Source organism: Ornithinibacter aureus (genome assembly GCF_009858245.1).
Lineage (GTDB): Bacteria > Actinomycetota > Actinomycetes > Actinomycetales > Dermatophilaceae > Fodinibacter > Fodinibacter aureus.
This window is the reverse complement of the sequence record NZ_VMSB01000001.1, coordinates 3,023,014-3,080,684: the sequence shown is the minus strand read 5'-3', so window position 1 is coordinate 3,080,684 and position 57,671 is coordinate 3,023,014. Positions and strand designations below refer to the sequence as shown.

The following is a 57,671-nucleotide window of genomic DNA, read 5'->3' as shown; positions in this document are numbered from 1 at the left end:
CGCCGACGGCGTCTTCGTCGTCGACCACGCGGAGGTGCTCGAGCCGTGGGCGCAGCAGTCCGCCCGGCACAACCCCCGACGGGTGTTGCGCCTCAGCGGTGAGGCGCCCGGCGGGCCGCCGCGCGTGGGTGAGTGCCACGTCGTCTACGCGGCGCCCGGGCCTGACGGGTTCGAGGCATCGCCCATGGACGCCAACACGGTCAACCCGAGCAAGGGAAGCGTGCTGGCCATCGATGAAGAGCTCTCCGACGACGGTGTGGCGCGCCTCGTCGTGACGCTCAGCGAGCAGCACAGCCGGGCGTTGGGCGACCACGATCACCTGCCCGTGGCCCTCACCCCGGGGGGGCCGATCAAGACCGACTCGATCGACAGGGCGCTGGCCGAGGTCGCCGAGGAGGTGCTGGCGTCGGGGTCGGTGCCGGTGTCGGCGGGCACCGACGTGCTGTTGCGTCGGGCCCCGCGGTTGCGGGGTGGCATGCCGCTGCCGCCGGTGGCCGACGCAGGCGATGACCGCTTCATCGACGCGATCGAGACGGCGCTGCTCGCCATGGACGACTCCTACGTCGCGGCCCAGGGGCCACCCGGCACGGGCAAGACGCACGTCGGCGGGCACGTCATCGCGCGCCTCGCCGCTCAGGGGTGGCGGATCGGGGTCTGCGCCCAGAGCCATGCCGCCGTCGAGAACATGCTCACTGCGGTGGTGCGCGCCGGGCTCGACCCCGCCCAGGTGGGCAAGGTCGCCAAGTCGACGCCCGATCCGAGGTGGACGGCTCTGGCCAAGGCGGACGACCTCGCGGCCTTCGCGGCGCAGCACGACCAGGCCAGCCGCGGCTACGTCATCGGCGGCAGCGCGTGGGACCTCACCAACGAGCGCCGGGTGGGCCGGGGTCAGCTCGACCTGCTCGTCATCGACGAGGCCGGCCAGTTCAGCCTCGCCAAGACCCTGGCGGTCGGGGTCAGTGCCCAGCGCCTGCTGCTGCTGGGTGACCCGCAGCAACTGCCGCAGGTGTCGACCGGGGTGCACGCCCAGCCGGTCGACGAGTCGGCGCTCGGGTGGTTGGCCGCGGGTGAACCGGTGCTGCCTGCGCATCTCGGCTACTTCCTCGAGACCACCCGCCGCATGCACCCCGACCTCACCACCGTCGTGTCCGACCTCGCGTATGACGGTGCGCTGGCCTCTCACGAGACGGTGACCGCGGCACGGCGGCTGGACGGCATCCGACCCGGCCTCCACGTCGTCGTCGTCGACCACCTCGACAACTCCACCGAGTCGCTGGAGGAGGCCGAGGCGGTCAGTGCCCTGGCGCAGACACTCATCGGCCGGATGTGGCACGACCCGTCGCTGACCGACGGCTCCGGTGCACCTGCGCCGGCTCGACCACTGACAGCGACCGACCTCATCGTCATCACGCCGTACAACCGACAGGCCGAGAGGATCCGGGGGGCGCTGCGGGCTGCGGGGCTTGACGACGTTCAGGTCGGAACGGTCGACAAGTTCCAGGGGCAGGAGGCGCCGGTGGCGATCCTGTCGATGGCGGCGTCATCACACTCGGACGTCTCGCGTGGGATGGGCTTCCTGCTCGACCGGCACCGGCTCAACGTGGGCATCTCGCGGGGGCAGTACGCCGCCTACCTCGTGCGCTCCAGGGTGCTCACCGACTTCTCGCCGAGCTCACCGGACGAGTTGATCGCCCTCGGGGCCTTCCTGCGCCTGCACCCCCAGTGAACTTTTTCGCCCGATGCCGCAAGGTTCACCATCACACCACTTCCTAAGGGGGGCGATCATGAACCTTCCGGGGCCAAGCAGCGGCTGGCCACCAGGGTAGTGCGCAGAGCGTGATCAGCCAGCGAACCCGCGGGCCTCGAGTGCGTCCGTGAGCATCGCCATGAGCGCCTCGAGCTGGAGGTCGGCGGAGGAGCCGACTTCCTCGTCCGAGCCGTCAAGTGCCCGAGCAGCCAAGCCGGCCTTGTCGTCGATGAGCTGAGCCAGGCGCGGGTCGATGGTCTGGGCCGCCCGAGTCGTGCCAATTTAGTGTGTCGCGCCGTCGTGACCGGTGGCGGTGAGGATGTCTCGGGCGGCGTCGGTGAGTGGGTCTGCGGCGGTGTGGGGGTGGCCGGCGATGGTGATGGTGATCTGCTGGATCGGACGGAGCGCGCGCACGATCTTCTTGATGCTCATGCCGGTCTGGTCTTGGAGGCGCCGGGAGATGGCCAGCGCGGCGAAGACGATGGTCAGGTGGGCCTCGATCGCGTCTTTGGTGTGGTGGAAGATCGGTCGGGCTCGTAGGTCGCTCTTGGACATCCGGAACGAGGCCTCGACCTGCCAGAGGTCGTGGTAGGAGCTGATGACCTCACCGGCGGGCATCAGCGCGGTGGGGATGTTGGTGACGTACCCCTTCAGGCCCTCGAGCCGGCGCGCCCGGGCCAGTGACGCTTGGTCCAGGGTGCGGGCACCGTTGCTGGTCTTGACGAACCGTGGGGTGCGGGCGGCCTTCTCCCCGGCGACGACGGCCTTGGCGCGGTTCTCCTGCAGGGTCAGCGTCTTGGCGTCCCTCGCGGCGCGCTTGGCGGAGTACGCCCACACCGCCCGCCACGACCCGTCATGCTCCTCGGGCTCCCACACCGGCTCTGCCCGCAATGTGGGGTCGTTGTCGGTGTTGCGGCCCCGGCGCGGGGTGAGGGTGTCGATGACCTGACCGTCGGTGAACGCGTCCCCGTGCCAGCGGAAGTGCGAGGCCAGGTCGATCGGGGCCTTGCTCACCCGTGAGCCGACGATGAACCGCAACCCGGCCTCGTCGAGCTCGCGCAGGTTCGCCGCGGACAGCATCCCCGCGTCGGCGACCACGACCATGCCCTCGATGCTGTGCCGGGCCGCAAACGCCGTGACGATCGGGATGATGGTCGCCTTCTCGGCCTTGTTGCCCTCAAAGCAGCCGACCTGCAGGGGGAACCCGTTCCGGTCCACCAGGAGCCCGACCAGGACCTGCGGGTCGACCCGGCGTTCCTTGGAATAGCCGACCTTGCGCAGGTCGTCCTCATCCTCAGCCTCGAAGTACAACGTCGTCACGTCATACAACACCAGCGACAGATCCCCTGCTGTGGAGGCGTGTTCGTAACAAGCGGCTGCCAAGGTGTCGCGGTACCCGCGAGCCTGGCAGCGCTTCAACGACCGGAACATCGTGCGCAGCGACGCGTGCTCGACCCCGATCTCCTCCAAGACCCGCAGCGAGTCCGCCTTCGAGGTCGGCTCGACGATCCTGGCCAGGACCATCTGCTCGAACGCGTCATCACCCACCACGTCAAACCCCAGCTCGCGGTACCCGCCAGTGAGGACCTGCCACAACAGCGCGCACCGCTTGCCGGTGATCACCCCCTGCCCCACCGGGCCCGCTGGCAGCGTCAACTCCAGCTCCCCCTGGCCCGGGTGCATCCGTGCCCGCGCGACCTCGAGCAGGGCGACCAGCTCCGCCGGCGTGCGTGCCGAGCCCACGTGCTCAATCACGTTGTCGCGGTCCCCGACACGCTCAGCGATCTGCACCGCTGTGGCCCCCGAGAAGGTCGGGACCTTCCGCACAAACACCACGACCACCGACCCTACCGGCCCGATTAGTGTGTCAACCTCCACCTGGGCAAGCCGCTGACCAGCGCAAATACTCGGCCCGACCCGGAATCACGCCGCGGTGGCACGAGTCAGGTTCCGGGGCCAAGCAGCGGCTGGCCACCAGGGTAGTGCGCAGAGCGTGATCAGCCAGCGAACCCGCGGGCCTCGAGTGCGTCCGTGAGCATCGCCATGAGCGCCTCGAGCTGGAGGTCGGCGGAGGAGCCGACTTCCTCGTCCGAGCCGTCAAGTGCCCGAGCAGCCAAGCCGGCCTTGTCGTCGATGAGCTGAGCCAGGCGCGGGTCGATGGTCTGGGCCGCGATGATCCGCCACGCCGTCACGGGCTCGGTCTGCCCGATCCGGTGCACCCGGTCGATCGCCTGCGTCTGCTCGGCCGAGGTCCACGACAGCTCGGCGAGCACGACGTTCGAGGCCACCTGCAGGTTCAGGCCCACGCCAGCAGCGGTGAGCGAGCACACGACCACGGAGACCTCGGGGTCGGTGAGGAAGGCCTCGATGTTCGCCTTGCGCACGGCCGGTGTCTGGTCACCGCGAATCGACGCGTAGCCGATGTCCCGCTTGGCGAGGGTCTGCTCGGCGATGTCCATGACGTCGATGTGCTTGGCGAAGAAGACCACCTTGCCGACGTTGCGCGCCAGCTGTGCGGCGTAGTCGGCGGCGAGGCCGGCCTTGGCCTGACCGATCTTGCGCATGACGGTGAACACGTTGTCGCCGGTGGTCGCCGTGGTGGCGTTCTTGCGTTCCCACTGCGCCACCTTGCGGACCATGTCGTGGTCGATGCCCTCGACGACGACGGAGACCGGGCGAGCGGCCAGCGCCGCGTCGTAGCGCTTCACCAGGCGGGCCGCGAGTTCCTGCTCGGCGGCCCGGATGGATCGGCTTGCCTCGTCATCGAGCTCGACCGGCAGGTCCGCGACCCGTCGGGCCGGGATGTCGGAGGCGACGTCGACCTTGCGGCGACGCACGATGCCCTGGTTGATGACACTCGTGCGGGCAGCGGCGTAGAAGCCGTGGTCGGCCGGGGTCAGCCCGGTCTCCTCGAGGGCCGCCATCAGGGCGTGGCGCGGCTTCGTGCCATCGATCCAGCCGAGGAACTGCCAGATCGCCTTGAAGTCCTCGATGTCGTTGATCAGCGGCGTGCCGGTGAGCGCCATGAACAGGGCGCGGGCGTGCTTCGACCTGATTCGCTCGGAGATCTCCAACACGTGCTGGGAACGCTGCGAGGACTTGTTCTTGATGAAGTGCGCCTCGTCGACGATCATGCCCCGGAAGCCGTGCGCCCCGAGCCAGCCGACGTGTCGGTCGAGGATCTCGTAGTTGACGATGACGATGTCGGCGAAGCCGTCGACGGTGTCCCCGTCGCCGTGGATGACCGTCGCTGTTCGTCGTGGCGTCCAGAGCTCGGCCTCGCGCGCCCAGTTCGCCTTGACGACGTTGGGCACGACGACGAGCAGCGGGAAGGCCTGAGCGGCATCGGCGGCCAACAGCGCCTGGGCGGTCTTGCCCAGACCCGGCTCGTCGGCCAGCAGGAAGGTGCGGTGGCCCTCGGCGGCGGCAGCGACCACCTGGGCCTGGTGGTGCATCAGCTCAAGGCCCTTGATGCCGTGCACCGCTCGCGTCGGCTCGGGCAGCGGCATGCACGTGGCGTCGCCGCCGTACTCGAAGGCGCGGAACAGGGGCGAGAGCAGCTCCCACCCACCGAGTCGGTTCGTCCGCGGCTTCGGCGCAGGAAGCGCCGAGAAGTCCGGCGCGAGGAACGGGTTCGCGAGCTGCCGGGCGATGACGGTCTTGGGCACCACTCCACGCGGCGACGCCGACGCGAACGGGGCGGTCGGCGAGACCACCGGGGTGGGCTCGGGTTCGGGTTCGCGGCCGGCCGCACGCAGCAGGTCGTTCTTCAGGTCGATGGCAGCGGACGACACGACTGCACCGTCGGTGAGCAGCTCGAGCAGCGAGGTGTCGCGTGCGGCGGTCTTCGCGAGGATCGTGGCGATGCCCTCGAGACGGGTCAGCATCGCGGTGCGCTCGGACTCGCTGATCGTGGTGTCCGCCTTGACGCGGGCGCGTTCCTCACGCACGAGCAGCGCCACGACCTGGTAGGCGGTGCGCTGGCTGGGGCGGACCTTGCCGCGCTGGGCCGCAGCCTCGACCTGGCGGACGGTCCGGGCCAGCACGGGGATGACGCCCTCGCCGTCGGGGGCGGCGGAACGTGCATGGTCGCGCGGTGCGGTGCGGGTCGCACCTCCACGGCGCGGAGCTCGCTGTGACAAGCGATCCTTCTCCTGAGTCAGGCACGACGGGACGGCGTCGGTGCCGGGTTGCGTCCGACGGGGAAGACCCTCCGCGCAGACCACCCGACATCGGGACTCACGCCGAACGCGTGCGTGGGCCGTGCCCAAATCCCCGTGCCACTGCATGTCGCCCCCGTCGACCGACGGGGCACCACCAAGCGTACGTGGTCATCGCCCGTGCTGGTAGCCGCACCCCGATGCGCTCCGACCAGGCCGCCCGCGACATCCGCAAGAAGAAGGTCGAGCACATCTCAGACCAAGCCCAGCGCGCGAAGATCGGCCAGATCGAGGACGCCTCGCAGACCGCCGAGTACCACGACGTGCTCCAGCAAGAAGCCGACCTCACCGCCGGGCACGGCATCCTGCGCTACACCGGCCTGATCGCCGTCTCCGCCCCCACCGTGGAGGAACTCGACGCTGCCGTCGCGGCCATCGACCAAGCCGCGATCCAAGCATCTTGCGAGACCCGGCTCCTCGTCGGCCAGCAAGCCGCCGCGTTCACCGCCGCCGCGTTGCCACGGTGTCGACAGGTCTGAGAGGCACGGCGATGAGGGGCGTTGTTCGAGAAGGGTTCGTCACTCCGCCCAGTCGATCCCGCGTTCGGCAAGCGCGTCGCTGAGGATTCTGACTGCTTTCGGCCCAACGCCGTGGAGCGCCAACAGTCGCTTCTTGCCGAAAGCTGCGACCTCAGCAAGCGTCGTGATGTTCTGAACCAGTAGGGCACTATTGGCCGGGCGACCAATTTTGGGAAGGTCGCCGATCTGCTCGGGAACGTCGCGCGTACTCACCATCTCAGAGTACTGAACGCTCCCGAGCTGCGGCTCCTACGCCCGCAATCAGTCGCGTGCGAGGCCACCAAGCCAGACGCGTGACATGCTCTGGCCCGGTCTAGCGGAGGGCTTGCGCGAGGCCGACGAGGATGCCTTCGGGTCCGCGGACGTAGCAGAGCCGGTACACATCCTCGTACTGGACGATTTCGCTGCTGACGAGTTGCGTACCGTGCTTCTCGACACGAGCGAGCGTGTCGTCGATGTCATCCACTTCGAACATGGCGCGCAGGTAGCCGAGTGCGTTTACGGGCGCGGTGCGGTGGTCTTCGACGATGGCCGGTTGGATGAAGCGGGAGAGTTCCACGCGGCCATGCCCGTCGGGCGTGCGCATCATGGCGACTTCAACGCGCTGATCGCCCAGGCCGGTGCAGCGTCCGGCCCAGTCGCCTTCTGCCAAGGCGCGGCCTTCCAGTTCGAGTCCAAGGTCGGAGAAGAAGTCAACGACCGGGGTGAGGTCGGCAACGACGATGCCAATGTTGTCCATCCGGATGCTCACGGCGTCAATCCAAGTTCTCGCCAGCGAGGTGGCGTCCGAAGTTGGTGAGAGCTTCGTCCCACCCGTCGTAGACGAACCCGTCGCCCGGCTTTCCCTCGATGCCACGAAGGTGGAAGACCAGTTCGGTGCGGTCGCCGTGCGGGATGAAGGTAAGCGTGATGATCGGGGCGTCATCGACAGCGGCGTCCGGGTCACCCCAGGTGAAGACGAGCCGGTCGAACGGTTCCACCTTGAGGTACTCACCGCCGGTGGGAAACTCTTGCCCCGTGTCCGCGTTCGTCATCGTGTAGCGAAATCGGCCGCCCACGCGCACGTCGAGTGAGACGCTGTCGGTCGCGACCCCGAACGGGTGCTGCCAATGCGCCAGCTCCGATTCGTCTGTCCAAGCCCTCCACACGAGCTCGCGGGGGGCGTCGAACAGGCGTGTGATCGAGAATTGCGGCACGTTTGCGCCGGAGAGGTCTGTGGAGTTCATGATTCTGCTTCCTCGGTGGTGGGTGTCGGCCTGGTCTTCATCGTCTGGAGATGGGCGTCGAGCGCATCGAGGCGTAGGTTCCATTCGCGGCGATGCTTCTCCACCCATGCGGAAGCCTCGTCGAGCGGTTTGGCCTGCATGGACAGCGTTCGCCATTGGGCCTTGGTAGTGCGCGTGACCAGCCCTGCCCGCTCTAAGACCTTCAGGTGTTGCGAGATCGCCGGTGCGGTCACTGCGAACGGTGAGGCCACCTCGCCGACGGTCGCTGGTCCCTGGGCGAGCGTCGAGAGGATCGCGCGACGCGTTGGGTCGGCGAGCGCGGCGAATACCAGGCTCAGCGAGTCCGTTGCGGGCACTTCATCACATCCTTAATTAAGTATTGCCTTTATTAGAGCAGGATGTGTCGGGAGAGTCAAGGTCTTCATCGACGAGGACAAGGAACTGCGAGTCGAACACAACCGGCCCTTCGAGATGCTCCTCGATCCCCAGGTCAACGCCAACGCTCTGACCTGGGCCGCAGATGCGAACAAGGCCCGAACCTCGACCAACGTTTCCGTTGGCAAGGGTTCGAGCCTTGTGCGTGGGGTGGAGCTGAGGGGATTCGAACCCCTGGCCTTCTCATTGCGAACGAGACGCGCTACCAACTGCGCCACAGCCCCGAGAGCGACGCAACGATAACACCGCTGACTCGGGACGTCGAAACCGCTGGGCGACGTAATATCGCGCCATGCGCTTTCGCCGTCCCGCTTCGACCGAGGTCGGGGCCACCCCCGGCGACCCCCGCCCAACCAACCCACCGGCATCCACCCCCGTGCTCCTGGTCCCTGCAGCCGTCGACGCCGACTGGTCGGTGCCGTCAGGGGTGCGCAAGGCCAGTGAGTGGGCGTGGCGCGGTCTGGTCATCGCCGCCGCCCTCGTGGCGGTGCTCTACCTGATCAGCCTGCTGTCCGAGATCGTCATCCCCCTGCTGATGGCCCTGCTCCTCGCGGCCCTGCTGCAGCCGGCCTTCCGGTGGCTGGCCCGCTTCATGCCCCGCGGGGCCGCCGCGGGTCTGACCGTGGTCGGCACCCTCGTGTTCGTGTTCGGCCTGCTGTCCTTCGTGGGGTCGCAGCTGACCAGCCAGCTCGACGACATGACGACGAAGGTCGCCGACGGCATCGACCAGATCCGCCGCTGGCTCAACAGCACGTTCGGCATCACCGACACCCAGCTCGAGGGCTACATCGACAGGGCCCGCGAATGGCTGAGCTCGCAGAACCTCGCCGACACCGCGACCTCCGCCGGGCTCACCGCCACGCACATCCTCGCCGGGTTCTTCCTCGCGCTGTTCGCCCTGTTCTTCTTCCTCTACGACGGCGCCACCATCTGGCGCTGGGTGACCCAGCTCTTCCCCCGCGGCGCCCGCGCCAGGGTGCGCTCCTCCGGCGACATCGCCTGGGTCCAGCTGTCCTCCTTCACCCGCGCGACCCTGCTGGTCGCCGCGTCGGACGCCATCGGCATCGGTGTCGGCGCTGCGATCCTCGGCGTGCCGTTCGCCTCCGGCATCACCCTTCTCGTGTTCTTCGGCGCCTTCATCCCGGTGGTCGGTGCGGCCGTCTCCGGCACGGTGGCCGTGATGCTCGCGCTCGTGGCCCTCGGGCCGGTGCAGGCGCTGATCATGCTCGCCATCGTCATCGGGGTGCAGCAGTTCGAGAGCCACGTGCTGCAGCCCTTCCTCGTCGGCCGGGTCATGCGCCTGCACCCCCTCGCGATCCTGCTCGCCATCGCCGCTGGCATCGTGCTCGCCGGCATCGTCGGTGGTCTCATCGCCGTGCCTGTCGTCGCCGTCCTCAACGCCGTGGGCCACCACCTGCTCGACGAAGAGGACGGCGAGTCCGAGCACGTCGGTGCCGCTGCCGCCGACGAGGCCCACGTGCTCTCCAGCAGCGAGGCCGAACGGGCCGAGCAGGCCGTCGATGCGACCGACTTGGCGGAGCAGGGCGAGTAGCCGCACGGCGCTTCGAACAGGAACGCAGCAGTTCCGAGCGGACGCAGAAGTTCGGATGCCGCGCGGACGTTCGGATGGAACGCAGAAGTTCGGATGCCGCGCAGCAATTACCGGATGGTGGCTGAACTACTGCGTCGACCCTGCGTCGGGGCGATCACTCCCCTGGGCCGGTCCCCCAGCCCTTGCCCGGCGGGTCGGTCAGGCGCCGGCGGCGCGGCGGCCGTCGAACACCGGGCTCTCGGACTCCGACTGGCGCTCGGCGAGAGCGGGGGTCGCGGTGACCTCGGCCGGCTCGACCTCGGGCCGCGGTGCCATGGCCTTCATCGTGTAGGTGGGACGCGGCACTGGCACGGGGTTCCAGGTCAGCGGCATGTCGTCCTCGTCGAGGATCGGCACCATGACCTGCGGGGCGACCGGAGCGGCAACGGGCTCGACGGACGGCGCCTCGACGGAGGCGACCACGGCTGAGACAGGCTCGACGGGCGCGGATGCCGTGGCACCGGTTGCGGGCGCCATCGTGGCCGTGGCAGCCGCTGGTGCGTGGCCGGATGCGGTCGCACTGCGTCGGGCTGCGGGAGCCGTGACCGGAGCGGTCCTGCGCAGTCGAGCGAGCTCGGCCTGACGACGGCGGTGGGCCCGGGTCAGCGCCGCCTGTGCACGCACGCCGGAGCGAACCCACGCCAAGGACGCCCCGAGCAGGACGAGCGGAACGAGCGGGGCCCACGCGGCGAGGACTGAGAACAGCGCGAGCGGCAGGCTGATGAGCAGGGCTGCCGCGACGGCCAGCAGGGTGATGCCACGAACGCGGCGGCTCGGGCTGACCTGCGGGCGCGCCGAGCGCACCGGACGCGAGTCCACTCCGGCAGCGACCCGCTCGGTGACGAGGGGCGACCCGGTTGAGCGGGAGGATCGGGCGGGGTGCACCGCGTACGCGCGTGGTCCGGCCGGCTCGGCCGTGACCGGGGTCGAGGGCGTAGCGGAGTCACGCTGGTCGAGCACCCGCATGGCCGAACTGAACTGGTCGACCGAGCGCGCGGTCGAGATGTGGTCGCGCCGGCGCACCTGGTAGTGCACGAAATAGGCAGCCCACACCCCCAGGAGGAGGACGAAGATCAGGCTCGACGGGGACTGCACGACTAGAACGGTAGGCGTGCTCACCCGCTCGACGCCGGACCCCTGTCGGTGTGTCGCACAAGTGACTGCTGTGACTTCTGGGATCAAGCCTCATCGAGGGGCCGTACCTGAAGTGACCTATTGGTCGATGTGGGCGCCAGCGTGCTGGGCAGGCGTACCCGCAGTGACCTATTGGTCGATGTGGGGGCGGATGCCGGGCAGCGTCTCCGGCGCCGACCGTGCGGCCGCCAGGCGGGTGAGCCGGTCCGTGAGGGTCTCACCGTCGAGGTCCTCGGTCGTCAGCGCGAACGAACGGTGGTCTCGCCATGCCCCGTCGATGTGCAGGTAGTTCAGCCGCAGCCCCTCGTCCCGAAAGCCCAGCTTGCGCACGACGGCCAGGCTCGCGGTGTTCTCGGGGCGGATGTTGACCTCGATCCGGTGCAGCCCGAGCGCGTCGATCGCGTGGTCGCCGGCGACCGCGAGCGCCGTGGGGATGACCATCCGACCGGCGACCGAGCGGCTCACCCAGTACCCGACGAGGCAGGAGCGGAACGACCCGAGCATGATGCCGCCGATCGACAGCTGTCCGACGAGGCGCCCCTCCGCCTCGACGACGAACGGCATCGACCTGCCGGCGCGGGCCTCCGCGTCGTAGTGCGCCACCAGCTCGGCGAACCCGCGCAGGGGCGCCGCGGGGTCCGGTGAGGTGGCGTCCCAGGGCCCGAGCCAGGCCGCGTTGGCCCGGCGCACCGAGTGGAACACCGCTTCGTCCGCGACGGTCAGCGGCCGCAGCACGAGGTCGGTGCCGAGCGGCGTGCGCCCGGTCAGCCGCAACGGCCACTCGATGCCGGCGCCGGAGTCACCGTCCCGACCCTGCGCCGTCCCTTCACCACCGGCGCCGCCGACGGAGTCGCCCCCCGCACCGGCGAGCCGAGCCGCCCCCCGGCGAACGGCATCCCACATCAGTGGTCGCCGCCGCGCACCTGGCTCAGCGTGTGCGGCAGCACCTCCGCGAGCACACCCAGGGCGTCGCGGACCCCACCGCTGGAACCGGGCAGGTTGATGACGAGCGTGTGCCCGGCGACACCCGTCAGACCCCGTGAGAGCACCGCTGTCGGCACCCCCTTGGCCACCCCCCGGGCCCGGATCGCCTCGGCCAGCCCCGGGACCTCGTAGTCGAGCAGGGGCCGCGTCGCCTCGGGGGTGCCGTCGGTCGGGGTCAACCCGGTGCCGCCGGTGGTGACGAGCAGGTCGGGCGAGGTGGCGAGGGCCGAGGCCAGCGCGCGCCCCACCGACGGGCCGTCGGGCACGACGAGCGCGTCAGGCACCTCGGCACCCCACGCACGCAAGGTCTCGACGAGCACGGCACCACCGCGGTCGGGGTAGACCCCGGCGGCGGCGCGGGTCGAACACGTGATGACCACCGCGCGCGCCCCGGCGAGCGACGGGGTCGGCGGGCGCGGCCCGTGGCGCGCCGACCTCGAACCGGTCGCGACGGCATCCGAGACGTCGGGCTCCTCCCAGTCGCCGGACCGTCCGCCGGACTTCGCCGTGACCCGGATGTCGGTGATGCGGGCGTGCTTGTCGACCGCCTTGACCATGTCGACGAGCGCGAGCGCCGCGACGCTGACCGCGGTGAGGGCCTCCATCTCGATACCCGTGCGGTCGGCGGTGCGGACGACGGCGCTGATGCGCACCCCCTCGTCGACGACGTCGAGGTCGACCTCGACGGCGTGCACCACGACGGGGTGCGCGAGCGGGATGAGGTCGGGGGTGCGCTTGACGGCCTGGATGCCGGCGACCCGGGCCACGCCGAGCGCGTCCCCCTTCGGGACCGCGCCACCGCGCAGCGCCGCGACGGCCGCTGCCGACAGCAGGACCATGCCGGATGCCGCGGCCCGCCGGGCGGTGACCTCCTTGGCGGAGATGTCGACCATGTGGGCGGTGCCGTCGGCCCGGACGTGGGTGAGCCCCGACGTGGTGCGGGCCTTGCTGGTGGAGTCAGTCACGCGGGCGATTTTGCCCCAGCAGCGGCAGGCACCGCACGAGACTCCCCGCGGTGACGTGCTCGACGTCGGCCGGCACCACGGCGAGCGCCGTCGCCGCGGCGAGGGCACCGAGCACGTGCGACCCCTGCCCGCCCGACGGCGAGACCTGCCCGGACCGTTCCGTCACGCGCGTGAGCTCGACCTTGCCGGCGACCGTCGGCCACCCGACGCCGGCCTGCGCCTCGAAGGAACCGTCGTCGTCGGGGTCGAGCCCGGCGAGGCGACGCAGCACCGGCAGGACGAAGACGTGGAACGAGGCGAACGAGCTGACCGGGTTGCCGGGCAGGGTGATGACCGGGGTGCGGTGCGCACCGAGCAGTCCGCTGCCCTGCGGCATCCCCGGGCGCATCGCGACCTTGACGAAGTCGACGCCACCGTCGGCGGACAGCACCTCCTTGACGGTGTCGTACACCCCCATCGAGACCCCGCCGCTCGTGATGACGAGGTCGGGCGAGCCGGGAGGCGCGTCGACGAGGGCGCGAACGGCATCCACCTCGTCGCGCAGGTGCACCCCGGCCGCGACCTCGGCCCCGGCCGCCTCGACCAGGGCCCGCAGCATGACGTGGTTGGAGTCGACGATCTGCCCGTGCGCGAGGGCGGATCCGGGGGCGACCAGCTCGTCACCGGTGGACACGACGGTGACCCGCGGCCTCGGGTGGACGGGCAGCTCGGCGAGATTGGCCGCCGCCGCGATCGCGAGGTGCCCCGGGGTGAGCCGGGTGCCGGCGCGCAGCACCACCGACCCGGCGGTGATGTCCTCGCCGCGGCGGCGGACGTGACGCCCGACATCCGGGTCCAGGAACAGCGCGACCTCCCGCGAGCCACCGTCGGTGAGCTCGACCGGCACCACGGCGTCGCAACCCTCGGGCAACGGCGCACCGGTCATGATCCGCATCGCGTGGCCGGCCGCGAGGACGTGGTGTGTCGTGTCGCCGGCGGCGATGTCGCCGCTGACCGGCAGGACGACGGGGTTCTCGCGGCTCGCACCGGCGAGCTCGCCGGCACGCACGGCGTAGCCGTCCATCGCCGAGTTGTCGAACCCGGGCAGGTCGACCCGGGCCGTGACGTCCTGCGCGAGCACCAACCCGAGCGCAGCCACCACGGGCACCGGGGTGGCCGGCAGCGGCGAGACCAGGGCGAGCACGGCGGCCCGGTGCTCCTGAAGCGTGCGCATCACACGTCCCCCTCGAGGCGTGCCCCGTCGGGGATCGTTCGCACTCCCCCGGTCACCCGCACGTCGCCGGTGCACACGACGTCGGCGCCGAACGTCGCGTCCGCCTCCACGCGCAGGCTCGTGCACTCACGAATCGACGGGACGCCGCGCGGGAACCGCTGCTCGAACCCCTCGACGTGCCGGTAGGCGGGGCCGAGGTCGATGAACGGCTCCGGGTGGGTGATCGTCGACTCGACCTCGCACTCGGGGGTGAGCCGGTAGAGGTCCGAGCCGATGAGCAGCAGCTCGTTCGTCGTCTTGACGGGGCGGAACCTGCTGCGATCGACGGCCAGCGCCCGCGAGCCCTCGAACAGCTCGACCGCTGCCCCCATCGACGACTCGATCTGGATGACGGGGGTGCTGTCCGGCCGGGTCGGGTCGACGGTCTTGCGGTTGACGATGATCGGTAGACCGAGGATGCCGCCGCGCTCACCGAGGTGCCGTGCGAGGACGTCGAGATCGATCCAGAGGTTGTTCGCGTGGAACCAGGGGTGACGCTCGGTGTCCTGGAAGTAGTGGTCCTCGCCGGGCGCGACCGCCGCGCTGTCACGCAGTACGAGCCGTCCGTCGCTGCGCCTGACGGCGAGGTGCCCACCCTTGCGATCGTTGTGCGTTCGCGGGCAGACCTCGGTGACGTAGGGGATGCCGTTCTCGGCCATCCACGCGGGAACGGCGCCCTCACACGTGGCGCCGAGGTTGTCGGCGTTGGACAGGAAGGCGTAGCGGTAACCGCGCTCGCGCAGGCGGTCGAGCAGGCCCGAGGTGTAGAGCGCGACGTACAGGTCGCCGTGACCGGGAGGGCACCACTCGAGCTCGGGGTCATCCGGCCACTGCACCGGGGAGAGGTCGTCGGCGCGCAGCTTGGGCTCCATGCTCTGGAGGAAGTCCAGCGGCAGGTCGTCGACCGGCAGGTCGTCGTAGCGCCCGAGGATGTCCAGGGACTGCTCGCGCGTGCGGAACGAGTTCATCAGCAGCAACGGGGTCTCGACGTCATGGCGTCGACGCAGGGCCAGGACCTGGCGGGCGATGATGTCGAGGAAGGTCAGGCCGTCGCGCACCGGCAGGGCCGACTTGGGCCCCCGGATCCCCATCCCCGTGCCGAGGCCGCCGTTGAGCTTGACGATCACGGTGCGCCCCAGCGCCTCCCGGATCGCGACGTCGTCGATCGCACCGGCAGACCCCGCGACGACGTCGTCGAGGCGGGTGACCTGCTCGAGGGGGCTGATGCTGTCCTCCGGGATCAGCCCGGTCACCTGCGAGCGCACCTGCTCGTGGAACCGGCTGAACACGTCGATCGCCACCCCGGGAACCCCCGCCGAACGCATCTTCTCCGTGGCCGCCTCAAGCCCCTGCGTCGTCATGCCCGCAGCCTACGATGCCTGCCATGGCACGTGATCCGGTCAAGACCGCCCGGCGGGCGAGCCTGCGAGCGCGCCGACGCGACCTCGCGGCAGCCCGCGACACCGCCCGGGACGACCGCGACCTCGCCGGGCACGTGGGCGCTCTCGTGGACACGCTGGGGTTGGGCCGGGGCTCGGTCGTCACGTCGTACGCGTCGATCCCCGGTGAACCACCCACGGCGAGGGTCAACGCGATGCTGGCGGAGCGCGGCATCCGGGTCCTGCTGCCCATCACCCTGCCCGACCTCGACCTCGACTGGCACGATGCCGCCGACCCCGACGAGCAGCCGCTGGGCCGCGACGCCGTCGCGCGCGTCGACCTGGTCCTCGCGCCCGGCCTGGCCGTCGACCACTCGGGCACGCGGATGGGTCAGGGCGGAGGGTGCTACGACCGGGCCCTCACGCGGTGCGACCCCCAGCCACCGACCGTCGTGCTGCTCCACCCGGGGGAACTCGTCGCCGTCGACGACGCACCGCTGCCGCGCGAGCCCCACGACCGTGGCGTCGACGCCGTCCTGACCGCCGAGGGGCTGGTCGACCTCGGGATCAGCCCGTGGTCGAGCCCTCGGGGCGCAGGGTGAGCACGTCCGGGTCCTGGGCGCGGACGGCATCCTCGGAGAACGGCCACGGCCGCTGCTTGCCCGAGACCCAGTCCTCCACCTGATCGGCGTAGCGGGCATCCGCCGGGTGACCGCTCACGCCGGTGGAGTTGATCCACGTCGACCCGTCGAGGTCCGCGAGGTCGACGACCATCCGCATGGACGGGCCGGCCGTCACCTCGTACCCCAGGCTCGCGTTCCACGAGTTCGCGTTGACGATGGCCGACCCGCCGGGCACGTCGAACGGCCCCTCGTTGACCAGCCAGCGCACGGCGCCCGGCATCGTCTCGCCGCCGAGCACCGCGTGCTCCAGTGTCAGGCGGTGCAGCTTGCCCCACTGCCACTGTCCGGGGTCCTTGCCGAGCTCACGGGTCAGCTCGAGGCGGGCCTGGACGAGGGACTGACGCAGGATCTCGTCGCGGCTCTCGGTGATGTTCGGGGTCAGCTTGTTGTCCCACCAGGCACTGTCGGGGTCATCGAGCAGGTCGGTGACCGCTGCCCGCCAGCGCGAGCCGCCGTCGGACTTCAGGCCCACCGGCAGCTCGTCGTCGAAGAGCGACTTCACGAGGTTGCGCCACACCGCGTTGTAGTAGGCGGCCGAGGCCCCGGCGTCCGAGTCGCCCGCGGGCGTCGTGTAGTCCCACCCACGCAGCAGCTCGCGCGCCTCGCGGGTGAAGTCGAGCAGCTCCTGGCTGATCTGGTCACCCTCGGACGCCTCCAGAGTGACCCCGAGCAGCGCCGGGACGAGCACCTTCGCGAACGGGTCCTGGTCGTCGAGCTGGACCGCCGCCATCTCCACGGGGGAGATCGAGTTCAGCCCCGAGAGCCGCTCGGCGATCCGGGTGGAGCGCCAGCCCCTGTCCCAGTCGGTGGTGAGGAACGGGGTCTCGCCCGCGACGACGGCCTGGTTGGCGGCGACGATCACCCCGTCCGTGGGGTTCAGGGCCCACGGCAGGTCCTCGAACGCCACGAACCCGGTCCAGTCGTAGGCCGAGTCCCAGCCGGGGGCGGGCCAGAAACCCGGCGCCGCACGAGGGATGGCGGAGCGCCGGATCGGCACCTGCCCGGGCGCCTGGTAGCCGATGTTGCCCTCCGTGTCGGCGTAGACGAGGTTCTGCGAGGGCACCGCGAACGAGCTGGCCGCCTCGCGGAACTCCTGGAAGTTCGTCGCCAGGCCGAGGTCGAGGATCGCGTCCGCGGTGCGGCTCGGGATCAGCCCCGTCCAGGCGAGCGACACGGCATACGTCTCGTTCTCATCACCCTCCTGTTGGGTCGGGGCCCGCCCGCCGGCGTCGTTGGCCCCCTCGACGACGTCCGACATGACCGGTCCGTGCACGGTGCTGCGCACGGTGATCCGCTGGTCGGCACCACCCCTGATCTTGATGACCTCCTCGCGATAGGTGATGGGCGCCCAGTCCCCGTCGCGCAGATAGGTGTCGCCGACGACTCGCTCGAGGTAGAAGTCGGTGACGTCCGGCTTGAGGTTGGTCATCCCCCAGGCGATGTCGGCGTTGTGGCCGATGATGACGCCGGGCACACCGGCGAACGAGAAGCCGCTGACGTCCAGCGGGCAGGTGCTCGACACCGTCCGGCAGCGCAGGCTGTTCTGGATCCAGACGCCGGGCTGGCCCAGCGCCAGGTGCGGGTCGTTGGCGAGCAGCGGCTTGCCGGTGCTCGTGCGGGAACCGGCCACCACCCACGAGTTCGACCCGATGCCCTCGCCGCGGCCGAGGAGCTGCGGGACCGCGTCCAGCGCATCCTGGACCAACGCGTAGGCCTGCTGGGCGGTGGCGGACACGACCGGGTCGTCCGCCGACGCCGAAGCAGCCGCGGGTGCCGCGGCCGCGCGAGGTGCCGCGGCCGCCCGGGGCGACGTCACGGCATCCGACGTCGTTGATGTGGATGCCGCGGCGTCGGTGAGCGCGGACGGCACCGACGAGCTCACCGGGCGGCCCTCGTCCGTGGGTGACCACTCCTGGTTCGACAGGATCGGCGGGCGGGCGGTCGAGTCGTAGGGCGGGTAGATCTGGGCGATCTGCGCCGGGGACAGGCGCCCGCTGAGACGCGCCCGAGCCAGTTCGTCCTCGTAGTTGCCGCGCAGGTCCCAGGCCATCGCCTTCAGCCACGAGATGCTGTCGACGGGCGTCCACTCCTCGATGGTCACGTCGGGCAGGCGCAGGCCGAGCAGGGTGTACTCGACCGCGACGTCGCCGGGGCTGCGACCGCGCAGGTAGGTGTTGACCCCCTCGGCGTAGGCCTGGAGCACCTGACGTGTCTGGGGCTTGAGAGTGGGCAGTTCCTCCTCGGCGATCCGGCGCCAGCCCATCGTGCGAATGACCTTGTCGGACTCGAGGCCGTCGGCGCCGACGAGCTCGGCCAGGCGCCCGGCGGTGACGTGGCGACGCAGGTCCATCTCGAAGAAGCGCTCCTGCGCGTGGACGTACCCTTGGGCACGCGCGAGGTCGGTGATGCTGTCGCCGTAGAGGTGCGGGATGCCGCTGTCGTCGCGCAGCACGGAGACGTCGGCTCCCAGCCCGGGCAGGTCGGCGGTTCCGGTGGTCTTCGGCAGCGACGCACGCACCGTGGTGGTGACGACGACCCCGGCGACGAGGGCCGCGACGACGAGCACGGCGATGAGTCCCAAAAGGACACGACGGACGACGACGACTCGACTCACCCTGCGAGACTAGGACACCGCGACACGACGACACGAGGACGGGCCGTGCGACAGACCTGGACCATGCCGTTTGCGGACGGTGGTGCCACCTCCGGGTTCGACCTGCACGACCTCACCCTGGCCCTGCTCGTCGGCAGCATCGTGCTCGTCGTCTCGGTCGCGGCCGTGCGGTTGTCGGTGCGCTCGGGCCTGCCGTCGCTGCTCATCTACCTCGGCATCGGGGTGCTGCTCGGCGAGGGCGGCTTCGGCATCACCTACGACTCGCAACAGCTGACCCAGGTGCTCGGCTACGCGGCGCTGGTCCTCATCCTCGTCGAGGGTGGTCTGACGACCCGGTGGTCCGGCATCCGCCGTTCCGTGGCGCCGGCGGCGGTGCTCGCGACGGTCGGGGTCGGGGTCTCGATCGTCGTCGTCGGGGTCGCAGCCAAGCTGCTGCTCGGGTGGTCGTGGGAGATTGCGTTCCTCGTGGCCGCAGTGCTCGCGTCGACGGATGCCGCGGCGGTGTTCTCGGTGCTGCGCCGGGTGCCGCTCCCCCGCCAGATCTCGGGGATGCTCGAGGCGGAGTCGGGGTTCAACGACGCGCCGGTGGTGCTCATCGTCACCGCGCTCGCGGCGTCGCTGGCCCCTGGCGCGACACCCGAACCGTGGTGGCAGGTCGGGGTGATCGCCCTGCTCGAGCTCGCCGGGGGGAGCCTGATCGGGCTCGCGATCGGGTACGGCGGCGCGCGCCTGCTGCGGGTGGTCGCCACCACGTCGTCGGCCCTGTTCGCCATCGGGGTCATCGCGGTGGCGGTGCTGGCCTACGCCGCGGCCGACGTGGTGCACGCCTCGGGGTTCATCGCCTGCTACCTCGCCGCGCTGGTGCTGGGCAACCTGCGCCTGCCCCACCGCCCGGCGGTGACCGGGTTCGCCACGGCGATCGGGTGGTTGGCGCAGATCGGACTCTTCGTGCTGCTCGGGCTCCTCGCCTCGCCGAGCGGGTTCGACGACGTACTCGTGCCCGCTCTGGTGGTGGGCACCGCGCTGCTCCTGCTCGGGCGCCCGTTGTCGGTCATCGCCTCGTGCACCCCGTTCGGGATGTCGTGGCAGACCCAGGCGTTCCTATCGTGGGCGGGGCTGCGGGGGGCGGTGCCGGTCGTGCTGGCCACGGTGCCCGTCACGGTCGGGGCCGTGGGAGTCGAGTGGATCTTCGACCTCGTCTTCGTGCTCGTCGTCGTCTTCACCATCATCCAGGCGCCGACGCTGCCGTGGGTGGCCAGGAAGCTGGGGGTCGGTGACGGGCACCACCAGGTCGACCTGGCCGTCGACGCCACCCCGCTGGAGGAACTCGGAGCCGACCTGCTCGAGATCGACGTCGGGCCCGGGTCGAAGATCGCTGGCGTGCGGGTGTTCGAGCTGCGCCTGCCGGTCGGGGCGAACGTGTCCCTGGCGGTCCGTGGGGGCACGTCGTTCGTGCCCCGCGAGAGCGACGTGCTGCGCCACGGCGACCAGGTACTCATCGTGGCCCCACAGGCGGTGCGGGACGACACCGAGAAGCGCCTTCAGGCAGTGAGCCGTGGCGGGCGCCTGGCCGGGTGGTAGCAGGCTCGGCGCCGGTTGGTCGCGCGTTCGGCGCCGGCTGGTCGCCGGTTCGGGGGCCTGCCGGGCGTCCTTTATCCTTGGGTGTTGGCTCGCCGCACCGGTCGGGCCGTGATGCTTTCTGCTCGACCCCACCCCGTCGCCGGACTTCAGGAGGACCACCGTGCCCACGTACGCCTACGCGTGCACCGAGTGCGACCACCGTTTCGAGGCGGTGCAGTCGTTCAGTGACGACTCGCTCACCGTGTGCCCAGAGTGCGAGGGCCGCCTGCGCAAGGTCTTCAACGCGGTCGGCATCGTGTTCAAGGGTGGCGGGTTCTACCGCACCGACTCCCGCTCGGGGTCCTCGGTGACGGCGGGCTCGTCCTCGAACGGGTCGTCGAGCGCCTCGTCAGGCGACTCGGGCAGTTCGGAGTCGTCCACCTCGGGTGGTGGCTCGTCGGAGGGCAAGACCGCGCCCTCAGCGGGGTCGTCGTCCACAGGCACCGCGACGAAGACCTCGTCGTCCACAGCCTCGGCCTGAGATCCCGGATGCCGTCCCGGCGCGCCTAGCGTCGGGCCATGACACGCGTCCCTCGTCCCTTCCCCTCCGTCACCGGCTCCGGCCGGCGAGCCCAGTGGCGGCGCCGGGTGGTGCGACGCGTGCTCTCGGCCGGGTTGGCCGCCTGCGCCGTCGTGCTCGCGACGAGCGCGGCCCGGCCTGCACCTGCCCCGACGGTGATGGTGCTCGTGGCTGCCCGCGAGGTCCCTGCGGGTGCCGTGCTGGCCGATGGCGACGTGCGCCCGGCGCGGGTGCCTGTGGAGGCAGCCCAGCCCGGGGCAATCGCGTCACCGTCGGATGCGCTCGGGCGCCGGGTGGCGGCGGGCCTGGTCACGGGCGAGGCGCTGACGGCGAGCCGGTTGGTTCCGCGGGCGGCAGTCGACGGTCTTCCCCCGGGTCGGGTGGCGCTGCACGTGGTGGCGGCCGACCCTGCCTCGGTCGACCTGTTGCCGGTGGGGGCCACCGCTCGGGTCTACCCGGTGGCCGGTGGCGCCCCGCTCGCCGTGGGTGCGCGGGTGCTCGCCGTCGACCCGCTCGTGGCGCCGGGTGGAGTGCTCCTTGCGGGTGAGTCAGCCCCACGCGGTGTCGTGCTGTCGCTGACCGTCGCCGAGGCCGACGCTGTGCTGCGCGGGCACGGCGCCCTCGACGGCCCGGTCACTGTCACCGTCGTCGGCACCGGCTGAGGTCTTTGGCCGGACGGCATCCGACGTATTGCACTCCAGCCACTCCGCGCGCGGCTGACGGCGGTGACCGGAGGGAATCCGACGTCGTGCACCCCGGGAGCGGCTGCCGGCGGGGTCGCTCGATGCAAGACCGAGCGCAGGGCACGTCTACGCTTGTCGGCGCGGGCAGCAGCCCTGCCCACATTCGTTGGTCATCGTTCAACCACCCAAGGAGCAAACCCATGAAGGGTTTCAAGGACTTCATCCTGCGCGGCAACCTCATCGAGCTCGCCGTCGCGTTCATCATCGGCGCCGCCTTTGCCACCCTGGTCAAGGCCTTCACGGACGTCATCGTCGAACTCCTCGCCAAGGCCGGCGGGGCGCCCAGCTTCGATGAGTGGACGCCTTTCGGCATGTCGACTGTCGGCCCGTTCCTCACCGCCCTCGTGGCCTTCCTGCTGATGGCCTTCATCGTCTACTTCTTCATCGTCAAGCCGTACGAGCTGGCCAAGGCCAAGTTCGTCAAGAGCGAGGAAGAGGACGAGGCCCCCAACGCCGACACCGTGCTGCTCACCGAGATCCGCGACGCCCTCCTGCGCGGCCGCGCCTGACCCAGTCCGGCTTGTCGCAGATCCTTACTCCCGATGTGAGTCCTTACTCCGGATGTGCGCTGCTGCAACGGCGCGCATCCGGAGCAAGGATCTGCGACGGGAGTTAGGCCCCGCCGACCAGCGCCCCCCGGGCACGGACCCAGAAGTCCGTCCGGCCACGCACCGCGAATCCCCTCCGGCTGTGCACCCAGACGTCCGCCCGGCCACGTACCCAGATCGACCAATAGGTCGCTCCAGGTACAGCACCGACTTCGTGCGACGTGCGTACCGGTTCGAGCCTGATCCGGCCGACAATCGGTAAGGAAGTCGCACGAAGTCTTTGGGGGGGTGCTCCCAGACGGTGGGGGGAGCTACTCCCAGTGGGGTGGGCGCTGCTCGCGCAGCCAGCGCTCGTGCGCACTCTCGCCCGGTGCAGGCTCCTCGCGGGGCGGCACGACGTCCGGCAGGTCCTCCGCCGACGGGTTGGTGCCGCTGCGCACGGCCCGCCGACGCTTCGTGCGCCTGCCCGGCCCGGGTAGGCCCTCGGCCGGTGGCGGCGCCAGCTTCTCGCGCTCGGGTTGGCCGGGCACCTGCCACTGTCCGACATCGGATGCCGTGTCAGTTCCGTCGGCTCCCACGTCAGCGCCCTCCCCCGGGGTGGGGTCACTCCCCTGAGGCATCGCGTACCCCCACGGCCTTGAGGATCCGGGCGACATCGCGCGCCGGGTCACGGAAGACGTCGGTGGACCACACCCGCAGGTGCCGCCACCCGAGCCGCTCCAGCTGCTCCGCGCGCAGCCGGTCGCGGTCGCGGGTGGTGCGCATCGCCGCGTACTGCGGCCCGTCGGACTCCACCGCGAGCACGAGCCGACCCGGGCGGCGAGGGTCCTCGACGGCCAGGTCGACGGGGTCCGCCGAGGAGCCGACACCCTCGTGGACGACCAGGCCGTGCCCGCGCAGCTGGCGGGCGAGGTCGGCCAGCACGACAGACCGCGAGCCACCGGCAACCACCACGGCCGCGTGGACATCGACCGGCGAACCGGGCGTGCCGGCATCCGCAGCATCCGCGGCATCCGACCCGTTCACAGCGGCAGGTGAGTCGACCGGCGAAGCCGACGCACCGGCATCCGACGGCGGCACCGACCCGGGCAGCGATCCGGTCGCGGCGTACGCCAGGAAGTCACGCAGCATGACGGCCCCCCGCGCCTTGAGCCGGGCCGGGTCGAGGTCACCCGCCGCGATCGACGACACGACCGTCATCGACCGGCGGGCCCGGGTGATGGCGACGTTGAGGCGGCGCTCCCCGCCCTCGGTGTTGAGCGGGCCGAACCGGTGCAGCACCCGGCCGTGGGGGGTCTTGCCGTAGCCGACCGTGAGGATGACGTCGTCGCGCTCGTCGCCCTGCACGCGCTCGAGGTTCTTGACGAAGAACGCCTCGGGCCGGTCCTCGTCGAAGAACGCGAGCGCCTCGTCGTCGAGCCCGCCGATGGCGCGGCGCACGGCATCCTCGACGCGCGTGGCGTGGGTGATACCGAGCGCGATGACGCCCAGCGAACGCTCCGGTCGGGTCCGGGCGTGCTCGAGCACGAGCTCGACCACGCGGTCGACCTCCGCCGAGGTCGTCTCGACGGCCCCCTCCCCCTGCGCGACCATGCCGACGCCGTCGACCAGTTCGTGACGCACCACGGGGTCGACCCCGGTGCCGGGAAAGGTCACGAGTGACCCCTCGTAGACCTCGGCGTTGGCGAACGCGATGAGCCGCTCGTCGAGGGAGCGGTAGTGCCAGGTCAGGCGCCGGCTCGGGAGCGCGGCGGCGAGCACGTCGAGGATCGACTCGGCCCCCTCGGTGATCGCCTCGTCGGCGCCGACGGCCGCAGCCTCACCATCACTGACCGTCGTGAAGAACGACGTCGGCGGCAGCTGGCGCGAGTCCCCGGCGACGACGACCTGGCGGGCCCGCGAGATCGCCGACACCGCCTCTGCGGGCGGGATCTGCGAGGCCTCGTCGAAGACGACGACGTCGAACCACTGCCCCGGCGGCAGCACCGACGCGACGACGAGCGGGCTCATCACCCAGCAGGGCGCAACCGCGAGGACGAGGTCGGGGCACCGCGTCACGAGGTCGCGCAGCGGTGCGAGCCGTCGGGCCCGGGCCCCCTCGGCACGCAGCAAGGTCTCCTGCTCGGGGTGATCGCGCAGCACCTGGGCGATGCGGTCACCGACGGCCGCGAGCACCCGGTCGGCGTTGCCCGCGACGACCGCGCGGTCGCTCTCGGCGAACTCGGCGACGGTGCGTGTCAGCGCCCGACCGTCGTGTGCCGCCACCCGCGGGTCACGGGTCGCGATCTCCTCGGCGAGCGAGGACCACCACACCCACTCGACCTCGACGCCGACCTGCTCTGCCGGCACCGCGCGCGTGCGCAGGTCGTCGACGAGCGGGCCCAGTCCGGATGCCGTGAGCTCGTCGAGCGCGCCCCTCACCGTGGGTGCCACGGCGAGGCGGTCCAGGCGGGCGGCCAGCGAGTCGGCCCGGGCCTGGAGCGCGGGGAGGTCGAGGCCGACGAGCGGGGTCAGCCCGGTGCGTGCAGCAGGGTGGTCGCCGGGCGCGCCAGGGTTTCGGTCGTCCGCCGTGGGCTCACTGGTGGGCAGTCGCTCGTCCAGCCAGGCGATGTCGTCGACGAGGGCGGCGTGGGCCTGCCGGGCCCGGTCGAGCTCGACCGGGATCTCGGGCCGACCGCCGGAGCCGGCCAGTTCGCGCCAGGCGATGCGCTGCTCGCTAGCAGCAGCCAGGGCCGCGTGCAGGCTCGCCGGTGGGCGACCGGGGCGCAGCAGGGCACGGGCCTGCCGCCGCAGCCGCCACCGCTCGATCCAGCCGAGGTCGGAGCCGACGGCGCGCCGGTAGGCCCTGTCCCCGGTGGCGGTCACGAGGTCGTCGAGCGGGATGTCGAAGACCTCGGGGCGGAAGGCCTCGAGGGTGTCGCGCACCTGACCGACGGTCGTGAGCACCTTGCCCCAGTCGCGGCTCGTCGGCGTCTCGGGCAGGCGGATGCCGCGGAAGACGTCGGCCAGGGTGCTCGCCGTGGCGTCGACCCCGCCGCCTGCGAGGCGCTGGACCCGGGTGCGGGCCTCGTCGGCCTCGTCTGCGGTGCGGATGCCGGCCCCGAACCACGGGTCGTCGGCTCCCGGGCCGTCCCAGTCGGCGATCGACCCCAGGGTCGCCATCGTCGTGGCGGCCGAGGTCAGCTCGTCGCGGTCGAGGGTTGCGAGCTCTCCCCCGCGCAGCCGGACCCGCGAACGCGGCGGAACCGGCGTGCTGGCGAACGCGCAGACCGCTTCCTGCACCTCGTACAGCGACACTCCCCACGGCTCACGCGGGTCGTGGAGCACCCCGACGTGGTCGGTCAGGGCCGCTGCGGTCGTGCGCCGCGCGGAGGTGGGGTCGACAACGCGGGAGGCCGCGGCATCCGACGTGATCTTCGGTCTCCCCACTGCGGAAGGAGCCGGGCGGCCGAGGGTGGAGCGCTGGTCGAGGGCGCCGGCGAGGTCGCGCGCGATACGGCGACGGCCCTGGGCACCGGCGTGCAGGTCGAGGACGAGCCCGCCGAGGCCGACGCGGTCGAGGCGACCGACGACGGCGTCGATGGCTGCCCGCTTCTCGGCGACGAAGAGCACCCGCTTGCCGTCGGCGGCGAGGGTCGCAATGAGGTTGGAGATCGTCTGCGACTTGCCGGTGCCGGGTGGGCCGTGGATGACGAGGTGGGCGCCGGTGCGCACCGCCTCGATGGCCTCCTGCTGGCTGCTGTCGGCGTCGAGGACGAGGACGTCCCGCCCCGGTGCCGCACCGTCGACGTCGACGTCGCGGCGTTGCGGGTCGAGGTCGGAGCGCACCGAGCGCAACGCGTCGGGGTCGCCGGCGAGGGCCGCGACGACGTCGTGGTCGGCCAGGGTCTCGGCCTGAACGGCGAGGTCGGCGACCATCGGGAGCTTCGCGTAGGAGAACGTGCCGAGGACCAGGCGGGGGGTCACCGCGAAGTCGGGCACGTCCGCGCAGGCCTGCGCGAGCGCCGCGTAGATGGGGTAGGGGTCGAAGGTCTGGCCGGGGGTGGCGAGCGCCTCGATGGCGTCGGCGTCGAGGCCGATGCCCTGCTCGGAGGCCAGGTAGTGCACAAGCACGGGGTTGAGTTCGAGGTCGCCGTCGAGGTCGAGGGTGTAGTCGCCCTGGGCTGCGCCGGTCGCGCGCAGGGTGCAGGCGCGCAGCAGGACCGGGGCGGCGGGGGCCCGGGTGGCGGTGCGCCCGTCGGGCAGGCGCACCGTCCAGGACGCCATGCCGATGGCGAGGAACCCGGTGAGGATGCCGCGTTCCTGGGCGAGTTCGCGCGTCTTGGCCGCGATCGCCCGGGCGCGACGGCGGGCCTCGTCGAGGGCGGCGGGCTCACGCACGAGGTCGGAGAGCTTGGTCGGCTTGCCCGCGAGCAGCATCGCCACGCCGCCGGGGTGCGCAGTGGTGAGGTCGAGCGTGCCGGTCGGCAGGTCGCGGTACCAGAGCAGGGTGTTGCGCCCGCCGAGGTCGACGAGGTGGCGGGTCCAGGCGGCGCGGGCGGTGTCCACGCGGGCGCGCCGGGGGTCGAGGGGCGCGTCAGTCACCTGTGCAGGCTAACAACGTCCCGGATGCCGGGTGACCGGCGTGGGGTGCCGAACGCGCGCCGTGGCGCGCGCCCGGCATCCCACCTCAGGAATCGACCGGAGTGGCGGCGTCGCGAGTGCCCGACAGTGCCGCGGCCAGGCCGATGGAGATCGCCACGCCGAGGGCCCCGAGGGCCAGCGCCTCGAAGCTCACCTGGTGCACGATCACCCCGGCGAGCGCTCCGCCCCCCGCGGCCATCAGGCCCATGAGCAGGTCGGACGCCCCCTGCGCACCGGGGCGCTCGTGCGCGGGAACAGCGGCGGTGAGCAGGGTCGACCCGGCGACGAGGGTGCACGACCACCCGAGGCCGAGCAGGAACAGGCCCAGGAGCAGGGTCCACGACTCCCCCTCGGGTGAGGCCGACGCCAGCAGCGCGGCCGCCGACAGGGTCGCCGACCCCAGCACGGCGACGGCTCGTCCGCCGAAGCGGTCGACGGCCAGGCCCGTGAGCGGCGAGAAGGCGAACATGCCGAGGATGTGGATGCTGATGACGAAGCCGATGACCTCGAGATCGGCGCCGCCGTGGTTCATGTGCAGCGGGGTCATGACCATGACGCTCACCATGACGACGTGCCCCAGCGCCAGGGTGAGGATGCCGAGGCGCGCGTTGGGGATGCCGGCCGCCACCCTCAGGCCCCGCGTCACCGAGCCGTGGGTCGCGCCGGAGTCGTCGCCGTCGGCCACCCGTCGCTGCCGGGCCTCGATGAGCGGGTCGGGCCGCAGCCGCCAGAGCAGGACCGCGATGGCGAGCAGGAGTCCGAGCAGCGAGAACAGGAACGGGCCGGTGAGCAGCGGGAGACCCAGGGCTCGCGCGACCGGCGCGCTCGGGCCGACGAGGTTGGGGCCGACGACGCTGCCGATGGTGGTCGCCCACACGACGATGCTGAGGTCACGCGCGCGGTGCTGCGGGTGCGCGAGGTCGGCACCGGCATACCTCGCCTGGCTGTTGGATGCCGTGGCGCCGCCGAACAGCACGCTCGCGACGAGGAGCAGCGGGAAGTTGCGGATCACCCCGGCCGTGATGAGGCCGATCGCACCGGTCGCGGCCAGCACGTAGCCCAGGACCAGGCCGGGGCGGCGGCCGTGGGCGGCCATGACGCGGGACATCGGGATGGCGATGAGGGCCGCGCCCAACACCTGGAACGTGCCGCCGAGGCCGGCGAACTGCGCTGAGCCCGAGACGTCCTCGGCGAGCAGGGCGCCGACGGCCACTCCGGCGGACAGGCCGACCCCGCCGAGGACCTGGGTGCCGGCGAGGGTGCGCACCACCCGCTGCTGGACGGGGTCGTGGGTGAGCGCCGTGGTCATTCGGGGAAGTATGCCCGGTACCCTGTGGTGGCTCGCGACCGTGGTCGCGTGCGCCCTCGTAGCTCAGGGGAAGAGCACTTCTCTCCTAAAGAAGGTGTCGGCAGTTCGAATCTGCCCGGGGGCACGCACGAAACCCGCTGTGAGCAGCGGGTTTTCGTCTTTGAGTCCCTCGCGCCAATTGCCAGGGATGGACACAGATCGCCCTGTGCAGGGCACGCTTGTGAGCGTATGTGGCACGGCCTCCGCTGAGGCTCACCTGAGGTTGGCGGCAAGGGCCGACGTGGGTTCGGGTGCGTCCGGAGGTTGGTCGGGACGGTGGCAGACGCGCCCGGTTCGCACCGCGCAGCGCAACGGCTGCCGACACGGCGCACCGGATTCTGCCCACCGGTCCACCTGCTCCCGATCCCTCATGTGGAGCTGGCGACGGTGAGGGTGTGCCACGCGGAGCGGATGTGCTGCTCCGTCAGGGCTGCGGCCGCGGTGCCGTCGCCGCGGGCGACCGCCGCGTAGATCGCCTTGTGGTCGCGGCGGAGCGCGGGGGCGACGGCGTCCCACGAGTAGAGCGTGCGGAACCGGTCCATGATGGGTAGGCGCATCGACTCGCGGATGGCAACGGTGAAGTCGCGGGCCAGGGCGTTGCCCGCGGCTGCGGCCACACTGACGTGGAACGCCGTGTCACAGTCGTTGAAGTGCGCCCGGTCGATGCCCGGGTCGTCCATGGTGTCGAGCAGGTCGCGCATCGCCGCGAGGTCGTCGGCGCTGGCGTGGGTGGCCGCGAGCCGGGCGCTGAGGCGCTCGAGCGCGACCCGGACCTCGATGACGTCAGGCAGCGGGAAGTTCGCCAGGGCGACGTGCTGGCGCAGCAGTCGGCTCAGCGCGTGGCTGGGAACGGCGGTGATGGTGGTGCCTCCGGCCGGTCCCGCACCTACTGACGACCTGACCACGCCTTGAGCCTGGAGGGTGCGGATCGCCTCGCGCACAGCCGCCCGGCTGACATCGAGCATCCGTGCCAGCTCGCGTTCGGCTGGCAGGTGGTCTCCAACGCCTAGCTCACCGGCGAGAATCCGTTCTTCCACCCAGGTCAGCACGACCTCGAACGCGCGGACGCCGGGAGCTGCCTCGACAGTGGGGACCTCAACCGCGGGGCTGGTGCCGGCGATGGGGTCGTCGGCGGGATGAGGGTTCTGTGTTACCAGGGGTGCCACGGTGTCATTCACACCCCAAGAATGGCACTAGCCCGGTCGCCGTGGACAGAGAGGTCCGACCATTGGTGGAATTTGTTGATCTGACCATTGACAGGCCCTCTTCGCTGGCCCTATCGTCTTCCCAACCGCAATGGTCTGACCATTGAGGATCGAGCCCAATGTCGTGCGACTCGGAGGACCAATGACTGCTCTGCCCCTCGTGCCCGCCGCCTTCCAGCCGGATATCTCCCCGGTGGCGGACAGCTTGGCGATCTCGGCCCTCGTGGCCCTGCTCCCCCTGATCACGGTGTTCCTCACCCTCGGTGTCCTGCGGTGGAAGGCCCACTGGGCCGGCCTCACCGCGGTCGCCGTCGCCATCGTCGTGGCCTCCGTGTTCTTCGGGATGCCGCTCGGTCTCGCCGTGCTCTCGGCGACGCAGGGTGCCGCGTTCGGTCTCTTCCCGATCATGTGGATCGTCTTCACGGCGATCCTGCTCTACCAGGTCACGGTCCGCTCGGGCCGGTTCGAGGACCTGCGTGCGACGTTCCACCTCATCTCCGACGACCCCCGCGTCCAGGCGATCATCATCGCCTTCTGCTTCGGTGGGCTCCTCGAGGCGCTGGCAGGCTTCGGCGCCCCCGTGGCGATCACCGGTGTCATGCTCATGGCCCTGGGCTTCTCGCCGCTGCGCGCCGCAGCCGTCGTGCTCCTGGCCAACACCGCGCCCGTCGCGTTCGGCGCGGTCGGCACCCCGATCATCACCGCCGGCAACCTCACCGGCATCCCGTACCAGGAGATCGGCGCGTACGTCGGCCACCAGACCCCCATCCTCGCGGCCTTCGTCCCGCTCCTGCTCGTCCTCATGGCCGACGGCCGACGCGGCGTGCGCCAGACCTGGCCGATCGCGGTCGTCGTCGGCCTGACGTTCGCGATCTTCCAGTGGATCTCCGCGACCTGGATCTCCGTCGAGCTGACCGACATCATCGCCTCCCTCGCGGGTCTTGCCGCAGCCGTGCTCTTCCTCAAGGTGTGGCAGCCCAGCGGCCGCGAGGAGGCACTGGAGACCCTGCACACCGAGCGAGAGCGCGAGTTCGCCATGGCCGGCGGTCCCGAGACGTCCAGCGGCTCGGCCGGGGCCGGCCCCGTCACCGACTACGTCGTGTCCGGTGCCGAGCTCGAGGAGCGGGCCCGGGGCCTGACCCGTGGACGGATCACGATGGCGCTGTTCCCCTACCTGCTCGTCATCGTCGTCTTCGCCATCGCCAAGCTCATCGCACCGGTCAAGGAGTGGTTGACCACGACCGATGTCAAGATCCCCTGGCCGGGGCTGTCCGGTGAGGTCCTCACGATCGCCGGCACCCCCAGCGCCGCGACGACGTACACGCTGTCCTGGCTCAGCTCGCCGGGCACGATGCTCCTCATCTGCTCGCTCATCGTCGCCTTCGTCTACGGCATCGGACTGGCCGGATGGGGCGCCGAGGCCTGGGCCACCGCGCACAAGATGCGCTACGCCTTCCTCACCGTCGCCTCGATGCTCGCCCTGGCCTACGTCATGAACTTCTCCGGCCAGACGATCACGATCGGCACCTGGATCGCGGCGACCGGCGCCCTGTTCGCCTACCTCAGCCCGACGCTCGGGTGGATCGGCACCGCCGTCACCGGCTCGGACACCAGCGCCAACGCGCTGTTCGCCACGCTGCAGCAGAGCGCCGCCGAGACGGCCGGCATCGACCCGACCCTCCTCGTGGCCGCAAACACCTCCGGCGGAGTCGTCGGCAAGATGATCAGCCCGCAGAACCTCACCATCGCGGCAACCGCCGTGGGTCTCGTGGGCCGTGAGTCCGACATCCTTCGCAAGGTCCTGCCATGGAGCATCGGACTGATCATCGCCATGTGCCTGCTCGTCGGACTGCAGTCGACCGTCCTGGCCTGGATGCTCCCGTGAGCGCCCCCGCCCGCCCGGTCGCCGACCTCAAGGTCGCCCTGTTCGCGACCTGCTTCAACGACACGATGTGGCCCGAGACACCCAAGGCCACAGTCAGCCTCCTCGAGCGGCTCGGCTGCCGCGTGGAGTTCCCGATGGAGCAGACGTGCTGTGGGCAGATGCTCACCAACACCGGATACGGCTCGAAGGCCGGTGCGCTCGTGCGCCGTTTCGTCGACGTCTTCGAGGGCTACGACGCCGTCGTGGCACCGTCGGGTTCCTGTGTCGGCTCGGTGCGCGAGCAGCATCCGGGCATCGTCGAGCTGGTCGGTGACGACCGGCTCGCCAGCCGGGTCGAGCACCTCACGCCGAAGGTGTACGAGCTGTCGGAGTTCCTCGTCGACGTGCTCGGCGTGACCGACGTCGGGGCCTACTTCCCCCACCGGGTCACCTATCACCCGACATGCCACTCCCTGCGGATGCTGCGGGTCGGCGACCGGCCCCTCCAGCTGCTGCGTGCTGTGCGCGGCATCGACCTCGTCGAGCTGCCCGGCGCGCAGGAGTGCTGCGGCTTCGGCGGCACGTTCGCCATGAAGAACGCCGACGTCTCCATCGCGATGGGCGCCGACAAGGTGCGGCACGTCCTGGAGACCGGCGCCGAAGTACTCGTCGCCGGCGACAACTCGTGCCTGGCACACATCGGCGGGCTCCTCGGCCGGCAACGCTCCGGCGTGCGCCGGATGCACCTGGCCGAGGTCCTCGCCTCCACCGAGGAGGACCAGGCATGAGCACCACGACACCCGGGCCGCTGCAGCAGACGTCTGCCACTTTCGTCGGGATGCCGACGTTCCCCCAGGCCGCCCGCGCGGCGCTGGCCAACACCCAGCAGCGCAAGAACCTGCGCCACGCCACCCACACGATCCGCGGCAAACGCGAACGGGTCGTCGCCGAGGTCCCCGAGTGGGAGGCACTGCGGGTCGCCGGCGCCGAGGCCAAGGACGAGGCGCTCACCCACCTCGGCGACTACCTCGAGCAGCTCGAGGCCAGCCTGACCTCGAACGGCGCCACGGTGCACTGGGCCCGCGACGCCCAGGAGGCCAACCGGATCGTCCTGGACATCGTGCGGTCCAAGGAGGTCGACGAGGTCGTGAAGGTCAAGTCGATGGTGACCCAGGAGATCGAGCTCAACGAGGCGTTGGAGGCGGCCGGCATCCACGCGTGGGAGACCGACCTCGCCGAGCTCATCGTCCAGCTCGGACACGACCGGCCGAGCCACATCCTCGTCCCGGCGATCCACCGCAACCGCAGCGAGATCCGCGAGATCTTCCTGCGCGAGATGGGGACCGTCGGCCGCCCCGCCCCGGACGACCTCACCGACGACCCCGCCCGGCTCGCCGAGGCCGCCCGGCTGCACCTGCGCGAGAAGTTCCTGCGCGCCAAGGTCGGTGTCTCAGGGGCGAACTTCGCGGTCGCCGACACGGGCACCCTCGTCGTCGTCGAGTCCGAGGGCAACGGCCGGATGTGCCTGACCCTGCCCGAGACGCTCATCTCGGTCGTCGGCATCGAGAAGGTCATCCCTTCCTGGGAGGACCTCGCACCGATGCTCCAGCTGCTTCCACGCTCGAGCACGGGGGAGCGGATGAACCCGTACACGACGATGTGGACGGGCGTCCACGAAGGCGACGGACCCCAGGAGGTGCACGTCGTCCTCCTGGACAACGGCCGCAGCCACGTGCTCGCCGACCGCGTCGGCCGCCAAGCGCTGCGGTGCATCCGCTGCTCCGCGTGCCTGAACGTCTGCCCCGTCTACGAGCGCACCGGCGGGCACGCCTACGGCTCGGTGTACCCGGGCCCGATCGGCGCCGTGCTCAACCCGCAGCTGAGGGGGACAGCCAGCACGATCGACAAGTCACTGCCCTACGCCTCCAGCCTGTGCGGTGCGTGCTTCGACGCGTGCCCCGTACGGATCAACATCCCCGAGCTGCTCGTCGAGCTGCGCGGGCAGGTCGTGGAGCAGGAAGGGCGCACCGCCGAGTCCGCTGCGATGCGCGCCGCGGCCTGGGTGCTGTCGGACCCCAAACGACTGGCCGGGGCGCAGAAGGCGGCGGCGACCGCAGGCCGTGTCGTCGGCACGCGCACGGTCCGTTCCGTGCCCGGGCTCGGCGCCTGGACCAATGCCAGGGACCTGCCCACACTACCCACGGAGTCCTTCCGACAGTGGTGGGCCCGCGAACGAGGAGAGGACGACCGATGAGCGCGCGCGACGAGATCCTGGCCCGGGTCAGGGGGGCGACCTCCGACATCGACACCACCCCCGACGACCGGGGCCCCGTGGTCGTCGTCGACGAGACCTCCCCGGGCGAGGCCGAGACCCTCGAGCTGTTCGCCGAGAACGTCGCCGACTACCGCGCGCAGGTCGTGCGGGTCGGCCCGTCAGGGGTCGCTGCCGCCGTCGCCGGGGCGCTGAGCGACCACGGATGCCGTACCGTCGTCGTCCCGAGCGGCCTGGACCCCTCGTGGCGGGCGGCCGCCGAGGGGGTCGCCCGGGTGCTGTCCGACGACGAGGCGACCACGCACCTCGCCCGCGACGACGTCGATGCCGTCGTCACGGCATCCGCGGTCGGCGTCGCCACGACCGGCACGATCGTCCTGGACCACCGGCCCGACCAGGGGCGGCGCGAGCTGACGCTCGTGCCGGACACCCACGTGTGCGTCATCCGGGCCGACCAGGTCGTGCACGACGTTCCCGAGTCGGTGGCCAGGCTGCGGCCCGGACCCGAGGGCGCCCGACCACTGACGTGGATCAGCGGACCCAGCGCGACGAGCGACATCGAACTCGAACGCGTCGAGGGCGTCCACGGCCCGCGAACGCTCGTCGTCGTCCTCGTGGAGTCCGCGAACGGATGAGGTCGTGAGCGCGCCGCCGGCGACACCGATCTTCCCTATCGCCGGGGGCACCGGGATCTCGGCCGAGACCCTTGGCACCCTCATCGTCAACCAGTTCACCACGGTGGAGTTCGTGAGGCGCAAGGTCCCGTTCATCACGAGCATCGAGCAAGCGCAGGGCATCGTGGCTGCATCCACCACCAGTCACTCCTCGTCGCCAACGCAGCAGTGTTCGACCTGTGAACCACCGCCCTGGCGCTCTCCCCCGCTACGGTGTCCACCCGCCCCGTGATATCAGTGCTCGTCGTCCTCGTCGTCGAACTGGTCGTCGCCGTCCACGCCCTTCTCGTGCGCACCGTGTTGGCACCTCGAGCGCGCCAAGGTCCGGGACAGCAACGGGTTGGACCGTCCCGACGACGAGGTCGAGGCCCTGCTCCGCCCACGCGAGCTGCCGCACGAGCCAGTCCTCGGGGACGACGCTGTCCGCGTCGATGGCGACGGCGTCAGTGCGGTTCGACCGTGCGCGCCGTGGTCAGGTCGACGGCACCGAGGGTTGCCAAGGCGACGAGCACGCGCCACGTGTCCGACCCCCACGAGGTCGCCACGCCCTCGGTCTCCCTCGCCAGGCGAAGCGACGCCGCAACGTCACCGCGCGCGGCGCGTGCGGTGAGCAGCCAGGTCAGGGTCGCCCCAGACCCCCACCGACCACGGGTTCGGTCCGTTCGGCTCGGTCACGTCATTCGCTCCTCGGGTCATGGATTGGTGGTGAGCCATCGGATCTGCGCTCTCGGCGGCGCACACCTCGGCGGCCGAGGGCCCTTGACCTGCCGGGCCGGTCGGCGGGCACACGGGGTCCTGCAGCCCGGTGGGGACGAGGTAACTACTCCGCCCTACCCCGACCCCCGGTCATCATGTGCGCCCCCGCCGGCACGATCAGGAAGGGTTGTCCCGGCACTGGCGGTCCTCGTCGACGGTCGCTCGTGCGCGGACCATCATGTCCGTCCGTCCTCTCCGGGGTCCTGACACAGCCACGGTACCCGTCGAGCGGCCACTCATCGGTCCCGGGATCGAACCGGTCTTCGGTGTCAGTCAGCGCGGAACGGCCGTTTGGACGCCTCGGCTCCCCCAGTTGCGACCCCCGGTATGGGTAGGGGGTCAGTGGACACCAGACGCCTTCCGCGTGCGGTCAACCCTCCTGGCGCCGTTGCCGCGCCCGCCGGGCGGCGCGGTGGGCCGCGACAGGACGCAGAAGCCAGACCAGCAGCGCCGCGGAGGCACCCGAGGCCATGACGCGGAGCCCCACCATGTCCAGCGCCAGACTCGCCCAGGCCATCGCCACGATGAGCGCGATCGAGGAGATGAGGATGATGGCCAACGGCAGGCCGGTGTACGCCGGAGGCTGCTCGCGCCGCTCACGTTCGAGACGGGTGAGGCACTCGACGTCGTACGGCGGCAGCGACCGGGCGGCCAGCAGCCCCTCCAGCCAGGCCACCTGCTCCCCGATGGGGGGTCGAGCCACGCCCAGCACCTCCCCGGTGGCACACGCGTCCCAGATGCCGGCGTCCACGAAGACGGGCACACCCGGGGCCCCGAGCGTCGCACCCCACGACAGGCGGTGCGACCAGAGGCGCACCTCGCCGATGTGTGTGCGGGCGCCATACAGGCGATCGCCCCAACCGGGCGAGGTCATTTCCACCGGATACCAGGTGTACCCGCGCTCGACCACCGTGCGGGCCAGGCGCCGCACCGGCTCGGGGGCACGGGACATGCCGTCGGGCACGCCCGTGGTCACCGTCGTCACCTCGAGGTCCGTCGCGCCAGTCGGTCGCTGCCGAAGGCCTTCATCATCCGCTGAGACCAGGCCGCCGGCAGGTCCTTGGTCACCTCGTTCGTCGCCGACCCCACGCCGACGGGCGACCCAGCAGGCCATGTCGCCGATCGGGCCCAGCCCGAGGACGACGAGGGTGTCATCGAAGGCGGGTGCGGCGTACGCCACCGCCTGCCACGCCGTGGGCAGCCCGTGGGACAGGGAGACGAACCGCTCGTCGGGCTGGTAGTCGGGGAGCTTGATGTGGGTGCCGTCGGCCTGGTGGACCGGGAGGTGCTCCGCCTGCCCGCCCGGGACCCGTCCGGACAGCTCGGTGTACCCGAAGAGCGCGGCGCCCGTTCCTTGCTCGGTGATCCGCGTCTTCTCACACTGCGACTGTAAGCCACGCTGGCACATCCGTCACCGACCGCACAGATGTTGAAGGGGATGACGACCCGGGTCCCCCGCACGGCTCTTCCAGGCGTGGCACCTGCCCGCCGACCGGTTGAGCTGATACCCATCGGAGACTCAGCAGCATGCCCGGCATCCAGAGCACCATCACGACGACCACCGACCCTGCCGCGGTGTGGGAGTTCCTCTGTGACTTTCGCAGCAGAGGGAAGATAGCCGCTGCCTCGACGCCCTCCCACGTACGCAGGAGCGACATGGGACCGAGTCGGGACCCTGGCGAGCCGTCGCACGCTCCGGTTCACAACCCTCCGGCTGATCCCGGCAGCCTCCGGCGGCTGATCAGCTCCGTGGGTCGCCGGACGCGGCCCACGGAGCCCCGGCTCACGCCGTGAGGTCGCGCTCCCACTGCCGGGGTCCGCCAAGCCGGGTGACGAAGGCCTTGGCCTCGGCGGCGGTCCCCACGGGCAGGCACGCGTCGTCGAGCGAGCCCGTGAGTCCGCAGGCTGCAACGAGAGCGTCGGTGTCGCCGCCCAGGCCGATCACCTTGAAGTGGGTAAAGGCGTCGGTGAGGAAGTCGCGGGCCGCGGGGTCGTCGGCCAGGGCCGAACCTCCGGCGGCGCCCGTCACCACGGCCACCGCGTCGTAGAGCACCGACGGCCCACCGGCCACCGCCTGCTTGGCCTGCAGGATCGAGTGGTCCGACAGCCAGGCCCCGCCCACCGTGAGCGCCACGACCTCCACGACGCCACCGGCCGACTTCACCCCGGCGACGAGCCGCTCGACGACGGCCGCCTTGGCGCCGTCCCCGACGAGCAGACCGAGCTTGCGGCCCTCGAAGGTCGCTCTCGCGTTGGCGAGGATGCTCAGGGCGGGAGAGGGTGCGAGCTCCACGACCGGCGCAAAGGGCGTCGCCGCCTCCGGGAGCTCCATCCCCAGGCCGTCGGCGACCCTCCGGGCGAGCTCGTCGTCAACCACCCGAAGGTTCGCGACCATCCGCGCCCGGATGGCCGGCGTCTCGACCTTGCCGAGCTCGAAGGTGTACGCGAGCACGATGTGGTCCTGCTCGGCCGGGGTCTGGCTCAACCAGAACTGGCGAGCCTGACTGAAGTGGTCGGCGAACGACGCCGAACGAACCCGGCGGGTCTCGCCCGTCACCTCCGCAGGGAAGGGCACGTGGCCGTCGTCCCCGACCTCACCCCCAGCAGCAGCCCGATCTCGCTCTGGGTCAGCTCGTCGTCGAAGCGCAGGTGGAGGAGTCGGCGGTCACGGTCGCTGAGCCCCGCCACGGCGCGGGCCAGTGCATCGTGGGTGTCGGCCTCTGCCGGCGCGTCGGAGGGGTCGCGGACGCGGTCGCCCACCGTGCCTCCACCCGGCAGCTCGAGGTCGAGCGAGGTCGAGCGATAGGCGGCGGACGAGGCCCGTGACTCGTGCACCTCGTCGGCCGTCGACCCCAGCGCGTCGGCGACCTCGGTCGTCGTGGGCTCGCGCTGCAGCCGGTGCCGCAGGTCCTCCTCCACCCCGTTGCGAGCCAGCCGCAGCTCCTGGAGGCGACGCGGCGGACGAACGGCCCAGGTGTGGTCGCGGAAGTACCGCTTCAGCTCGCCCGAGATCCAGGGGACCGCGTAGGCCGCGAACCCCGAACCGACCGAGGGGTCGTAGCGCTGGGCGGCGGACACGAGGGCGGTGCGTGCCACCTGCTCGAGGTCCTCGACGTCCACCCCGCGGCCGCGGTACCGGTGGGCGAGCGCATCGGCGGTGGCGAGGGTGCACAGGACGAGCTCGTCGCGCAGCCGACGGCGTTCGGCGTCCGACGTCGCGGCGGCGAGGTGCAGGCTGAGCACGCGCGCGGCGTCCTCGGTGGTGCAGGGGTCGGTGGACGTCTGGGCAGGGGCCATGGCACTTCCTTCGAGGGGAGGACGGCGCCACTGTCGGACCACGTCAGGCTTCGACCGTACGATGCGTCCGCGCTCGTCGGTGGCTCGCACGCCCACCAGTTCGGCGAGGTTCGACACCGGCCCGGGCCGGCCCGGCTGCCGTGGGGGCCCCGGGCGAACGGGTGGAGCTCTGTCGACCTGCGGAACCGCTGCGGGTCGCAGCGTGGCGCACGACGCTCGCGACGCCGGTGACGGCACGCGCGACACCCGCCCCGGCCAAGAGACGCTGACCCGCACCTGGGACGCGCTCCTGCAGGAGAGCACTGCCTACGTCTCGTCGAGCCGGTTGCGGGCATTGGTGAAGTCGTTGTCGATCTGCACGATGTTGGCCTCCTGGAGGGCTGCGAGATCCCGCAGGGTGATCGAGCTGACGCGTGCCGCGCCCCCGACGAGGCGGAACCAGTATCCGATGGGCTGGTCCCAGACCGGTTCGGGCACGGCGGTGGACGCGAGCTGCCCGTCCCAGATCTGGTCGGCGACGACCCACAGCAGCGACTGGATGTAGTTCGTCGGCGTCGTCAGCGGATAGCGCCGGAACTCATCGCGCAGTGCGTCGTGGAACCCCTGCTGACCCATCAGCCCGGCCCCTCGGTTGCCCGTCTCGTCTCGATAGGCCGCCCCTGAGTGCAGCCCCGCACCAGCGGCGTACAGGGGTGGGCGGCCGGGTGCGTACACGGGTGGGTTCTGTACCCGGTAGTAGACCCGGCGGGTGTCGGTGCGCAGGTGGTGGAACAGGTTGATCCACTGCAGGCCCTCGCGCACCCCGCTCGGGGCCATGCCCCGCGCGGCGATGGCCCGCTCGACCACCTCGGGGATCATGCTCGTCGGGATCCACTCGTGGGTCCCCGCGCTCAGCGCACGGAAGCCGTCCTTGAGGTGGTTGCGGCTCGGGCGGTGGCCCCACGCCCAGCGCAGCCGCGGCCAGCGGTACCCGCCGTAATCGCCCGAACCGGACATGCCCCGCAGGAAGGGCAGCAGCCCGCCCGCAGTCGCGGTGACGAGCGGCGGGTCCGCATCGCCGGCCTGGTGGGGCAACCCGCTGAGCCGACCGAAGCCGACCGCGGTGGGTGACCAGGACACCGTCGTGATGGCCTGCCGGACCTGCGTGTCGATGGGGTCGAGGTCACTCGGAACCGCGGCCCTCAGGGCCGCCACGAACGCCTCGCCGTAGGCCCCGGTGACCCGCTGACCCACCCCGTGGGACGTCCCGCGCCGCACGAGGGCCCAGTCGGCGAACGCACCGGTCGCCGCCGATGTCGGGGGTCGGTTGCCGTCGCGGAAGTACGGCACGAGAGCCAGGTGCACGTCGGGCTGGTTCGCCACGGATGCCGCGGCGGCCGAGGCAGCGGACGCCACGGCATCCCCCGTCCAGACGGGAGCGGGCACGTCCGCGCCCAGCGGCAGGTAGGTGCTGCGCGCGAGGTCGTCGTCGAACGAGGCCCGCGCCGAGGTGACGCGCGCCGCCACGTGCCCGGGAAGCGCACCCCGCACGGCCTCGACGATCGCGGCCTGGTCCTGCTGCCCGAAGAGGGTGAAGAGGCGGTCCAGCATTCCGGCGATGGCCCGCTCCCGGTTCTCCAGGTCGTTGTCCGACGGGGGCTCGATGTCGTCGTCCTCGCTGCGGGCGGCCTCGAGGAAAAGCCGGGCGAGCCGGTCGCCGTCGGCGTTGGCCTCGTTCGCCACCGACTCGAGGTTGCCGAGGGTGGTCGTGGCCTCGGCGCGCGCTGCCTCGTCGGCCGGTTGCCCGGAGCTCAGCATCCCCCGCCACTCGGCGATCTTGACCTCGATGGGCGCCGGGGTCGACGCGAGCATGAGCGTCGCCTCGTCCCCGCTCACCTGGAAGAACACCCGGTGGCTCTCACCACCGGCGGAGAAGCGCACCGTGGTGCCGAGCTCGTCGTCCTCGTTGCCCTCGCCCCCGTCCTCGGGGTTCTCCGACCCGAGGCCGAGCCGCGCCAGCAGGGCCCGCGCCCGGGTGACGAGGAAGACGACGATCCGCTCGACGATGCCGAGCACGTAGGTCTGCATCCGCACGATGACCGCGGCCACCTCGTCGGGCAGAGCACCCAGGCTCAGCAGCCCCGCGATGAAGTCGATCGCGACGACCATCATCGACGCCAGCGCCCGCTCGACCACCCCGGCGAGGCCGCTGATGTTGCCGGAGATGACGTTGGCGATCCCGACCACGACGGCCTGCACGAAGGCGAAGATGCGGGCCGCGTTGCGGAAGATCCACGAACACACGACGTAGATCAGCCGCACCGCCTGGGCCACCGCACCGGCCGGGTTGAGCAGACTGAAGATGTACTGCGCGGCCTGCACGACGAGGGTCTCGACGAGGTACTCGATCGCCGCGTCGAGGATCATCCCGACGATGTTCTCCGGGGCCAGCTGCTCCTTGACGAGGTCGACCAACCCTTCAGGCCCCCGGGCGACGAGCACCGAGATCAGTTCCCACGCGGCCTCGATCACGTCGACCGCGGTCGGGCCCAGGTGCCGCACGAGGATCTCGCGCACGTTGGGCCAGGTGATCCCCATGAGCTGGAGGGCGAAGCTGAACAGCGCGGGGGCGTCGAAGCTCGTCGGCATCGGGATCGGCGTCTTCAGCCCCGAGAAGAGCCACCGCCAGAACGCCCCCAGCAGGTGCGTGCCGAAGTTGTCGAAGAACTGTGAGAACCCCTGCTTGACCCCGGCGACGAGGTTGTTGAGGAACCCCTCGGGGTTGGCGGCGATGTCGGCGACGACCGACTCGATCTGGGCGATGAGCGCCCAGAAGGCCGCCGGGGGGATGTTGACCAGGCGCAGCAGCCCGTTGATGATCGCCCGCGCCGGGTCCTCGATGAACTCCTCGATGGCTCGCACCACCGCCCCGATGAGCCCGCCGGCCTCGAGCCGGCGCGCCTCCACCGCCGCGTGCGCCTCGTTGACCGCCGTCACCGCCGCCCGCGACACCTCGCGCACGAAGCTCGTCTGTGCCGCGGTCGCCTGCTGCGACAACCCGTCGAGCAGACCCTCGAACCGGGCCCTCTCGGCCGCCGCGAACTCGGGGAACTCCGCCTCCATCTGGTCGAACAGCGCCCCGATGTCGGTGCGGGCGCGCACGATGATCGCCTGCGCCGCCGCGATCACCCCGTTGACCTCGCTGGAGATGTCGAGCAGCAGCTCGCCGATGTCGTTGCCGAACTGGTTCTCGGCCCGGTTGTACTCGTCGGTGACCCACGACGGCAGGCCCGCGATGTAGTCGCCGACCGCGACGATCGTCCCGACCACCCCGCTGTGCCGCTCCTCGATCCAGCGCTGCACCCGGTCCAGGCAGTCGTGGAACTCACGCGAGTGCCGCGCCAGCCCGGCCTCCCACCGCCCCATCGCGGTGCGCCCGAGCGGGGTGAGCAGCCCGGTCACCTGGCGTTGGGCCGCGTCGTAGATGGCCTGCGCCCGCTGCGAGACGTTCTCGCGGGTCACCTCCTCCTGCCCGGTCATCCCCTCCTGGCGTTCGGCGACGCCCCCGATGGTGCCGGTGCGGGCCGCGCGCAGCGCCGCGACCGCCTCCTGCTGCAGCCGCGCCATGTCGGCCTGTGCGCTGTCGATGGCGACCTGCTCCTCGGCCGCGATCTCCGCAGGAGTGCGCTGGGCGAGCTCCCCCAGCTCACCGCGGGCCGCGCGGGCGTCGCCGAACGGACCGTCCGGGATCTCAGCGGTCACCCGGGTCTCCATCCCCGCGTCGGCGATCCGCTGGTCGGTCGCCGCGACGTCGGCATCCAGCGACGTGTTCTGCGGCGGCAGGGGGTCCGGCGCCGCGCTCGCGGCGTCGACCCCCATCCCGGCGCTCGCCGCTGGCGGGGTCGCCACGGGGGTCGGCGACAGCGCCGGACTCCCCGCGGGCGGAGTCGACATCGCGTCGTACTCCCCGCTCGCCTCGCTGACCTGCGCATCGACCGTGCCCGAGACGATTTCTCCCGCGGACTGCGCCTCCTGGGTCGGGTCGGTCGCCAGGAGCTGGTCCTCGTCCTCGGGCCGGTTGTTCCTGATCGCGTCGCGGATCCGCTGGACGAGCTCGACGATCTCCGGGCTGGGCGCGGGTCGCTCCCCCAGCTCGGCCGCCAGCTCCTCACGCGCCCGGGCGGCGGTCTCGGCGACCGGCTCGGTCACCGCCCCACGCGCGTCGGCGGTGTTCTGATCGGCACTCGGCAGCTCCCGCGCCGCCCGCGCCGCCCCACCGGCACCGCCCGCGACCGCACCCGCACGAGCGGCCGCCGCGGGGCCGGGTGCCGTGGGTGCCTCCGGCATGAGCACCGGGGCAATGGGCGCTGCCCCACCACCCTCGGCGCCGGCGCCCGGCTCGGCGGCCACCGCCTCGGGGGCGACCGCCTCGCCCGCGGACTCACCCACCCCCTCGCCCGCAGCACCATCCTGCGTTCCCGGCACCCCGACGTCGGATGCCGTCGGCGCACCTCCCGCTGCCGCCTCACCGGCGCTCGCCGCGCCCCCACCAGCCCCGGCACCGCCGGCATCCGCGGCCGCCCCCGGCACGGGTGGGTCGACCACCGGCACCGCCGCACCCACACCACCGGCCGGCGGGATCTCCCTGTCGAGCAGAGCCGCCTCGCCGGTCCCGACGAGCGACGACAGGTCGACCCCGAGCAGGCCGCGGTAGAGCTCGGCGATGCGCGGGCTGATCGGCTCACCGAGGGGGACGGCGTCACCCGGAAGCTCCAGCGCCACGCCACCCTCGATCGTCGTCGCGGCGATACCCGCGGATGCCGTGAGCGTCACCTCCGGTGGCAGCGCCGCCAGGTCCACCCGCAGCACCGTGCCGCGGATCTCGGCCGTGGGCAGCGCGAGCTCCGCCGAGGGCTCCCACCCGTGCACCACCCACGTCGCGGACCCGAGCGGCAGCCCCAGCACCTGGAGGTCGGCGCGCAGCTCGACCCGCCCGTCGAGCACCCCGTCCGGGCCGAACCCGGCGCTGCCCGTGACGTCGAGGAAGGCCCGCCGCCCCGAGAGCACCACCGAGCCACCGCCCGGACCCCACCGGGCCGCGACCGCCTCCAGCCCCCCGGCGAGTTGGCCGCCGAGCATCACCACGGGATCGTCGGAGACGGGTTCCGGCACGCGGTCGAGCACCGGCGCCCGCTCGGCAGTCACCCCGAGCGGGCCGAGCACGGCCGCCGAGCGCTCGGCGGCCTCGGGCCCGGACGCCGCGGCCCGCCCCGCAGCCACCGGCGCGCGGCTCGCGACGGCCGTCACGGTGGGGCCGCTCGACCCGCCTTCTCGTACTGCCGACGGATCGCCGTCACGAGAAGGTCCTGGGTGACGACCCCGTCGCCGGCCGCGGCGAGGTACGCGGCATCCACGGCGGCGTCGCGCACCTCGGCCCCGGTGATCGCGAAGCGCTCCGCGAGCGCCACGACGTCGAGGTCGTCGGCGACGGGCAGGTCGGGAGGCAGCGCCCGCCGCCAGAGCTGCTCACGCTCGGGGGCTCCGGGGGCAGGGAACTCGACCATCACGTGGATGCGGCGCTGGAACGCGGGGTCGATGTTGCCGAGCAGGTTGGTCGTGAGGATGACGACCCCCTGGTGGGTCTCGATCCGCGAGAGCAGGTAGGAGACCTCCTGGTTCGCGTACCGGTCGTGCGCGTCGGAGACCTCGGTGCGCTGGCCGAAGATCGCGTCGGCCTCGTCGAACACGAGGATGCAGCGCTCACGCTCGGCCCGTTCGAAGACGGCGGCCAGGGCCTTCTCGGTCTCGCCGATGTACTTCGACACCAGGGCCGACAGGTCGATGACGTAGGCGGTCAGGCCCGCCGAGGCCGCGATCGCCGCGGCCGTCATCGACTTGCCCGTGCCCGGCGGCCCGTGCAGCAGGGCGAGCAACCCGCCGACGTTGTCGTGGTGCCGCCCGAAACCCCAGGTGTGCACGACGCGTTCGCGGTGGGCGATGCGTCGCTCGATGTCGGCGACCTTGGCGCGGGCCCGTGCCGGCAGGACGACATCGGCGAGGGTGTGCACCGTCGTGAGCGGGCGGGCCGGGAACCCCGAGGACACCCGTGGCGGTGGTGGCGGCTGCCCGAGCAGCCAGGCGAGCAGTGGCGGGTCGGGCGCCAGCGTGCCGCTGAGGTCGTCGGGTGGGTCGAGGGTGAGCAGGCCGGTGGCGCGCAGGGTGCCGGCCTCGCTGAGCAGGGCGGTCACGTCGAGCCGGCCCGCCAGGGTGCGGGCCGCGAGGGTGCGGGCGACCTCGCCGGTGAGGCCGGTGACCCCGGGCCGGTCGGTGAGCGTGGCGTACGCGGCCGCGAAGCGCTCGTCGACGAACGGGGCCACCGCCGCGACCAGCACGAGGGCCTCGGCCGGCCCGAGCCCGGCCATGGCGATCGTCGCGGCGAGCGGGCCACCGCCGTCGTACCGCTCGAGCGGGGGGATGCCCTCGTCCGCAGCCGCTGCCCCCTCCAGCCCGCCGCTGCCCTCGACCAGCGAGGGCGCCAGCGGGCGCCCGGCCGGGCCACCCCTGCGCTCCTCGGCCCGGACCCGGATGACGGCATCGAGCATCTCCAGCGCTGCACCGAGTTCGGCCACCGGGGTGGCGACCGTCGGGCGGGTGCTCACCGCTGCCACCGCACGCTGATCGGGCGCGACCACGGCAGCGCCAGCAGCCCGAGGGGGTAGGGCAGCGCGCCCAGCACGACGTCGAGCGGTCGCGCCGCCGCGCTCAGCCGCACGTGGTCGGAGCGCTCGTCGAGCAGCCCGGCGCGCATCACCCACTCAGCTCGCACGAAGTCGGCCGTCGACCCCGCGAACCCGGGCAGCAGCGCGGCGAAGTTCCGCAGCACCTCCTGCGCCGACTGCTCGACCTCGTCGCGGCGTCGCAGGTTCACCGCGCCCGAGACCGGCAGGGGGAGCCCGGCCTCCCCTGGGCTCCCGGCGAGGAGGCGCACGAGCGGGTCGTCGCGCGGCGGGTCCTGCGCGCTGACGAGCAGCGCCAGCGCCGCGGCGCGCACCGGGGCAGCAGGCAGGCCCGGGTGCAGCGCCACGGCGGACCGGCAGTGATCGGCCAGCCACGGATAGAGCAGCACCAGCCCCGCGGCGGTCGTCAGGTGCGCGGTGTCGATCACCGCCGACCCGCTCTCGTCGACGAGGTCGCCCACGGCCGACACCAGCGCGAGGTCGGCCGCCGCACGTGCCCTCTCCCCCGGTGCCCCGAGCGAGCCCGGCGACGTCGGGGGGTCCCCGACGGGATCGGATGCCGGGTGCCCGGGTCGCGCTGCACCCTCACCGGCCGCTTCGGTCGCGTCCACCTCCGCCGGGGTGACGGCGCCCTCCGCGCCGCGCAGACCGTCCCGGTCCGGCTCGTCCTCGGGGGCGCGAGCCACCACCGGCGCCCGACCCTCCCTCACGACACGAGCCAAGGCGCCGACGACCTCGCCCCAGCGGCCGGCGAGAAGCACACGGCACTCGTCGACGAGGAGCGGGTCGGCGACCCTCCACGCCTGCCGGGGCACGGCATCCGGTCGGGCACCACCCGCCACCCACACCAGCGCCGCGCGAACGGCATCCGCCGCGGTCGGCGAGCTCCGGGCGGTGACCTGGTCGGGCTCCGCCGTCGAGACCCGACCCCGCGCGCCCTCGGCGAGCGTGTCGTGCACCGCGGCCCGGATCGCCTCGGCCCACAACGCCGCGAGGGTGCTGTCGTCGAGACCGGCGTCCACCGGGAAGGGCACCGAGACCACGTCCACCCGGCCGTCGGGGTAGCCGTCGAGCGCCGCGTCGAGTGCTGCGGGCAGCGTCGTCGCCGCGACCCGGGCCAGCCGGCTCGCGTGCGGTCCACGCAGCCGCAGCGTCCCGATCACGACGTCGCTCACCGGATGAGCCCCTCCAGCGCGGCGACCTGCTCGTCGAGCCGGGCCCCCAGGGCCGCGTCGGTGCCGGCCGACTTCACCATCGTGCGCATCGTGTCGAGCACCTGGAGGGTGGCCGGGCCGAGCGCGTCGACGTCGCCGGCCGTGACGCCGCGGTCGAGCTCGCCCCGGGCCTTCTCGGCCACCGCGATCGACCTGGTGAGGGCGCGGTTGTCGGGCTGGTCGACCGAGCGCATGGCCTCGATCGCTGCCTTCGAGAACTGCATCAGCCCGCTCGCCAGCTCGGGTCGCACCCCGGTGGCCGTGGCGAGCCCCTTGACCGGGGTGATCCGCCCCTCGAGGGTGGAGATGCGTTCGCCGTAGACCACCGTTCGAGCCAGCTGCTGCTCGAGCATCCCGATGCGCACCCCGTAGCCGCTCTGGTCGAAGGCACCGTCGCGCAGCGTGCTGAACTCCTTGGTGAGCCCCTGCAGGCCTCCGTCGAACTCCCGCAGGGCTCCCTCGAAGCCCTTGAGCTGGCTGTCCACGGTCTTGCTGAGCGCCCCCACCTCGGCCACGGCCGCCTTCGCCGCCGGAATGGCCGTGCCCGCCTCGCGCACCGAGCGCACCGCCGGAACCCGGGCCAGCCCGACGGCGACCCCGGCCGCGTCGGTGAGCACGAGGACCTCGTCGGACGGGCTGAACGACAGCGTCGGTTCGACGCCCACGGCATCCTTGACCGCCCCCATCGAGATCGCCGAGACGTTCGGTTCGACGCCGAGGTCCGCGATGGTCTGGGTGAGGGTCGCGACGACGTCGTTGCCCTTGTAGCCGAGCAGACCACCCGCCTGGAGCACGCCGTCGTCGAGGAAGTTCAGGTGCTCGGTGCCGTAGAAGATGGACGGGTCGTCGACGAGGTAGCGCGTGGGGTCGGGGTTGATGTAGATCCCCGGATCGATGGTGAAGTAGTCCTCGGGCGGGAACGGGATCTCGAAGATCTCGCCCGGGAAGGGCACGTTGACGCAGTCGCCCCTCATGACGATCTTGCCCTTCGGGCAGAACCGGATGGGCGGGTCGACGATGACGCCCCCCGTCGACGGCGGGGTGGGCGGCGGGGTCGGGGGCGCGTAGCCCGAGATGATCGTCTCGAGCCGGTCCTTGACCGGGGCGCAGGGCGACTCACCCGAACCACCGAGCAGGCTGGTCGTGAGGCCCGTCGGCGGTTCCCAGGCGTGCCGGTAGCGGTGGCTGAAGGTCGCGACGCTGCCTGCCCGGGTCACGTGGCCGACGACCACCCCGGGTGTCGTCGTGTCGCGCTGGCACGACGTGGCGAGCAGGGCGCGGCAGCGCAGCAGGTCCATGGTCGCGAAGAGCACCATGTTCAGCCACGCGACCTTGTAGCCCTTGACCCCGGCGAGGTCGGAGCTCGGGATGCTCGTGCCGTCGAGCAGGGTGATGAGCGCCGGGTCGACCAGCGGCCCGCCCGGCGCGTTCTTCAGCAGGCCACTGACCTGGTCGCGCAACGTCGAGTAGGCCGTGAGCGGCTGCGACGTCTTCGACAGCAGGATCGGGGTGATCGAGCGCAGCGCGTCGTCGGGGAAGTCGAAGCGGGGGCCGGTGACCCGCCCCACCGCGAGCACGAGTTCGACCCCTGCCGTGTGCGTGGTCGAGTGCCCCTTGCAGCTGGACTCGGTGCAGGTCGTGTGCGGCACCCCCGTGTCGGTGGCCCGCAGGATGACGCTCCACCCCTCCTTGGTGCCGTCGATGAAGGACCAGCCACCGACGGGCGTGGCGGAGGCGAGGTCGATGGTGCGGGCGCTGTCGAGCACGAGCGGTTCGCCGCGCTGGTCGACGGCCAGCCCCGGCGAGATGGTGATGACCGAGCCCGCGGTGCTCCCGGCGAGGCCGCAGTTGACGCCGAACCCGGTCATCCGGCCGACCAGCCGGTCCCGGTGGCGCAGGTGGGTGGTGAGCTCGTTCAGCTCATCGGAGGTCAGGGTCTGTCCCTTGACGAACTCCGGGTACTCGTTGTCTGTCATGGTGTGATCGCCTTCCGCCCTAGTCGTCGGTGGGGAGCGCGCCGATCCCCAGGTGGTCGATGTCGCGTTCGGCGACCGGCGGGCGCTCGGCCGGGCAGCCGTAGAGGTGGATGCCGTCGGCGTGCGAGACGACGGACACCACCGAACACAGCAGTTCGCGCAGCAGCTTCGCCTGCGCCTTGAGGTCGCTCTCGTACGTGGCGAGCCCGGCGCTGCTGGTGTCGGCCAGCACCGCCGGGTCGGCGAAGACGGCGAAGGTGTCGAAGACGTCGGGCCGCACGAAGCACACCCGGATGTCGAGGTGGGCCGGGGCGTACCACCGCACGAACTGGGCGACCCCGATCCGCTGCGCGTAGGTCGCCACCGAGGCCGAGACGGGCACGAACAGCGTGGCGGTCGAGGGGTCGGGGTCGAAGCCGGGGCCGGCGATCTTGTAGTGCTCGACGAGCACCGGCCGCTCGGTGGTCACGGATAGCCGGTGGTAGAGGGTGAACCAGTCGATGAACCCTCGTGGCGTGCCTCGCCGCCGCCACAACCGGGTGGCCTTGGCGAGGAAGTCACGGCGGGCCACCACCCCCTGCGCCCCCACCGGCCACGTCGACGGCACGGTGAAGGACAGCCACCGGGCCACCTCGTCGTAGGTCGCGGTGAGGTCGGCGACGAGGGCCTGCGCGCCGGCCGTGAGCGGCAGGTGGGTCGGCCACCGCAGGGCGGCGTCCGGGCCGGTCACCGCGAGGAGGTCCTCGAGGGCCTCGACCTGCGCCCGGGCGAGCTCGTCGGCCAGCCCGAGGTAGGCGTCGACCTGCGCGAAGGACGCGGCCTGCTCCTGGTAGACGGGGGGCAACAGGGCCGAGGTCGCGGTGAAGTCGGGGCTACGCATCGCCGCACCCCCCGCTGCGCGAGATGTCGACGGTGAAGCAGTTGCCGACCCGCACCGGCACGGTCCCCGCGGGGATGGCCAGCTCCCCGTCGGCGGCGGTGGTCCACGCGCCCCCGTCGGCCAGCCGCAGGTGGACGTCGCGGATGCCGAGGACGTCACGGCAGCCGGCGAGCACCTCGACGACCTCGCTGACCCGGATCGGGTCGCCCGGCACCCAGCCGCCGGCCGGTTGCGGGGCCGGCGGCCACGGCCCGTCGACGAGCGGTGGAGCCGTCACGGACGCGACCTCGCCGTCGAGGCCGGTCACGCCCGTGCGCCCGTCGGTGAAGAACGCCTCGAGCGCGTCGGCGGCAGCCTGCACCACCCGGGCTCCGTCGCTGCCGGCCCCGATGACCAGGGTCGCCCGCACCTGCACCTCGACGTCGGCGAGCAGGGCGGCACCCACCTCGTCGCCGATGACCCGGTGGGGCTGCTCGTCGTCCAGGTCGTCGCGCCACGGCGGGAAGGGGCTGCCGCACTCGGTGCCGATCGCGACGCGCAGCACCTCGCGCAGGAACGTGGGGACGTCGCGCGGTCGCCGCTCGGCCTCGACGACGAGGGTGACGGCCGCGGCATCCGGGTCGATCGCCCAGGCCGCAGCGGGGTCACCGACCGACAGGTCGGCGGCCGACGGGGTCACCAGCCCGTGCCAGGCGACGCCGTCGAGGCGCCCCGGCACGGCCCACGCGCGTCGCACCCCGGAATGGGTTCGCGCCCGCCGCGCGTAGTCGAGGTCGGTGACCGGCTCGCACGTCAGGGCCTGGATGCCGTGCGGCGGCCAGATCCTCGAGGTCCCGTCGCGCTCCTCGAGGTCCTCGGGCACCAGGTCCGCGGGGATCGGGGCGAGGGCGCTCGCGATGAGCGCCTCGTCGGCGCTCAGCCCGTCGTCGGTCAGCAGCGTGACGACCTCGGCCCGCTCCACGGAGGTGGTGGCCGCGCGGCTGCGCGCTGCGAGGGCAGCCGCCGCCTCGCGCACGCGGCGGCGACGTTCGCGCCGCACCAGGGCCGCGCGCTCGGTGACCCACAGGGGGAGGTCGTGGCCCAGGAGGTCGACGGCCAGGGCGTCCTGCGCGGCCCGGGTCGCGGTGCTGCCGCTGCGCTCGATCGCCTCGTCGAGGACGTCGGCCACCGTGTCCGCCCGGTGTTGGGCGACCTCGCGGACCATCGCGCCGCGCAGCACGTCCACCAGCGGGGGACGCACCGCCGTCGGGACGAGGGTGGCCCACGGCGCGCTGCCGACGAGGGCCAGCGCCTCACCCCGGCTGGCGCAGGCCCGCACCAGCGGTTCGAGGTCGTCGGCGGTTGCGGCCAGGGCGGTGGCGAGCGCGGCGAGCCGGGCCGGGTCACCCGCTGGCAGGGTGTGCTCCCAGTGGCGTTGCCCCTGCGGTTCCCACGCCGACCACGCGAGGGGCCAGTCGGCCAGCCCGGTCGTGGCGATCCGGTGGTGCAGGTCGGCCAGGGTGAACGCGGCCGCCTCGGCGAGGGTGATGCCGGGGTCGGCGGCGTTGTGGTCGGTCCACCCCGGCGCGGCCTCGGCGACGAGGGTGGCGAGGATGCGCTCACGCACGGTGTCCCAGTCGGCATCCGGTGCCGCGGGGTCGGTCAGGGTGATCGGCTCGGTGCTCACAGCTGCTCCTCACAGGCGATCTCGTGGGTGCCGGTCGAGCAGTAGAGCCCTCGGCACGGGTCGACCTCGACCACCTCGACCGGGCTCGGCCCCGACGGCAGCTGGGCTCGCAGGTCGAAGGTGCGCACGACGTCGACGACGGTCAGTCGCTCGAGCACCGCCACCACCGTCGAGGCGTACAGCGACAGCCCCCAGCGGGGCTCGGCGGCGAGCGTGGGGTGCAGCAACGACTCCAGCGCCGCCTCGACGGCGGCCCGCCCCTGCAAGGCCGCCACCCCCCGACGCAACCGCACCGAGGCCCGGACGGAGACGGGGACGTACGCCGGGCAGAGGATCGCGACCGAGGCGGTGAGCGGCATGACCGGCCGCAGCGTGTCGATGATGCGACCGGCCAGGCTGACGCTCGGCCGCGGCTGTGGGTTCTCGGGCCGGTCCGGCACGACGACGAGCCCGACCGTGCCGGGCGACCGGTTGCCGTCGGTGTCGGTGTGCGGCAGGCAGCGCAGCAGGGCGACCTCCGGGAAGGCCAGGGTCACCGTCTGCTCGTAGTCCCACGGGGTGAGGGCGCGCCCGCGGTGCCGCACCAGGGCCGATGCCCTCGTCGCGTAGGCCTGGTCGTCCTCGGGCCCGCGACCGCGCACCGACGCCACGTTGGTGACCTTGGTGACGCCCGGGACGGGGGTGAGCGTGCCCTTGATGGTGCCGGGCGGCAGCGCCGTCGCGGGGCTCGGGTCGAGCTGCGGGTCCGCGGCCCGCGACACGAACTCGGCGACCACGGCATCCGTGATGACGTCGCGCACCACGCCGATGCGGCGCGGTTGGTCGGTGACGAACCGGATCCAGCGCCCACTGGATGCCGTGACGTCGGAGCAGCCCGTCGCCCACCCCTGCGGCGCGACGAACCGCACCAGCCCGGCCTCGCGCAGGCCGTGGGTGCCGTCGGAGACGGCGAGCGCCTGCCAGGTGGTGCCGTCCCACCACTGCCAGTGGGCGGTGAGCGGGGCGGTCGAGCCGCACGGCGCCGCGGAGTCGAGCACGAGGTGGATCGACACCGTCGACCCGGTCACCGACTCGGGCACCTCGAGACCCACGGCGACCATGCCGCAGTGCCCGAGGTCGTCGACGGCGCGCCGGAACGGGGCGAACTCGCCGGAGGACCGCACGGTGTGCCGCCACCCCGACCACGCCTCGACGCGCGTCGCCGCGACCGGGGTCGTCGTGTACGACAGGGTCAGCTGGTGGTACTTCGCGGCGACCGGAGCGGTCGGCATCGCGGGCACGGCGTCGGGCGTGCGCACGGCGATGGTCGCGAACGACGACACCTGTTGGAGGTAGTCGCTCCACCCGAAGTCGCCCGAGGCGAGGTAGGCGCGCACGTAGTGGCCGGGCTGGCCGGCGACGGCCGACGGCAGGGATGCCGGGGCGCCGGCCGCGACGACGGCGTTGGTCACGCCGCCGAAGGTCGAGCGGTGCGCGAACTCGTGCCACCCGGACGCGGCGAGTCGCTGCCACTCCAGGCGGGCCGAGGTCGCGGGGGCCGGGTCGGCCCACAGGTCGCCGACCTCGAACCCGGCGTCGATCCTGCCCAGCCAACCGGCCTGCTCCACCTCGGCCGACGACGCCTTCCTCATCACCCGCACGGGGGTGTCGTCGGCCCCGGACCGATCGGTGACGTACCGGCGAGGCAGTGTCCGCAGAGCCGGCTGCTCGGCGAGCAGGTGGATGACGCGGTCCCACGAGGGGACCCCGCCGGAGGCCGCGACGGCGGTGCTGACGGTGATGCTGAGGGTGGCCAGGCTCTTGGCGAACGCCTCGTCGCTTCGCACGAAGAAGGCGTCCCCCGCCCGGGCGGTGGCGAGGAACGGCTCGAACTCCTTCGCGAGGTCCACCCGACCGTCGTTCGCGAACGCGGCATCCGGTGCCACCCCGGCGCGGGCGGTGACGGCCACCTGCACCTCGGTGAAGCGCAGTCCCTCGGGGACGGGGGTGCGCGGGTCGATGACGCACTCGATCCACGGGTCGCCCCCGTCCGGGTCGACGCAGCCCCCGGTCATGGCGACGGTCACGACCCCCGGGGTGCTGCCGCCGCCGAGGGTGCCGGACGACAGCGTGCCGTCGGGCAGCGGCCAGTGCCACGACGAGCCCGCGCGCAGGGCGCTCACGTCACCCGCGCCGACGAACGTGATGGCCACCGTCAGGTCGCCCCCCGAGAAGGCCAGCGCCCCGGAGTGGATGCGCACCCGGTGCCCGGCCGGGGGCGCCACCAGCGCCTCCTCGGGCGTGGTCGGCGGGGCGATCGGGAAGTCGGGTGCGGCCAGGGCCACGCCGGGGGTGCCGCTGGCCGGCCCGCCGGGCACGAGCACCCGCACCCCGGCCACCGTGGCCCCGTGCGCGGTGAGGGCGTCCAGGGTGCGGTAGCGCCGCTCGTCCCCCACGGCGTCCTTGCCTCCGCGCAGCACGGTGCCGACCGGGACGACCGCCGGGGCCGTCTTCGGGTCCACCGTCACCCGGGCGACCACGCGGTCGGGCACCACGGGCAACCTCGGCACCCCGAGCACCTCCTCCAGCCACGCCACGTGCAGCCGCCCGGGCAGGGTCGCGGCATGGGCGTCGACCTGGGTGACCTCGTCGGCCAGCGCCGCGAGCAGCACCCGGTCGGGGTCGGTGGGGAGCGACAACTCCTGTCCGTCCGGGCCGGCCTCGAACAGCGCGTCGCGCCACGAGAGATCACCGTCGTACGCAGCCAGCCGGGCGGCATCCGCCATCGCCGCGAGCACCTCGGCACGAGTGCGCGTCATGGCTGCCCCCCGGCGTAGTACGGGATCACGAGGGACTCGGTGCGACGGTGCCGGTCGATCCGGAAGTCCACCGTCACGTCGATCCGCTCCTGCGCGGCCCCCGCGGGCTCCGCGTGCACCCGGTCGACGATGACCCGCGGCTCCCCCACGACCAGGGCGCGGCGCACGTCGTCAGCGAGGCGGTGGCACACGGCCGGCGTGCGTGGCTCGAAGACGTAGCGATCGGCATCCGCCCCGAACTCCGGGCGCATGACCCGGCTGCCGATCAGGGTCCGCACGTGCAGTTCGAGGGCGTCGATGACGTGGTCGTAGCCGTCGTTGGTGCGCAGGCGGGCCGGGGTCGGCGGGGAGCCGGGCTCGTCGTCGACGGGCCCCCACGACGGGGGGAAGGCCCACCCGGTGCCCACCTGGGGGTAGTCGTTCGTGCTCATCCGAGCACCACCGTCGGCATGCCCACCGCGACCGAGGCACCGCACGCGCAGCTGTCACCGGCGCGCAGGGCGGGCCTGCCCTGGATCAGGACCGTGGCCGACCCGGCGACGAACGGGGTCGACGGCGGGTGCGGGGGTGGTGAGGGGATGACGCAGGCGTGCATGTCGCCGACGACGGCGGCCGGCATCCCCCCGATGACGACGGTGGGCACACCGGGGCCGACCACGGTTCCGCCGTGGATGCTCTGGTCCCCCACCCGGGCTGCGGCTGGCACGTCGTCCTCCTAGTTGATGGTCACGAGGGCACCCTTGAGCCCGAGGGGGCCGGATGCCGTGAGGTCGAAGGTCGCGGAGCTCTCGAGCTTCGAGGGGGCGGTGGCCTTGGCCTCGAAGGTCATCGCGTCGATGCCGACCGTTCCCGAGGAGGCCGTGAGGGTGATGTCCCCCTGGGCGGCGGTGATGGTGATGCCGTCCGCGGACACCTCGAGCGCGTTGCCGGAGTCCTTGTGGGTGAGGGCGATCCGGCCGTCCTGGTCGTCGATGAGCACCTCGTGGCCCTTGCCCGAGGTGAGCGTGATGCTCGGGGCGTCGCCGTCGTCGAAGGCCAGCCGGTGGCCGCCGGGGGTGACGAGCACGCGCAGGGTGTTCGCGTCGGGGTCGATGTCCTCGGGGGGCTTGGCTGCGCCGCTGAAGAGCTGCCCCAGCACGACGGGCGCGGCCCCCTCACCGTCGATGAACCCGACGACGACCTCGGCGCCGACGTTCGGCACGACGACGGTGCCGCGGCCGTCACCCGCGTCGAGGGTGGCGAGGCGCGCCCACACGCCGGTCCCTCCGTCGGTGCGCCACGGCATCCGCACGCGCACCCGCAGCGTCTTCAGCGGGTCGTCGAGGGAGTCGACCAGCCCGATGGTGAGCCCGCCCTCGCGCGGCGCGACACCGGGGAGGGCCGGGGGTGGCACGAGGGCGGGTGGCCGGCCGACCTGCACCTCGGTGCGGTACCCCTGCGCCGACAGGTGGTGGCGCACGGCCGTGAGGTAGTGCGGCCCGGACATGCGGGTGCCGACCCCGGAGAGGGTCACCCAGGAGTCACAGCGAAGGGTCGGGTCACCGAGGACGACCCCGCGGCCGTGCAGGTGGGCCAGGGCGGCATCACGTTGGCGACCCACCGCTCGGGCATCGGCCGCGTCGGCGGCGGTCTCGGCGGCGCTCTCGTCGCGGGCCGAGCGCAACGGCCAGGACGTCTTCCCGACGGCGGCGGCGTGGTCGCTGCGGTCACCGGTGTCGATCGCGGCCGCGCTGGACGACTGCTCGGACTCCACCGTCTCGAGGGCAGCCGGGTCCCAGCCGACGCCGGTCGCCGTGTCGATGGCCCGGGTCAGGTCGTCGGTGAGGTGCAGCTCGACGAGGGATCGGGTGTACTCGAACTCGGGCGGGTTCGCAGGTGTGGCCGGGGGGCGCATGACCAGGGTGGTGCCGCGCACGTAGAGCACCCAGCCGAGCCGGCGCGCCCGCGCGAGCAGGAAGTCCCAGTCGCTGACCCGGTCGGAGACGACCGCGTCGCGGGTGACCCCGACCTCGGCGTCGGTGGTGAGGTCGTAGTCGGCGGCCACGGCCGAGGCGACGTCCGCGTCGGACACGTCGGCGAGCACGCGCGAGCGGGGCGGGTGGGCCAGCAGGATCGAACGGCTGCGCGCCTCGACCCGCAGCACGGGGCGGCCGCCGGAGAAGTGGGCGGTCAGGGCCGTGACGACGCCCTCGAAGACGGGCTTGAGCGCGGCGTGGTAGCCCAGCGACACCCCGATCGCGGCACCGGGGACGAACGGGCCGTCGTCGCTGTGGCGGACCGCGCGCAGGTCGGCGTCCCAGTTCTGGACGAGCAGGGTGCAGCGCCCGTGCCTGCCGACCTCCTCGTGGACGTCGACCTCGATGACGTCGGCCTCGACGAGCGGCTCGAGGGCCGCGTCGTCGACGGTGATCTCGACCTCGGGCCGATCCGGCTGGGCCTGCTGGCTGGGGCTCATCGTCGGCCTCCCCCGGTCATCGCCGGCCCCCGGTGCGGGTCGCGACCGGCGGCAGCACGAGCACGGTGCCGGGCCGCAGGAAGCGCGGGTTGGTCAGGTGGTTGGCCGCCGCGAGCGGGCGCCAGTACCGCGCGTCGCCGTAGACCCGGTGGGCGATGGCATCGAGCCGCTCGCCGTCACGCACGAGCCACGTCTGGAACAGGTCGGGCGACTCGGGTCGGTCCTGGGCCTGCACCTCCTGCGGCGAGAGCGCCTCCTTCAGGGCGAGCTTCACGGTGGCCCGCAGCGGTTCCCCCGCACGGTCGAACAGCGTGTAGGTGACGTCGACCTGGGTGAGGATCCCGCGGAAGCTGAACCGGCCCCAGTGCGCGTGCACGTAGTACGGCTGGTGGGTGTCGCCCTGGAAGGTCGTCAACCCGACGAGCTTGTCGAGGGTCGGGCCGATGCTGCCGGGGTTACCGACGACGCCCGTGCCGTCGAGCAGCAGGTCGATGGAGACCTGGTCGGGCTCACCGCCCGAGAACGACTGCTGGGGTGCCGACGTCCCGGCCGACTGGGTCGCCTCGTAGCGGTTCTTGCGGCTGAAGGCGAGCTCGGTGGGGTTGAGCAGGGCGGTCCAGCTGATGCCGGCCGGCGTTCGGAACTCGAGGTCGGCGTACGCGTCGATGGTCAGCTTCGTCAGGGCCGTCGCGGTGGCGCTCATCGGTCCCACTCCCGCCGCAGCGTCTCCAGGACCCGCTCGGTGGCCCGCCGCACGACGAGCTCGACCTGCGCGTCGTCGACGAACGCGGATGCCGGTGCGCTCGCGCTCTCGCCGGCGGCTGCGGTCTGCGCCACCACCGTCTCGGTGACCACCTCGCCGATGACGACGGCCATCACGCCACCACCGATCGCAGCTCGAGCCCGTGGTGGGCGATCTCGAGCGACTCGACCCCGACCGCGCTGGCCTGCGCGTCGAGGTCCGGGCCGGTCAGCTTGGCCGGCCAGCCGCGGGTGAAGGACCACACCCGCACCGGCACGAGGGAGCCGTCGACCGTCGACAGCAGGCTGACCGTGCCGTCGCGGGGGGCCACGAGACCGGTGACGTGGAACTCGGCGAACCAGTCCCAGAGCTCACGGGTGGGCCCGACCCCCTGGGTGAGCACGAGGTTCGGGTACGAGGCCCGGCTCGGGAAGCGGTGCGCGAACCGGTTCTCGCCACCTTCCTGGTACTCCTCGACCGACACCTCACCCGCGAGTCCCGCGCACTTGCTGAAGCTCACCGAGCGCAGACCGTCGATGGCCAGCACGAAGCGAGCCGTCGTGAACGGCAGGACCGCGGGCGAGGTGTCGGGAAGCATCGGCTCAGGCCACCTCGACCTCGATGCCCTCACAGGCGAACTCGACCGACTCGATGGCGACGTCGGTGCCGGTGGACTTCAGGCTGGGGCCCTCGATCTTGACCGGCCAGGCCTCCTTGATCTTCCAGGTCATCACCGGGTTGCGCTCCTCGTTGAGCAGGCTCACGGTGACCGAGCGCCGCGCCACGGTGCCGGCGGCGATGGAGTTGTACCAGTCGAAGAGCCCGTTGCCCGCCTCGGCGGGGGCGATGCCCCGCTTGAGGGTGACGTTGGAGAACTTCTTCAGCCCCGGCATCTTGCGGGTGCTGAGCTGGGGGTCGGCCCCGCCGCGGTACTCGACGACCTCGGCCTCGACCGTCAGGCCGCTGACCTCGGAGAAGCTCGAGGTGTTCTGGGAGTCGCCCCAGC

The 57,671-nt window shown here is 72.2% G+C and carries 44 protein-coding genes, 2 tRNA genes and 1 pseudogene (2 of these 47 only partly in view); 13 read left to right on the top strand and 34 right to left on the bottom strand.

Annotated elements, in window-relative coordinates; all coding sequences use genetic code 11:
• Nucleotides 1-1,726: the 3' portion of a TM0106 family RecB-like putative nuclease gene (locus C8E84_RS14665; protein WP_159903239.1), read on the top strand. 1,793 nt of this gene lie to the left of the window's left edge; only the last 1,726 of its 3,519 coding nucleotides appear in the window; its start codon lies off the left edge, out of view; the stop codon is at nt 1,724-1,726.
• Between the two features lie 303 nt (nt 1,727-2,029).
• Here the strand turns inward: C8E84_RS14665 and C8E84_RS14660 are convergent, their stop codons facing one another.
• Together C8E84_RS14660 and C8E84_RS14655 are read right to left on the bottom strand one after the other, a co-directional pair.
• Nucleotides 2,030-3,583, bottom strand: coding sequence for an IS1634 family transposase (locus tag C8E84_RS14660; protein ID WP_159903237.1), 1,554 nt, complete (start codon nt 3,581-3,583; stop codon nt 2,030-2,032).
• A gap of 161 nt (nt 3,584-3,744) precedes the next feature.
• On the bottom strand, nt 3,745-5,889 hold the full coding sequence (locus C8E84_RS14655; protein WP_159903235.1) for a DEAD/DEAH box helicase: 2,145 nt from the start codon (nt 5,887-5,889) through the stop codon (nt 3,745-3,747).
• A gap of 212 nt (nt 5,890-6,101) precedes the next feature.
• Between C8E84_RS14655 and C8E84_RS14650 the strand changes: the two are divergent.
• Nucleotides 6,102-6,446: pseudogene (locus C8E84_RS14650) on the top strand (SCO6880 family protein); the annotation flags it as partial.
• 39 nt (nt 6,447-6,485) lie between these two features.
• Here the strand turns inward: C8E84_RS14650 and C8E84_RS14645 are convergent.
• The 5 genes from C8E84_RS14645 to C8E84_RS14625 form a co-directional block, all read right to left on the bottom strand.
• Nucleotides 6,486-6,698: a helix-hairpin-helix domain-containing protein gene (locus C8E84_RS14645; protein ID WP_211675614.1), complete on the bottom strand. Its 213-nt coding sequence runs from the start codon at nt 6,696-6,698 to the stop codon at nt 6,486-6,488.
• A gap of 100 nt (nt 6,699-6,798) precedes the next feature.
• On the bottom strand, nt 6,799-7,236 hold the full coding sequence (locus tag C8E84_RS14640) for a VOC family protein (protein WP_211675612.1): 438 nt from the start codon (nt 7,234-7,236) through the stop codon (nt 6,799-6,801).
• A 4-nt stretch (nt 7,237-7,240) separates the two neighbouring features.
• The gene (locus tag C8E84_RS14635; protein WP_159903231.1) at nt 7,241-7,711 is read right to left on the bottom strand and encodes an SRPBCC family protein; all 471 of its coding nucleotides are present in this window, start codon (nt 7,709-7,711) and stop codon (nt 7,241-7,243) included.
• A complete protein-coding gene (locus tag C8E84_RS14630) occupies nt 7,708-8,067 on the bottom strand; it encodes an ArsR/SmtB family transcription factor (protein WP_159903229.1) in 360 nt (119 codons plus the stop codon). The genes C8E84_RS14635 and C8E84_RS14630 overlap by 4 nt, the downstream gene beginning before the upstream one ends.
• Nucleotides 8,068-8,297: 230 nt before the next feature.
• Nucleotides 8,298-8,370, bottom strand: a tRNA-Ala gene (locus C8E84_RS14625).
• 68 nt (nt 8,371-8,438) lie between these two features.
• On the opposite strand from C8E84_RS14625, the gene C8E84_RS14620 reads away from it, so the two are divergent.
• The gene (locus C8E84_RS14620) at nt 8,439-9,698 is read left to right on the top strand and encodes an AI-2E family transporter (RefSeq protein WP_159903227.1); all 1,260 of its coding nucleotides are present in this window, start codon (nt 8,439-8,441) and stop codon (nt 9,696-9,698) included.
• A gap of 198 nt (nt 9,699-9,896) precedes the next feature.
• Here C8E84_RS14620 and C8E84_RS14615 read toward each other — a convergent pair whose 3' ends face one another.
• The 5 genes from C8E84_RS14615 to C8E84_RS14595 all read right to left on the bottom strand — a co-directional run bounded on the left by C8E84_RS14615 (nt 9,897) and on the right by C8E84_RS14595 (nt 15,433).
• Nucleotides 9,897-10,832: a hypothetical protein gene (locus C8E84_RS14615; protein WP_159903225.1), complete on the bottom strand. Its 936-nt coding sequence runs from the start codon at nt 10,830-10,832 to the stop codon at nt 9,897-9,899.
• A 168-nt stretch (nt 10,833-11,000) separates the two neighbouring features.
• Nucleotides 11,001-11,774 carry a GNAT family N-acetyltransferase gene (locus C8E84_RS14610; RefSeq protein ID WP_159903223.1) on the bottom strand — a complete coding sequence of 258 codons (774 nt, stop codon included), beginning with the start codon at nt 11,772-11,774 and terminating at the stop codon, nt 11,001-11,003.
• Nucleotides 11,774-12,820 (bottom strand): bifunctional molybdenum cofactor biosynthesis protein MoaC/MoaB, encoded by a 1,047-nt coding sequence (gene moaCB / locus C8E84_RS14605; RefSeq protein ID WP_211675610.1) that lies wholly within the window; start codon nt 12,818-12,820, stop codon nt 11,774-11,776. Before moaCB ends, C8E84_RS14610 begins: the two co-directional genes overlap by 1 nt.
• Nucleotides 12,813-14,033, bottom strand: coding sequence for a molybdopterin molybdotransferase MoeA (locus C8E84_RS14600; protein WP_159903221.1), 1,221 nt, complete (start codon nt 14,031-14,033; stop codon nt 12,813-12,815). The genes moaCB and C8E84_RS14600 overlap by 8 nt, the downstream gene beginning before the upstream one ends.
• Nucleotides 14,033-15,433: a UTP--glucose-1-phosphate uridylyltransferase gene (locus tag C8E84_RS14595; RefSeq protein ID WP_159903219.1), complete on the bottom strand. Its 1,401-nt coding sequence runs from the start codon at nt 15,431-15,433 to the stop codon at nt 14,033-14,035. The genes C8E84_RS14600 and C8E84_RS14595 overlap by 1 nt, the downstream gene beginning before the upstream one ends.
• Before the next feature lie 23 nt (nt 15,434-15,456).
• Here C8E84_RS14595 and C8E84_RS14590 point away from each other — a divergent pair, with 23 nt between their 5' ends.
• Complete coding sequence (locus C8E84_RS14590; RefSeq protein ID WP_246196963.1) at nt 15,457-16,053, top strand: 5-formyltetrahydrofolate cyclo-ligase; 597 nt, start codon at nt 15,457-15,459, stop codon at nt 16,051-16,053.
• Here C8E84_RS14590 and C8E84_RS14585 read toward each other — a convergent pair.
• Complete coding sequence (locus C8E84_RS14585; protein ID WP_159903215.1) at nt 16,019-18,748, bottom strand: penicillin acylase family protein; 2,730 nt, start codon at nt 18,746-18,748, stop codon at nt 16,019-16,021. The two genes, C8E84_RS14590 and C8E84_RS14585, sit on opposite strands and share 35 nt — an antisense overlap.
• A 63-nt stretch (nt 18,749-18,811) precedes the next feature.
• On the opposite strand from C8E84_RS14585, the gene C8E84_RS14580 reads away from it, so the two are divergent.
• The 4 genes from C8E84_RS14580 to mscL all read left to right on the top strand — a co-directional run bounded on the left by C8E84_RS14580 (nt 18,812) and on the right by mscL (nt 22,140).
• Nucleotides 18,812-20,329 (top strand): potassium/proton antiporter, encoded by a 1,518-nt coding sequence (locus C8E84_RS14580; RefSeq protein WP_159903213.1) that lies wholly within the window; start codon nt 18,812-18,814, stop codon nt 20,327-20,329.
• Between the two features lie 160 nt (nt 20,330-20,489).
• Nucleotides 20,490-20,849: an FmdB family zinc ribbon protein gene (locus tag C8E84_RS14575; protein WP_159903211.1), complete on the top strand. Its 360-nt coding sequence runs from the start codon at nt 20,490-20,492 to the stop codon at nt 20,847-20,849.
• Between the two features lie 38 nt (nt 20,850-20,887).
• Nucleotides 20,888-21,550 (top strand): SAF domain-containing protein, encoded by a 663-nt coding sequence (locus C8E84_RS14570; RefSeq protein WP_159903209.1) that lies wholly within the window; start codon nt 20,888-20,890, stop codon nt 21,548-21,550.
• Between the two features lie 221 nt (nt 21,551-21,771).
• Nucleotides 21,772-22,140: a large conductance mechanosensitive channel protein MscL gene (gene mscL, locus C8E84_RS14565; protein ID WP_159903207.1), complete on the top strand. Its 369-nt coding sequence runs from the start codon at nt 21,772-21,774 to the stop codon at nt 22,138-22,140.
• Between the two features lie 350 nt (nt 22,141-22,490).
• Here mscL and C8E84_RS14560 read toward each other — a convergent pair whose 3' ends face one another.
• The 3 genes from C8E84_RS14560 to C8E84_RS14550 all read right to left on the bottom strand — a co-directional run bounded on the left by C8E84_RS14560 (nt 22,491) and on the right by C8E84_RS14550 (nt 28,111).
• Complete coding sequence (locus C8E84_RS14560) at nt 22,491-22,757, bottom strand: hypothetical protein (protein WP_159903206.1); 267 nt, start codon at nt 22,755-22,757, stop codon at nt 22,491-22,493.
• Between the two features lie 25 nt (nt 22,758-22,782).
• Nucleotides 22,783-26,763, bottom strand: a complete 3,981-nt coding sequence (locus C8E84_RS14555; protein ID WP_159903204.1) for an AAA domain-containing protein — start codon at nt 26,761-26,763, stop codon at nt 22,783-22,785.
• Between the two features lie 85 nt (nt 26,764-26,848).
• Nucleotides 26,849-28,111 carry an MFS transporter gene (locus tag C8E84_RS14550; RefSeq protein ID WP_159903202.1) on the bottom strand — a complete coding sequence of 421 codons (1,263 nt, stop codon included), beginning with the start codon at nt 28,109-28,111 and terminating at the stop codon, nt 26,849-26,851.
• Between the two features lie 52 nt (nt 28,112-28,163).
• Here C8E84_RS14550 and C8E84_RS14545 point away from each other — a divergent pair.
• Nucleotides 28,164-28,235: transfer RNA gene (locus C8E84_RS14545), tRNA-Arg, on the top strand.
• 283 nt (nt 28,236-28,518) lie between these two features.
• Here C8E84_RS14545 and C8E84_RS14540 read toward each other — a convergent pair.
• The gene (locus C8E84_RS14540; protein ID WP_246196962.1) at nt 28,519-29,328 is read right to left on the bottom strand and encodes a FadR/GntR family transcriptional regulator; all 810 of its coding nucleotides are present in this window, start codon (nt 29,326-29,328) and stop codon (nt 28,519-28,521) included.
• 169 nt (nt 29,329-29,497) lie between these two features.
• Here C8E84_RS14540 and C8E84_RS14535 point away from each other — a divergent pair, with 169 nt between their 5' ends.
• From C8E84_RS14535 to C8E84_RS14520, 4 genes are read left to right on the top strand one after another with little or no spacing between them, the layout of a single operon-like run.
• On the top strand, nt 29,498-31,240 hold the full coding sequence (locus C8E84_RS14535) for an L-lactate permease (RefSeq protein WP_159903200.1): 1,743 nt from the start codon (nt 29,498-29,500) through the stop codon (nt 31,238-31,240).
• Nucleotides 31,237-32,007 carry a (Fe-S)-binding protein gene (locus tag C8E84_RS14530; protein WP_281348949.1) on the top strand — a complete coding sequence of 257 codons (771 nt, stop codon included), beginning with the start codon at nt 31,237-31,239 and terminating at the stop codon, nt 32,005-32,007. The genes C8E84_RS14535 and C8E84_RS14530 overlap by 4 nt, the downstream gene beginning before the upstream one ends.
• On the top strand, nt 32,004-33,473 hold the full coding sequence (locus C8E84_RS14525; protein WP_159903196.1) for a LutB/LldF family L-lactate oxidation iron-sulfur protein: 1,470 nt from the start codon (nt 32,004-32,006) through the stop codon (nt 33,471-33,473). The genes C8E84_RS14530 and C8E84_RS14525 overlap by 4 nt, the downstream gene beginning before the upstream one ends.
• Nucleotides 33,470-34,126 carry a LutC/YkgG family protein gene (locus tag C8E84_RS14520; protein WP_159903194.1) on the top strand — a complete coding sequence of 219 codons (657 nt, stop codon included), beginning with the start codon at nt 33,470-33,472 and terminating at the stop codon, nt 34,124-34,126. Before C8E84_RS14525 ends, C8E84_RS14520 begins: the two co-directional genes overlap by 4 nt.
• Before the next feature lie 1,165 nt (nt 34,127-35,291).
• On the opposite strand, the gene C8E84_RS18450 is transcribed toward C8E84_RS14520, so the two are convergent.
• The 17 genes from C8E84_RS18450 to C8E84_RS14435 form a co-directional block, all read right to left on the bottom strand.
• On the bottom strand, nt 35,292-36,329 hold the full coding sequence (locus tag C8E84_RS18450; protein ID WP_159903192.1) for an MDR/zinc-dependent alcohol dehydrogenase-like family protein: 1,038 nt from the start codon (nt 36,327-36,329) through the stop codon (nt 35,292-35,294).
• A gap of 375 nt (nt 36,330-36,704) precedes the next feature.
• Nucleotides 36,705-37,496, bottom strand: coding sequence for a catalase-related domain-containing protein (locus tag C8E84_RS14510; RefSeq protein ID WP_159903191.1), 792 nt, complete (start codon nt 37,494-37,496; stop codon nt 36,705-36,707).
• Nucleotides 37,475-38,218, bottom strand: a complete 744-nt coding sequence (locus C8E84_RS14505; protein WP_159903190.1) for a sigma-70 family RNA polymerase sigma factor — start codon at nt 38,216-38,218, stop codon at nt 37,475-37,477. The genes C8E84_RS14510 and C8E84_RS14505 overlap by 22 nt, the downstream gene beginning before the upstream one ends.
• Nucleotides 38,219-38,524: 306 nt before the next feature.
• Nucleotides 38,525-43,504 (bottom strand): phage tail protein, encoded by a 4,980-nt coding sequence (locus tag C8E84_RS14500; protein ID WP_159903189.1) that lies wholly within the window; start codon nt 43,502-43,504, stop codon nt 38,525-38,527.
• Nucleotides 43,501-44,856: an ATP-binding protein gene (locus C8E84_RS14495; RefSeq protein ID WP_159903188.1), complete on the bottom strand. Its 1,356-nt coding sequence runs from the start codon at nt 44,854-44,856 to the stop codon at nt 43,501-43,503. The genes C8E84_RS14500 and C8E84_RS14495 overlap by 4 nt, the downstream gene beginning before the upstream one ends.
• Nucleotides 44,853-46,109: a contractile injection system tape measure protein gene (locus C8E84_RS14490; protein ID WP_159903187.1), complete on the bottom strand. Its 1,257-nt coding sequence runs from the start codon at nt 46,107-46,109 to the stop codon at nt 44,853-44,855. Before C8E84_RS14490 ends, C8E84_RS14495 begins: the two co-directional genes overlap by 4 nt.
• Nucleotides 46,106-48,124, bottom strand: coding sequence for a hypothetical protein (locus C8E84_RS14485; protein ID WP_159903186.1), 2,019 nt, complete (start codon nt 48,122-48,124; stop codon nt 46,106-46,108). The genes C8E84_RS14490 and C8E84_RS14485 overlap by 4 nt, the downstream gene beginning before the upstream one ends.
• A 19-nt stretch (nt 48,125-48,143) precedes the next feature.
• Nucleotides 48,144-49,004, bottom strand: coding sequence for a hypothetical protein (locus C8E84_RS14480; protein WP_159903185.1), 861 nt, complete (start codon nt 49,002-49,004; stop codon nt 48,144-48,146).
• Complete coding sequence (locus tag C8E84_RS14475) at nt 48,997-50,670, bottom strand: hypothetical protein (RefSeq protein ID WP_159903184.1); 1,674 nt, start codon at nt 50,668-50,670, stop codon at nt 48,997-48,999. Before C8E84_RS14475 ends, C8E84_RS14480 begins: the two co-directional genes overlap by 8 nt.
• Entirely contained in the window at nt 50,667-53,468 is a 2,802-nt protein-coding gene (locus C8E84_RS14470; protein WP_159903183.1) for a baseplate J/gp47 family protein, read from the bottom strand. Before C8E84_RS14470 ends, C8E84_RS14475 begins: the two co-directional genes overlap by 4 nt.
• On the bottom strand, nt 53,465-53,899 hold the full coding sequence (locus tag C8E84_RS14465) for a GPW/gp25 family protein (protein ID WP_159903182.1): 435 nt from the start codon (nt 53,897-53,899) through the stop codon (nt 53,465-53,467). Before C8E84_RS14465 ends, C8E84_RS14470 begins: the two co-directional genes overlap by 4 nt.
• The gene (locus tag C8E84_RS14460) at nt 53,896-54,174 is read right to left on the bottom strand and encodes a PAAR domain-containing protein (protein ID WP_159903181.1); all 279 of its coding nucleotides are present in this window, start codon (nt 54,172-54,174) and stop codon (nt 53,896-53,898) included. The genes C8E84_RS14465 and C8E84_RS14460 overlap by 4 nt, the downstream gene beginning before the upstream one ends.
• 9 nt (nt 54,175-54,183) lie before the next feature.
• Entirely contained in the window at nt 54,184-55,923 is a 1,740-nt protein-coding gene (locus C8E84_RS14455; protein ID WP_159903180.1) for a phage baseplate assembly protein V, read from the bottom strand.
• Between the two features lie 16 nt (nt 55,924-55,939).
• Nucleotides 55,940-56,626, bottom strand: a complete 687-nt coding sequence (locus tag C8E84_RS14450) for a LysM peptidoglycan-binding domain-containing protein (RefSeq protein WP_159903179.1) — start codon at nt 56,624-56,626, stop codon at nt 55,940-55,942.
• Complete coding sequence (locus tag C8E84_RS14445) at nt 56,623-56,799, bottom strand: hypothetical protein (RefSeq protein ID WP_159903178.1); 177 nt, start codon at nt 56,797-56,799, stop codon at nt 56,623-56,625. Before C8E84_RS14445 ends, C8E84_RS14450 begins: the two co-directional genes overlap by 4 nt.
• On the bottom strand, nt 56,799-57,263 hold the full coding sequence (locus C8E84_RS14440) for a phage tail protein (protein ID WP_159903177.1): 465 nt from the start codon (nt 57,261-57,263) through the stop codon (nt 56,799-56,801). Before C8E84_RS14440 ends, C8E84_RS14445 begins: the two co-directional genes overlap by 1 nt.
• 4 nt (nt 57,264-57,267) lie before the next feature.
• On the bottom strand, nt 57,268-57,671 hold the 3' portion of the coding sequence (locus C8E84_RS14435) for a phage tail protein (RefSeq protein ID WP_159903176.1). The gene runs 25 nt beyond the window's last position; 404 of the gene's 429 nt are visible here — the last part of the coding sequence; the start codon falls outside the window, past its right edge; it ends in the stop codon at nt 57,268-57,270.

Coding starts and splice junctions, on each gene's coding strand:
- C8E84_RS14525 (WP_159903196.1), top strand. CDS start 32,004: ATGAGCACCACGACACCCGGGCCGCTGCAGCAGACGTCTGCCACTTTC.
- C8E84_RS14485 (WP_159903186.1), bottom strand. CDS start 48,124: ATGACAGACAACGAGTACCCGGAGTTCGTCAAGGGACAGACCCTGACC.
- C8E84_RS14595 (WP_159903219.1), bottom strand. CDS start 15,433: ATGACGACGCAGGGGCTTGAGGCGGCCACGGAGAAGATGCGTTCGGCG.
- C8E84_RS14505 (WP_159903190.1), bottom strand. CDS start 38,218: ATGGCCCCTGCCCAGACGTCCACCGACCCCTGCACCACCGAGGACGCC.
- C8E84_RS18450 (WP_159903192.1), bottom strand. CDS start 36,329: ATGTGCCAGCGTGGCTTACAGTCGCAGTGTGAGAAGACGCGGATCACC.
- C8E84_RS14635 (WP_159903231.1), bottom strand. CDS start 7,711: ATGAACTCCACAGACCTCTCCGGCGCAAACGTGCCGCAATTCTCGATC.
- C8E84_RS14580 (WP_159903213.1), top strand. CDS start 18,812: ATGCCGTTTGCGGACGGTGGTGCCACCTCCGGGTTCGACCTGCACGAC.
- C8E84_RS14610 (WP_159903223.1), bottom strand. CDS start 11,774: ATGTGGGATGCCGTTCGCCGGGGGGCGGCTCGGCTCGCCGGTGCGGGG.
- C8E84_RS14550 (WP_159903202.1), bottom strand. CDS start 28,111: ATGACCACGGCGCTCACCCACGACCCCGTCCAGCAGCGGGTGGTGCGC.
- C8E84_RS14570 (WP_159903209.1), top strand. CDS start 20,888: ATGACACGCGTCCCTCGTCCCTTCCCCTCCGTCACCGGCTCCGGCCGG.
- C8E84_RS14590 (WP_246196963.1), top strand. CDS start 15,457: ATGGCACGTGATCCGGTCAAGACCGCCCGGCGGGCGAGCCTGCGAGCG.
- C8E84_RS14455 (WP_159903180.1), bottom strand. CDS start 55,923: ATGAGCCCCAGCCAGCAGGCCCAGCCGGATCGGCCCGAGGTCGAGATC.
- C8E84_RS14450 (WP_159903179.1), bottom strand. CDS start 56,626: ATGAGCGCCACCGCGACGGCCCTGACGAAGCTGACCATCGACGCGTAC.
- C8E84_RS14480 (WP_159903185.1), bottom strand. CDS start 49,004: ATGCGTAGCCCCGACTTCACCGCGACCTCGGCCCTGTTGCCCCCCGTC.
- C8E84_RS14470 (WP_159903183.1), bottom strand. CDS start 53,468: ATGACGCGCACTCGTGCCGAGGTGCTCGCGGCGATGGCGGATGCCGCC.
- C8E84_RS14620 (WP_159903227.1), top strand. CDS start 8,439: ATGCGCTTTCGCCGTCCCGCTTCGACCGAGGTCGGGGCCACCCCCGGC.
- mscL (WP_159903207.1), top strand. CDS start 21,772: ATGAAGGGTTTCAAGGACTTCATCCTGCGCGGCAACCTCATCGAGCTC.
- C8E84_RS14465 (WP_159903182.1), bottom strand. CDS start 53,899: ATGAGCACGAACGACTACCCCCAGGTGGGCACCGGGTGGGCCTTCCCC.
- C8E84_RS14445 (WP_159903178.1), bottom strand. CDS start 56,799: ATGGCCGTCGTCATCGGCGAGGTGGTCACCGAGACGGTGGTGGCGCAG.
- C8E84_RS14600 (WP_159903221.1), bottom strand. CDS start 14,033: ATGCGCACGCTTCAGGAGCACCGGGCCGCCGTGCTCGCCCTGGTCTCG.
- C8E84_RS14520 (WP_159903194.1), top strand. CDS start 33,470: ATGAGCGCGCGCGACGAGATCCTGGCCCGGGTCAGGGGGGCGACCTCC.
- C8E84_RS14440 (WP_159903177.1), bottom strand. CDS start 57,263: ATGCTTCCCGACACCTCGCCCGCGGTCCTGCCGTTCACGACGGCTCGC.
- C8E84_RS14535 (WP_159903200.1), top strand. CDS start 29,498: ATGACTGCTCTGCCCCTCGTGCCCGCCGCCTTCCAGCCGGATATCTCC.